Annotated in this window: 45 protein-coding genes, 1 tRNA gene and 1 pseudogene (2 of these 47 only partly in view); 16 read left to right on the top strand and 31 right to left on the bottom strand. The window is 67.2% G+C overall.

Annotated elements, in window-relative coordinates; all coding sequences use genetic code 11:
* Window positions 1–328, top strand: the 3' portion of a protein-coding gene (locus tag OHZ10_RS24225) for a sulfonate ABC transporter substrate-binding protein (protein ID WP_059237189.1). Its footprint begins 665 nt before the window's first position; 328 of the gene's 993 nt are visible here — the last part of the coding sequence; its start codon lies beyond the left edge, outside the window; its stop codon occupies window positions 326–328.
* 4 nt (window positions 329–332) lie between these two features.
* On the opposite strand, the gene OHZ10_RS24220 is transcribed toward OHZ10_RS24225, so the two are convergent.
* Entirely contained in the window at window positions 333–917 is a 585-nt protein-coding gene (locus tag OHZ10_RS24220; protein ID WP_342705919.1) for a putative glycolipid-binding domain-containing protein, read from the bottom strand.
* Between the two features lie 234 nt (window positions 918–1,151).
* Between OHZ10_RS24220 and OHZ10_RS24215 the strand changes: the two genes are divergently transcribed.
* Window positions 1,152–2,060, top strand: a complete 909-nt coding sequence (locus OHZ10_RS24215) for a LysR family transcriptional regulator (protein WP_342705918.1) — start codon at window positions 1,152–1,154, stop codon at window positions 2,058–2,060.
* 26 nt (window positions 2,061–2,086) lie between these two features.
* On the opposite strand, the gene potE is transcribed toward OHZ10_RS24215, so the two are convergent.
* Window positions 2,087–3,472 carry a putrescine-ornithine antiporter gene (gene potE, locus OHZ10_RS24210; RefSeq protein ID WP_059237192.1) on the bottom strand — a complete coding sequence of 462 codons (1,386 nt, stop codon included), beginning with the start codon at window positions 3,470–3,472 and terminating at the stop codon, window positions 2,087–2,089.
* A gap of 62 nt (window positions 3,473–3,534) precedes the next feature.
* Window positions 3,535–5,835, bottom strand: a complete 2,301-nt coding sequence (locus OHZ10_RS24205; protein WP_059237193.1) for an Orn/Lys/Arg decarboxylase N-terminal domain-containing protein — start codon at window positions 5,833–5,835, stop codon at window positions 3,535–3,537.
* Between the two features lie 506 nt (window positions 5,836–6,341).
* Here OHZ10_RS24205 and OHZ10_RS24200 point away from each other — a divergent pair.
* Both OHZ10_RS24200 and OHZ10_RS24195 read left to right on the top strand, forming a co-directional pair.
* Window positions 6,342–8,522, top strand: coding sequence for an ornithine decarboxylase (locus OHZ10_RS24200; RefSeq protein WP_174992702.1), 2,181 nt, complete (start codon window positions 6,342–6,344; stop codon window positions 8,520–8,522).
* 304 nt (window positions 8,523–8,826) lie between these two features.
* Window positions 8,827–9,990 (top strand): MFS transporter, encoded by a 1,164-nt coding sequence (locus OHZ10_RS24195; RefSeq protein WP_340625142.1) that lies wholly within the window; start codon window positions 8,827–8,829, stop codon window positions 9,988–9,990.
* Window positions 9,991–10,026: 36 nt separating this feature from the next.
* Here the strand turns inward: OHZ10_RS24195 and OHZ10_RS24190 are convergent, their stop codons facing one another.
* From OHZ10_RS24190 to OHZ10_RS24155, 8 genes are all read right to left on the bottom strand, one after another.
* Window positions 10,027–11,184, bottom strand: a complete 1,158-nt coding sequence (locus OHZ10_RS24190; RefSeq protein WP_059237195.1) for an iron-containing alcohol dehydrogenase — start codon at window positions 11,182–11,184, stop codon at window positions 10,027–10,029.
* Entirely contained in the window at window positions 11,181–11,516 is a 336-nt protein-coding gene (locus OHZ10_RS24185; protein ID WP_059237196.1) for a putative quinol monooxygenase, read from the bottom strand. The genes OHZ10_RS24190 and OHZ10_RS24185 overlap by 4 nt, the downstream gene beginning before the upstream one ends.
* A 28-nt stretch (window positions 11,517–11,544) precedes the next feature.
* Window positions 11,545–12,120 carry a glycerol-3-phosphate responsive antiterminator gene (locus OHZ10_RS24180; protein ID WP_059237197.1) on the bottom strand — a complete coding sequence of 192 codons (576 nt, stop codon included), beginning with the start codon at window positions 12,118–12,120 and terminating at the stop codon, window positions 11,545–11,547.
* A 5-nt stretch (window positions 12,121–12,125) separates the two neighbouring features.
* On the bottom strand, window positions 12,126–13,685 hold the full coding sequence (locus OHZ10_RS24175) for an FAD-binding oxidoreductase (protein WP_340625143.1): 1,560 nt from the start codon (window positions 13,683–13,685) through the stop codon (window positions 12,126–12,128).
* Complete coding sequence (locus tag OHZ10_RS24170; RefSeq protein ID WP_174992706.1) at window positions 13,682–15,361, bottom strand: glycerol-3-phosphate dehydrogenase/oxidase; 1,680 nt, start codon at window positions 15,359–15,361, stop codon at window positions 13,682–13,684. The genes OHZ10_RS24175 and OHZ10_RS24170 overlap by 4 nt, the downstream gene beginning before the upstream one ends.
* Window positions 15,362–15,379: 18 nt before the next feature.
* Window positions 15,380–16,921, bottom strand: coding sequence for an FGGY family carbohydrate kinase (locus OHZ10_RS24165; RefSeq protein WP_174992707.1), 1,542 nt, complete (start codon window positions 16,919–16,921; stop codon window positions 15,380–15,382).
* Window positions 16,918–18,381, bottom strand: coding sequence for an MFS transporter (locus OHZ10_RS24160; RefSeq protein WP_342705917.1), 1,464 nt, complete (start codon window positions 18,379–18,381; stop codon window positions 16,918–16,920). The genes OHZ10_RS24165 and OHZ10_RS24160 overlap by 4 nt, the downstream gene beginning before the upstream one ends.
* A 240-nt stretch (window positions 18,382–18,621) precedes the next feature.
* Window positions 18,622–19,338 (bottom strand): SDR family oxidoreductase, encoded by a 717-nt coding sequence (locus tag OHZ10_RS24155; RefSeq protein WP_342705916.1) that lies wholly within the window; start codon window positions 19,336–19,338, stop codon window positions 18,622–18,624.
* Window positions 19,339–19,470: 132 nt separating this feature from the next.
* Between OHZ10_RS24155 and OHZ10_RS24150 the strand changes: the two genes are divergently transcribed.
* Window positions 19,471–20,448 (top strand): LysR family transcriptional regulator, encoded by a 978-nt coding sequence (locus OHZ10_RS24150; protein ID WP_174992710.1) that lies wholly within the window; start codon window positions 19,471–19,473, stop codon window positions 20,446–20,448.
* A gap of 11 nt (window positions 20,449–20,459) precedes the next feature.
* Here OHZ10_RS24150 and OHZ10_RS24145 read toward each other — a convergent pair whose 3' ends face one another.
* Complete coding sequence (locus OHZ10_RS24145; protein WP_342705915.1) at window positions 20,460–21,197, bottom strand: SDR family oxidoreductase; 738 nt, start codon at window positions 21,195–21,197, stop codon at window positions 20,460–20,462.
* A 103-nt stretch (window positions 21,198–21,300) separates the two neighbouring features.
* Between OHZ10_RS24145 and OHZ10_RS24140 the strand changes: the two genes are divergently transcribed.
* From OHZ10_RS24140 to OHZ10_RS24130, 3 genes are all read left to right on the top strand, one after another.
* Window positions 21,301–22,248, top strand: coding sequence for a LysR family transcriptional regulator (locus OHZ10_RS24140; RefSeq protein WP_342705914.1), 948 nt, complete (start codon window positions 21,301–21,303; stop codon window positions 22,246–22,248).
* 127 nt (window positions 22,249–22,375) lie between these two features.
* Complete coding sequence (locus OHZ10_RS24135; RefSeq protein ID WP_059237206.1) at window positions 22,376–23,764, top strand: nucleobase:cation symporter-2 family protein; 1,389 nt, start codon at window positions 22,376–22,378, stop codon at window positions 23,762–23,764.
* A 207-nt stretch (window positions 23,765–23,971) separates the two neighbouring features.
* Entirely contained in the window at window positions 23,972–24,397 is a 426-nt protein-coding gene (locus tag OHZ10_RS24130) for an NUDIX hydrolase (protein ID WP_174992713.1), read from the top strand.
* Window positions 24,398–24,471: 74 nt separating this feature from the next.
* Here OHZ10_RS24130 and OHZ10_RS24125 read toward each other — a convergent pair whose 3' ends face one another.
* The 8 genes from OHZ10_RS24125 to fdnG all read right to left on the bottom strand — a co-directional run bounded on the left by OHZ10_RS24125 (window position 24,472) and on the right by fdnG (window position 34,116).
* Window positions 24,472–24,684, bottom strand: coding sequence for a hypothetical protein (locus tag OHZ10_RS24125; protein ID WP_059237208.1), 213 nt, complete (start codon window positions 24,682–24,684; stop codon window positions 24,472–24,474).
* A gap of 203 nt (window positions 24,685–24,887) precedes the next feature.
* Window positions 24,888–24,983, bottom strand: a tRNA-Sec gene (locus OHZ10_RS24120).
* A gap of 32 nt (window positions 24,984–25,015) precedes the next feature.
* Window positions 25,016–26,941 carry a selenocysteine-specific translation elongation factor gene (selB, locus tag OHZ10_RS24115; RefSeq protein ID WP_342705913.1) on the bottom strand — a complete coding sequence of 642 codons (1,926 nt, stop codon included), beginning with the start codon at window positions 26,939–26,941 and terminating at the stop codon, window positions 25,016–25,018.
* Window positions 26,938–28,377 carry an L-seryl-tRNA(Sec) selenium transferase gene (gene selA, locus OHZ10_RS24110; RefSeq protein WP_342705912.1) on the bottom strand — a complete coding sequence of 480 codons (1,440 nt, stop codon included), beginning with the start codon at window positions 28,375–28,377 and terminating at the stop codon, window positions 26,938–26,940. Before selA ends, selB begins: the two co-directional genes overlap by 4 nt.
* Window positions 28,378–28,452: 75 nt before the next feature.
* Window positions 28,453–29,388, bottom strand: a complete 936-nt coding sequence (fdhE, locus tag OHZ10_RS24105) for a formate dehydrogenase accessory protein FdhE (RefSeq protein ID WP_256086579.1) — start codon at window positions 29,386–29,388, stop codon at window positions 28,453–28,455.
* A gap of 108 nt (window positions 29,389–29,496) precedes the next feature.
* Window positions 29,497–30,123 carry a formate dehydrogenase subunit gamma gene (locus OHZ10_RS24100; protein WP_059237212.1) on the bottom strand — a complete coding sequence of 209 codons (627 nt, stop codon included), beginning with the start codon at window positions 30,121–30,123 and terminating at the stop codon, window positions 29,497–29,499.
* Entirely contained in the window at window positions 30,120–31,034 is a 915-nt protein-coding gene (gene fdxH, locus OHZ10_RS24095; protein ID WP_059237213.1) for a formate dehydrogenase subunit beta, read from the bottom strand. The genes OHZ10_RS24100 and fdxH overlap by 4 nt, the downstream gene beginning before the upstream one ends.
* 10 nt (window positions 31,035–31,044) lie before the next feature.
* Window positions 31,045–34,116: a formate dehydrogenase-N subunit alpha gene (gene fdnG / locus OHZ10_RS24090; RefSeq protein ID WP_342705911.1), complete on the bottom strand. Its 3,072-nt coding sequence runs from the start codon at window positions 34,114–34,116 to the stop codon at window positions 31,045–31,047.
* 142 nt (window positions 34,117–34,258) lie between these two features.
* On the opposite strand from fdnG, the gene OHZ10_RS24085 reads away from it, so the two are divergent.
* The 3 genes from OHZ10_RS24085 (at window position 34,259) to OHZ10_RS24075 (ending at window position 37,638) form a co-directional block, all read left to right on the top strand.
* On the top strand, window positions 34,259–35,191 hold the full coding sequence (locus OHZ10_RS24085) for a YihY/virulence factor BrkB family protein (RefSeq protein WP_059237215.1): 933 nt from the start codon (window positions 34,259–34,261) through the stop codon (window positions 35,189–35,191).
* A gap of 420 nt (window positions 35,192–35,611) precedes the next feature.
* Window positions 35,612–36,772 carry a porin gene (locus OHZ10_RS24080; protein ID WP_059237216.1) on the top strand — a complete coding sequence of 387 codons (1,161 nt, stop codon included), beginning with the start codon at window positions 35,612–35,614 and terminating at the stop codon, window positions 36,770–36,772.
* Between the two features lie 392 nt (window positions 36,773–37,164).
* Window positions 37,165–37,638, top strand: a complete 474-nt coding sequence (locus OHZ10_RS24075; RefSeq protein ID WP_059237217.1) for a VOC family protein — start codon at window positions 37,165–37,167, stop codon at window positions 37,636–37,638.
* Window positions 37,639–37,788: 150 nt separating this feature from the next.
* Here OHZ10_RS24075 and OHZ10_RS24070 read toward each other — a convergent pair whose 3' ends face one another.
* Both OHZ10_RS24070 and OHZ10_RS24065 read right to left on the bottom strand, forming a co-directional pair.
* On the bottom strand, window positions 37,789–38,580 hold the full coding sequence (locus OHZ10_RS24070; RefSeq protein WP_174992718.1) for an AadA family aminoglycoside 3''-O-nucleotidyltransferase: 792 nt from the start codon (window positions 38,578–38,580) through the stop codon (window positions 37,789–37,791).
* 319 nt (window positions 38,581–38,899) lie between these two features.
* Window positions 38,900–39,349, bottom strand: a complete 450-nt coding sequence (locus tag OHZ10_RS24065; RefSeq protein WP_011548077.1) for an HU family DNA-binding protein — start codon at window positions 39,347–39,349, stop codon at window positions 38,900–38,902.
* Between the two features lie 267 nt (window positions 39,350–39,616).
* Here OHZ10_RS24065 and OHZ10_RS24060 point away from each other — a divergent pair, with 267 nt between their 5' ends.
* Window positions 39,617–40,735: an acyltransferase family protein gene (locus OHZ10_RS24060; protein WP_174992719.1), complete on the top strand. Its 1,119-nt coding sequence runs from the start codon at window positions 39,617–39,619 to the stop codon at window positions 40,733–40,735.
* Between the two features lie 380 nt (window positions 40,736–41,115).
* Here OHZ10_RS24060 and galU read toward each other — a convergent pair whose 3' ends face one another.
* A complete protein-coding gene (gene galU, locus OHZ10_RS24055; RefSeq protein WP_034185830.1) occupies window positions 41,116–42,003 on the bottom strand; it encodes a UTP--glucose-1-phosphate uridylyltransferase GalU in 888 nt (295 codons plus the stop codon).
* A 230-nt stretch (window positions 42,004–42,233) separates the two neighbouring features.
* Window positions 42,234–42,377 (bottom strand): hypothetical protein, encoded by a 144-nt coding sequence (locus OHZ10_RS24050; protein ID WP_006479318.1) that lies wholly within the window; start codon window positions 42,375–42,377, stop codon window positions 42,234–42,236.
* Between the two features lie 217 nt (window positions 42,378–42,594).
* Between OHZ10_RS24050 and OHZ10_RS24045 the strand changes: the two genes are divergently transcribed.
* Window positions 42,595–43,770: an acyltransferase gene (locus OHZ10_RS24045; RefSeq protein WP_342705910.1), complete on the top strand. Its 1,176-nt coding sequence runs from the start codon at window positions 42,595–42,597 to the stop codon at window positions 43,768–43,770.
* 441 nt (window positions 43,771–44,211) lie between these two features.
* Here the strand turns inward: OHZ10_RS24045 and OHZ10_RS24040 are convergent, their stop codons facing one another.
* Genes OHZ10_RS24040 through OHZ10_RS24030 form a run of 3 tightly spaced genes read right to left on the bottom strand, consistent with a single transcriptional unit; the run spans window position 44,212 to window position 50,376 of the window.
* Window positions 44,212–46,674 carry a glycosyltransferase family 4 protein gene (locus OHZ10_RS24040; protein ID WP_342705909.1) on the bottom strand — a complete coding sequence of 821 codons (2,463 nt, stop codon included), beginning with the start codon at window positions 46,672–46,674 and terminating at the stop codon, window positions 44,212–44,214.
* Window positions 46,671–48,137 (bottom strand): flippase, encoded by a 1,467-nt coding sequence (locus OHZ10_RS24035; protein WP_059237223.1) that lies wholly within the window; start codon window positions 48,135–48,137, stop codon window positions 46,671–46,673. Before OHZ10_RS24035 ends, OHZ10_RS24040 begins: the two co-directional genes overlap by 4 nt.
* 46 nt (window positions 48,138–48,183) lie before the next feature.
* Complete coding sequence (locus tag OHZ10_RS24030) at window positions 48,184–50,376, bottom strand: hypothetical protein (RefSeq protein WP_174992790.1); 2,193 nt, start codon at window positions 50,374–50,376, stop codon at window positions 48,184–48,186.
* Between the two features lie 468 nt (window positions 50,377–50,844).
* On the opposite strand from OHZ10_RS24030, the gene OHZ10_RS24025 reads away from it, so the two are divergent.
* From OHZ10_RS24025 to OHZ10_RS24015, 3 genes and pseudogenes are all read left to right on the top strand, one after another.
* The gene (locus OHZ10_RS24025; RefSeq protein ID WP_059237225.1) at window positions 50,845–51,909 is read left to right on the top strand and encodes an acyltransferase family protein; all 1,065 of its coding nucleotides are present in this window, start codon (window positions 50,845–50,847) and stop codon (window positions 51,907–51,909) included.
* A 36-nt stretch (window positions 51,910–51,945) separates the two neighbouring features.
* Window positions 51,946–52,992, top strand: coding sequence for a GDP-mannose 4,6-dehydratase (gene gmd, locus OHZ10_RS24020; protein WP_059237226.1), 1,047 nt, complete (start codon window positions 51,946–51,948; stop codon window positions 52,990–52,992).
* A pseudogene (locus OHZ10_RS24015) lies at window positions 52,979–53,938 on the top strand (NAD-dependent epimerase/dehydratase family protein); the annotation flags it as partial. The gene gmd and the pseudogene OHZ10_RS24015, both read left to right, overlap by 14 nt.
* A gap of 132 nt (window positions 53,939–54,070) precedes the next feature.
* Here the strand turns inward: OHZ10_RS24015 and OHZ10_RS24010 are convergent.
* The 4 genes from OHZ10_RS24010 to OHZ10_RS23995 all read right to left on the bottom strand — a co-directional run.
* On the bottom strand, window positions 54,071–55,261 hold the full coding sequence (locus OHZ10_RS24010) for an O-succinylhomoserine sulfhydrylase (protein WP_059237227.1): 1,191 nt from the start codon (window positions 55,259–55,261) through the stop codon (window positions 54,071–54,073).
* A 247-nt stretch (window positions 55,262–55,508) separates the two neighbouring features.
* Window positions 55,509–57,041 carry an amidophosphoribosyltransferase gene (purF, locus tag OHZ10_RS24005; protein WP_059237228.1) on the bottom strand — a complete coding sequence of 511 codons (1,533 nt, stop codon included), beginning with the start codon at window positions 57,039–57,041 and terminating at the stop codon, window positions 55,509–55,511.
* A gap of 51 nt (window positions 57,042–57,092) precedes the next feature.
* Window positions 57,093–57,587: a CvpA family protein gene (locus OHZ10_RS24000; protein ID WP_027782633.1), complete on the bottom strand. Its 495-nt coding sequence runs from the start codon at window positions 57,585–57,587 to the stop codon at window positions 57,093–57,095.
* Window positions 57,588–57,593: 6 nt separating this feature from the next.
* A protein-coding gene (locus OHZ10_RS23995) for an SPOR domain-containing protein (protein ID WP_174992723.1) crosses the window boundary here: on the bottom strand, window positions 57,594–57,671 show its 3' portion. Its footprint extends 762 nt past the window's final position; 78 of the gene's 840 nt are visible here — the last part of the coding sequence; its start codon lies beyond the right edge, outside the window; the stop codon is at window positions 57,594–57,596.

Here is a 57,671-nt window from a genome sequence, read left to right as displayed (position 1 = left end):
CGCAAACGGCGACGGGCTCGTGCGCAACACGCAGTACTACCTCGCGGCGCGCAAGTACGCGGCCGCACATCCCCAGGTGTTGCGCGCCCTGCTCGATGAAGTCGACGCGGTCGATCGCTGGGCGCGCGATCACGTTCCCGAGGTCGCCGCGCAACTGTCGCCGCTCGTCGGCCTCGACGCGCCGACGCTCGAAGTCGCGCTCAAGCGCGCCGGCTACGGCGTGCAGCCCGTCACCGATGCGACGGTCGCGTATCAGCAGAACATCGCCGACGCGTTCAGTGCGCTGAAGCTGATTCCGGGCAAGCTGTCGGTGGCCAGCGCGCGCTGATGCGTCACGACGCAGGCGTCGCGCCGATGCGCCGCCATTCGTCGTAGTCGGTGACGAGGCCCGCGTCGTCGATCCCGAGATCCGCCGCATACGTGCCGCTCTCGTAGCGATACATGCGGGGCGCCGTATGCGTATAGCGCTGTTCGCCGCGCACGAGGTCGAAATCCGGAAAACGCAGCCACGCGGTGCGAATCGCGGCCGATTCGCCGACGGCAAGCGCCAGCCGCCGGATCGGCAGCGTATTGGTCGACGGGCTGAAGCCGAGATCGATGTCGGTTGCGCCCGCGAGCGCCAGTGCATCGACGCCGCCGATCGTCCATTGCCCGGCCTCGCAGGCGATATCCATCTGCCGTGGCGGCGCCGTGCCGCTCCACCGTGTCACGCGCGCCGCGCGCGTGAGCCAGTCGATGCCGCACGCGATCGCGTAGTCGATGCGAAACGGCGTGCCGTCGATCGCGCCCGACACCGAACCCGACAGGTCGATGCCCGCTGGCGATTCGACGAGCCGGCACCATTCGGCGGCCTGCCACGTCTGCACGATCTGCCATGCGACGCAGTGCGTGCGTGTGGCTTCGTTCCGTTGCGTCATCTCGTGGGCTCCTGTCGGTCGCGCGGAAGGAAGCCGATTTTCGCTCACGATGCCGACGAACGCACGCGGCTTCGGCGACGGGCGCCGCTTCGCGGCCGCCCGCCCCCGCGCCGGCGCCGGTCGCGCGCCGGCCGATAGTGAGTATCGGTCCGGCACACACCGTCGCGCCGCCGCTGCTTTGGTACCATCGGTCGATCGGCAAAAATCGAACCGGACGACACAAGGCGCGATCTCATGGATTTGTTGGCGGCGATGCGCATCTACGTCAGGGTCGTGGAGCGCGGAACGATGTCAGGCGCGGCGCGGGATCTCGACATGGGTCAACCGGCCGTCAGCGAACGCATCGAGAAACTCGAAAAGCATCTCGGCACGCGGCTGCTGATGCGCAGTGCGCGCACCCTCGCCTGCACCGAGGAAGGCCGCCTCTTCTACGAACGCAGCAAGGCGCTGCTCGAGGCGGCCGAAATGGCGGTCGCATCGGTATCGAAGACGGAAAACGCGCTCGACGGCACGATCCGGCTCGCGGCACCGCAATGCTTCGGCGAGGCCGTGATGCCGGGGGTGCTGATGCAGATCCGCACCGCGTATCCGAAACTGCATATCGACCTGGTGCTGAACGACGATATCGTCGATCCGGTCACCGAAGGCGTCGACATTTCGATCCGCGTCGGCCAGCTCGGCGACGGCGGGTTCGTCGCGTACGCGCTCGGCGCGGTCGGCCGTGTGCTCGTCGCCGCACCGTCGTATCTGGACCGGCACGGCCCGATCGAAACGAAGGCCGATCTCGCGAACCATCCGTTCATCCGCGTGAAAGGCGTATTCGCGAGCGAACAGGTGCCGCTGCAACGTGACGGCAGCGCGGTCGAATACGCACGGATCCGGACGATCATGACCACGAGCCACTGGCGCCCGATGTTCGACACGATCGCGGCAGGCGGCGGCATCGGCGTGGTCCAGCAACCGGCTTGCGCCGACGCGCTCGCGCGTGGCCAGCTCATCCGGATCCTGCCGCAGTACGACGTCCCCGACTTCGCGTTGAATGTGCTGGTGCACGCGCAGCGGCCGCTGCCGCCGCGCGTGCGGACCGTCGTCGACCTGCTGAAGCAGGCACTCCCGCCGCTGCTGGCGAAGCGCCGCCCGTAGCCGTCACCGGCCACCGGCCGCCGCCGTCACGCCTGCAGCGACTTGCCGGGCTCCTTGACGTGCGCGTCGACTTCCATCTGGTAGAAGCGTGCGCTGACGAAGCCGAACAGCGTCCAGCCCAGGAACACGCACAGGCCGCCGAGCATCAGCGCCTGCTCGCCCGAGCTGAACAGCGCATAGAAGCTGTACGCGGTGGCGACCATCGCGATCACGTTCGTCACCAGCGCCTTGCCGGGCGGCACCTTCGCAACCTTCTGGATCGTGATCAGCGCGGCCATCGACATCACGTAAGGCACGAGGTTGGTGACGACCGCGAGATCGACGATCTTCTGGAACTGGCTGCTCAGTTCCGGGCTGATCGTCATCAGCGCCAGCGCAACCTGCGCGACCAGCAGGATCACCATGCCGACGATCGGCGTACCCGTGCGCGTCGCACGGGCGAACACGGGCAGGAAGTAGCCGACGTCCGCCGAGCTCTTGAACACCTGCGCGACCGTGAACTGCCAGCCGAGCAGCGAGCCGATGCACGCGATCACCATCAGCGCGGTGACGATCGTGCCGACGGTCGGCGTGAACATCGTCGCGAATGCGATGCCGAACGGCGCGTTCGACTTCGCGAGGATCGCGTTGGGCACGATGCCCGCGATCACGTTGGTCGACACGATATAGAAGATCGCCGATGCGATCGTGCCGCCGAGCACGGCGATCGGCACGTTGCGCTCCGGATTTTCGACGGCGTCCGAGTTCGCGCACGCCGATTCGAGGCCGAGGAACGCCCACAGCGTCACCGCGATCGAGCCGCCGACGGCCGGCCCGAACGGCATGTTGTTCGGGTTCCATGCGGCGCCCCAGGTGGCGCCGCTGAACCAGAACCAGCCGATCAGCGACACCACGACGACCGGGATGATCACGCCCCACACCGTCACCGCACCGATCCGGCCGGTGATGCGCGAGCCGCCGAAGTTCGCGACCGTCGTCAGCACGAGCAGGAAGATCGTCCACAGGCCCGTCTGCAGCGGCGACAGCGTCGCGTCGAACAGCACGGTGCCGTAGCCGACCGCCGTGACGCCGATCGCAACGTTGGCGATCACGAGCGACAGCCCGTACGTATAGTTCGCCATGTAGTTGCCGGCCTTGCCGAACGCGTATTCCGCGTAGCCGCCCATCCCGCCCGGCTTGCGGCTCAGCATCCCGCAGCGCGCGAACGCATAGGCCAGCGCGAGCGAGCCGCCGGCCGTGACGATCCACGACAGCAACGAGATCGTGCCGACCTGTGCGAGCTTCGACGGCAGCAGGATGATGCCGGAGCCCATCATGTTGACCGCCGTGAGGATGGTCAGCTGCCAGACGTTCATCCGGTTCTTCGGCGCGGCCGCCGGGGCCGCGTCGGTCATGCGCGCTGCGTTTTCCATGGTGTCGATCCTTCGATGTGAGGCCGCCAGGCGGCCATTCGCTCGTTCGTCCGCTCAGACGCTCACGCCGTCAGGCAGTACACGCGGTACGTGCCGTCCTCGACTTCCACGCCGTGCGTGTCGTGCGCAAAGCCCGGAAAGCGCCGGTCGTATGCTTCGAGCGCCTTCAGGTAGCCGAGCACCGGGCCGCCGGCCGGCCCCGCGTTCTCGCCCGGCATCAAGAGCGGAATGCCCGGCGGATACGGCACGACGCCGGTGGCGACCGTGCGCCCGGCCAGCTCGTCGAGCGCGACCTGCTCGACGCGGCCCTGCACGAGATGCTCGTACGCGCGCACCGGGCTCATCTCCGGCGTCGGCAGGATCGAGAACGCCTCCGACATCAGCCGCGTCGTGCCGAGCTGCTCCATCGCCGCGAACATCGTGTCGGCCAGGTCCTTCAGCCCCATGCCCGCATAGCGCGAGCCATGCTCCTTCGCGAGCGACGGAATCGCCATGTCGAGCGGCAGGTTCGCGTCGTAGTCGCGCTTGAAGTCGCACAGCGCGCTGACGAGCGAGCCCCACTTGCCCTTCGTGATGCCGATCGAGAACAGGAACAGGATCGTGAAATCGGTCGTCTTCTCGACGACGATCCCGCGCGCGTCGAGATACGCGGTGACGACGCTCGCCGGGATGCCGACCGGCATCAGGCCGCCGGCCGGTGCGACGCCCGGCGTGACGATCGACACCTTGATCGGGTCGAGCATGCAGTAGCCGTCCTCGATGTTGCCGAAGCCGTGCCATTGCGCGCCGGGGCGCAGCACCCAGCACGCCGGGTCGCTCGCGAGCAGCTCGGGCGGCGCATCGTGGAACGGCAGCGTGCGGCCCGTGCGCGCCTCGAGCACGGTGTCGGGCTGCCAGCATTCGAAGAACCAGTCGCCCTTCGCGCCGAATTCGCCGTTCATCCGCGCGATCATCTGGCGGAACGCGACGGCCTCTTCGATCGACTCGTGTGTCAGCGCGGCGCCGCCGGGGCCGTCCATCATCGCCGCGGCCACGTCGTTCGACGCGATGATCGCGTAGTTCGGCGACGTCGATGCATGCATCATGAACGTTTCGTTGAACTGGGCATGCGGAATCGGGCTGCGGCCGTCGCGCACGTGGATGTACGACGCCTGCGACAGCGCGGTCAGCAGCTTGTGCGTCGACTGCGTCGCGAACACCGTGGGGCGGTCCGCGCGATGGTCGCGCGGGTCGCCGTGCATCGCATGGCGGTCGCGGTAGATCGGGTTGAAACGCGCGTAGCCATACCACGCTTCGTCGAAGTGCAGGCGATCGACGCTCGCGCCGAGCAGTTCTTCCACGCGCGTGACGTTGTAGCAAAGGCCGTCGTACGTCGAGTTCGTGATGATCGCGTGCTTCGGCTGGCGATCGGCCAGCCCGGCCGCGAGCGGATTCGACGAGATCGCCTCGCGAATCGCCGTCTGCGTGAGGCGCTCTGAGGCGATCGGCCCGATGATCCCGTAGCGGTTGCGCGTCGGCACGAGGTAGGTCGGAATCGCACCCGACATCGTCATCGCATGTTCGGCCGACTTGTGACAGTTGCGGTCGCACAGCGCGATCTGGTCGCGGCTCACGCTCGCCATCAGGATGATGCGGTTCGACGTCGACGAGCCGTTCGTCACGTGATACGTGCGATGCGCGCCGAACACGCGCGCCGCATAGCGTTCGCTTTCGCCGATCGGGCCCGAGTGGTCGAGCAGCGAGCCGAGTTCGCCGACCGAGATCGACAGGTCCGAGCGGAACAGCGCTTCGCCGAAGTATTCGAAGAATGCGCGGCCGACCGGCGATTTCAGGAAGCCGGTGCCGCCCGTGTGGCCGGGCGTATGCCACGAGTATTCGTAGACGCGGGAGAACTTCGCGAGCGCGCCGAACATCGGCGGCAGCACGGTCGAGCGATAGCGCTCGATCGCCGCGTGGATGCGCCCGCCGATGAAGTCGGCGGTATCTTCGAGCAGCCACACGAAATCGTCGACCTTGCCCATCACCGCCGACGGCACCGTCGACGCGACGCTGCGGTCGGCCAGCAGGAAGATCGGCACGTTCGCGTTGCGATGCCGGATCGCATCGACCACGGCCTCGGACGGCCCGTGACCGTCCACGCCGAGATCCCAGTCGAGCAGCACGCACTGGATCGACGGGTCGGAGCGGATCAGCACGATTGCATCGTCGGCGGACGTCGCCGTGAGCACGTCGATACCGCGCTGCACGAGCTCCGCACTCAGCGTGCGGACCGCGCGCCCGGTGGCGGTTTCCTGCGTGATTTCATCGTCGACCAGCAGTGCACGCATGCCGAGACGACGAATGCCACCGACAGAAGTATTCATGTTGTTGCCCTCGCTGTTGCGTTGCTTCGATTGGTATTGTTCGTCTCACGAGCACGCGGACAGCAGGTCACGGGCAGCGGCATGAGACGCTCGCAATTCCGGCTTGATTCGCCATCCAATTCGGAGCCGACTATGCCATAGATGCTTTTCGATGAAAAGCTGACGATTCGTTGAAACCATCGGCGCCTTTCAAATCGGATTTCATAATTGGATCATTTTTATGTGCACCGCAGCATGTCAATTCCCGATTATTTGATCATTCTCATCCTTCAATGACATTATCGATTCCGGTCGATTGAATTCGCGGCCTATTGTTGCTACGATCGGCTGCGCCGGGCATGGTCCGATCGCGGCTGTGCCGCACCGCGCAAGGCTATATCGAGCCGCGCGCATTCGGCATTCAGCATTCGCGGGAGCGTTTCAATCGGCTGCGGCGCATGTCGGATCAGGACGACGCGCCGGCGCGAATCGCGCTCCCGCTTCCGCACATTTACGGGAGAGTTCGCGTGAGTCTGTTGAAAATCGCAGTCGAGCCGGCGCTGATTGGCGCCTTCCTCACCACGCACGAACAGGTCGACGTATTCCAGACCGATTTCACGAATATCGCGGCAATCGTGGTCGGAATCGATTCGGCGCAGAAAGTGCTGAAAGCCGTCGAAAAAACCGGGTTCGCGATTCCGTTCTTCGTCGCGGTCGAGCCCGACCAGGAAGTGCCGCCGTCGATCCTGCCGAGCGCGAGCGGCGTGATCCAGCTCCGGCACGGCGGCCGCCACTATTACGGCCGGCAGATTTCCGCCGCCGCCGACATCTACAGCGAGAATCTGCTGCCGCCGTTCTTCAAGGTCATGCGCGAATACGTGCAGCGCGGCTACGTCGAGTTCGACTGCCCGGGCCACCAGGGCGGCCAGTTCTTCTCGAATCACCCGCTCGGCCGGATGTTCTTCGACTTCTTCGGCGAGACGATCTTTCGGGCGGACCTCTGCAACGCGGACGTCCGGCTCGGCGACCTGCTGATTCACGAAGGGCCCGCGCTGGAAGCGCAGCGCAACGCCGCGCGCATCTACAACGCGGACAAGACCTACTTCGTGCTGAACGGCACGTCGACCTCGAACAAGGTCGTCACCAGCGCGCTGCTCGCGCCCGGCGATCTCGTGCTGTTCGACCGCAACAACCACAAGTCGGTGCACCTCGGCGCGCTCGTGCTGTCCGGCGCGCGGCCCGTCTACCTCGAAACCGCGCGCAACGCGTGGGGCCTCATCGGCGGCGTCGACAGCGCGGCGCTCGGCGAAGCGCGCATTCGCGACGCGATCCGCGACGTCGCGCCCGAGCGCGCCGACCTGCCGCGCCCGTTCCGGCTCGCCGTGATCCAGCTCGGCACCTACGACGGCACGATCTACAACGCGCGCGAAATCGTCGACCGGATCGGGCATCTGTGCGACTACATCCTGTTCGATTCGGCGTGGGTCGGCTACGAGCAGTTCATCCCGATGATGCAGGACTGCTCGCCGCTGATGCTGACACTCGGCCCCGACGATCCCGGCATCTTCGTCACGCAGTCGGTGCACAAGCAGCAGGCCGGCTTCTCGCAGACGTCGCAGATCCACAAGAAGGACAGCCACATCGAAGGCCAGAAGCGCTTCTGCGACCACCGCCGCTTCAACAACGCGTACATGATCCATGCGTCGACGAGCCCGTTCTACCCGATGTTCGCGGCGCTCGACGTGAACGCGCAGATGCATGCGGGCCCGGCCGGCAAGCGCCTGTGGCGCGACTGCGTCGCGCACGGTGTCGACGCGCGCAAGCTGCTGATGAAGACCTGCCGCCAGATCCGCCCGTTCGTTCCGCAACAGGTCGACGGCCGCCCGTGGGCCGACTACCCGACCGAGCAGATCGTCGACGACCTGCGCTTCTTCCGCTTTCACCCGGCCGACACGTGGCACGGCTTCGAAGGCTATGCGGACGACCAGTACTTCGTCGATCCGTGCAAGCTGCTGCTGACGACGCCCGGCATCGATCCCGACACGCACGAGTACGCATCGTTCGGCGCGCCGGCGCCGATCCTCGCGCGCTACCTGCGCGAGCACGGCGTCGTGCCCGAGAAGGCCGACCTGTACACGATCCTGTTCCTGCTCACGCCGTCGGAGAGCTTCGGCAAACTGCAGCATCTGGTTGCGCACCTCGCGCAGTTCGAGCGCCATCTCGACCAGGACACACCGCTGCGCGAAGCGATTCCGTCGCTGTGCGAAGCCTATCCGGAGCTGTACGGCACCATGCGCTTGCGACAGCTGTGCCAGCGCATGCACGACTTCTACCGCAGCCACGACATGAAGCACCTGCAGAAGCAGATGTTCCGGCGCGCGCAGTTCCCGAAGCAGGCGATGCAGCCGCAGGCCGCGAACGCCGAGCTGATCCGCAACAACGTCGAGCTCGTCACGCTCGACCGCATCGAAGGCCGGATCGCGACCGAGGGCGCGCTGCCCTATCCGCCCGGCATCTTCTGCGTGGTGCCCGGCGAAGCGTGGGGCGGCCCGGCGCTCGATTACTTCCGTGCGCTGGAAGCCGGGATCAACGCGCTGCCGGGCTTCGAGCCGGAAATCCAGGGCGTGTACCTGGAGACGAAGCCGGACGGCACGAAGCAGGCATCGGCCTACGTGGTCGCGGCAGGCGCCGACGCGTCGCGCGCGTAGGGCGGCCCGGCGGCCGCGCGCCGCTCACGGCCCTTCTTCGAGACCGCCGCCCATCGCACGAACGGGCGCGGGAACGGGGACCGGATGCGCGTGGCCGCAGGCGGCGCAAATCCCACCGGCGCGGCCGCGATTGCGTCGCGACAACGTACACGAGAGCGGCACTTGCATGCGCCCCCGGCATGCGCTACCGTCCTCCTTTCCGGGATAACCGAAGCCTCGCCTCGAAACCCATCCGTCGATTCGATCCGATGCGGCCCCGCCCCTGCCCGGCGCTGTCGCGTCGACCGTACAGGAGGGGTTTGCGATGGACGTTCGCGTGTACCTGCTGGCCGCCGCCGTATTCCTGGCCGGCGTCGCCGAAAACATCTGCGTCGGCATCCTGCCGGCGATCTCTGCCGGCCTTCACGTGTCGATTGCGGCCGCCGGCCAGCTCACCACGATTTTCTCCGCCGTATTCGCACTGGCCGCGCTCGTGGCAGCCGGCTGCGTCGCGCGCGTCGAACGGCGCACCGCACTGCTTGCGGCCCTCGGCACATTCGCGGCCGCGAACCTGTTTGCTGCCGCGAGCCCCGGCTATGCGAGCCTGTTCGCCGCGCGCGTGCTGATGGCTGCGAGTTGCGCGACGCTGATCCTCGTCGCGACGCGGTTCGCGGCCGAACTCGCGCCGGCGGCGCAACGCGGCCGCGCGATCGGCATCGTATTCATGGGGATCAGCGCATCGCTCGTGCTCGGCGTACCGATCGGGATGCGCATTGCCGAATGGGCCGGCTGGCGCGCAGTGTTCGTGTCGATCGCCGTGCCCGCGCTGCCGCTCGGCATCCGGCTCGCCCGCCGGCTGCCGCGCATGGCGCCTGCCGCGGCCGGCGCGCCCGGCGTGCCGTCGTATCGCGCGGTACTGTCACGGCCGCGCCTGCTGGCTGCGCAACTCGTCTCGATCGCGATGATCGGCGGGCATTTCACGCTGTTTGCGTATCTCACGCCGTATCTGCAGGCCGTGCTGTCGCCCGGTGCGGCCGCACTCGAAGGGTTGTACGTGGCGTTCGGGATCGCCGGCGTGACCGGCGCGTGGCTCGGCGGACTCTTCTCGGACCGGCTCGGCGCGTCACGCGCGCTGTGCGCATGCCCGGCCGTGTTTCTCGTCGCGATGGCGATGCTGCCGGCGGCCGGTGCATCGCCGCTCGCGTTCGTGCCCGCGATGATGCTGTGGGGTGGCATCAGCTGGTCGATCTCGCCGATCGTGCAGAACTACCTGATCCATACCGCGCCGTCGCTGGCCGATGCGAGCGTCGGCATCAACGTGTCGGCCATGCATGCGGGCGTCGCGCTCGGGTCGGCGCTCGGCGGCGTGCTCGTCGGGCGCGATGCCCTGCTCGTCACGCCGTGGGCCGGGTGCGCGCTCGTGGCCGTCGCGCTGGCATGCGCGTGCGTTGCGGCACGGCCCGCGCGGCAGGCCGCCCGCGCCTCGTGAATCGTGACGGACGGCGCCATGCGCGCGCCCGCCGCATCACCACGCCTGCCGGTAAATCGCCAGCGCGTCAGCCTCCGTCACCTCGCGCGGATTGTTCACGAGCAGGCGCGTCTGCAGCATCGCATCCGACGCCATGCGCGGCAGGTCGCTCTCGCCGATGCCGACTTCGCGCAGCGTGCGCGGAATACCCGTCGCGACGATCAGCCGGTCGATTTCGGCGATCAGCGCGTGCGTGCGCGCTTCGTCGCTGCCCGTCGCCGACGGCGCGACGATCGCCGCGAGTTCCGCATACAGCGGCGCGGCCGCCGGCGCATTGAAGCGCAGCACGTGCGGCAGCACCAGCGCGTTCGACAACCCGTGCGGCACGTGGAAAATGCCGCCGACCGGATAGGCCAGCGCATGCACGGCCGCGACCGGCGCATTCGCGAACGCCTGCCCCGCGAACATCGCGCCCACCAGCATCGCTTCGCGCGCGTGCCGGTTCTGGCCGTCGTCGCACGCTGCCAGCAGGTTGCGAGACAGCAGCGTGAGCGCGTGCGTCGCGAGCATGTCCGACACCGGATTCTTCAGCCGCGCGGACGTATAGGCCTCGATCGCGTGCACCATCGCGTCGATGCCCGTCGCGGCGGTTGCCGCGCGCGGCAGGCCGAGCGTGAGTTCGGCGTCGAGAATCGCGACGTCCGCGAACAGGTGCGGCGACACGACGCCCATCTTGCGCGCCTCGCCGACCGTGACGATCGACACGGCCGTGACCTCGGAGCCCGTGCCGGCCGTCGTCGGCATCTGCACGAGCGGCAGCCGCGCGCTCGCGACCTTGTCGACGCCATACATGTCGGCCAGCGCCTGCTGCCGCGGCGCGAGCACCGCGATCAGCTTCGCGACGTCCATCGACGACCCGCCGCCCAGGCCAAGCACGATCTCGGCATCGGCCGCGACGGCCCGTTCGGTCGCCTCGAGCACCACGTGCTCGGGCGGGTCGGCGATCACGTCGTCGATCACCGTCACCTGCCAGCCGTGCGCGGCGAGGCTCTCCAGCGCGGGCGCGAGCACGCCGCTGCGATGCAGGAACGCATCGGTGACGACGCACAGCCGCGCGAGCGCCGGAAAGCGTTCGCGCAACAGCGGGCCGAGCCGGCGCGCGGCGCCGAATTCGACGATCTGCGTCGGAACGGTACGGAATTGAAACGGGTTCATCGGGTGCCTCCCGGTGGCGTCGCCGTGCCGGTGTCCGGCTGCACCATGTAGCGCGACACGTCGCGGCGATCGAGCAACGGAATGATGGCCCCGATCCCGATCCGCTGGAAATGCGGCGTTTCCCGATGCGCGTCGAGGCCGTCCGCGTCGCGGTAGCGCTCGAGGATCACGATGTGGTCGGGGTGCTCCGGCGACCGGAAATACGCGTAGTCGAGGTTCTTCGGCTCGGCGCGCGTGGCCGGCGCGAGTTCCGCGAGCAGTTCGACCACGCGGTCGCCGTTGCCGGGCTTCGCGAAGTAATGCGCGATCACCTGCAGGTAAGGTTCGTTCATGCTGCGCTCCGTGTTCGACAGAGGCCCGTCACGCCGACGGGTCGAAATTCCACCACGCGCTGTCGCTCGTCGACACCGCGACCGCCCCGTGCCGCCTCGCGCTGCGCACGTCGTCCGCGTTGCCGACGAAGCCCGACGCGACGATCGGCGGCAGCGCCTGCCGGTCGGCTTCGCTCAGGTGCGCGAGCATCGGCGCCGGCATCAGCTGCACCAGGTTCGGATCGCTCTGCTCGATCGCCTTCACGCTGCGCGGCCACGTCGAGCGGTCGGTCACGAACACCTTCTGCATCGTGATCAGCCCGGCGCGGTTCGCACGCTGGATCGTCGCGACGCGCGTCGACACCAGGCTCGCGACGCCGATATCGGCCAGATATTCGACGCCGCCCTTGTCCTGCGACAGCCCGTCGCAACTATCGATGTTGACGATCACGAACTTGCCGGCCCGGGCGAGCGCCGCGACAACCGCCTGCAGCCGGCGCAGGTCGACGTTCGCGACGATGCCGACCTCGGCCTCGCTGTCGATGAAGCTGTCGGCCTGCTCGACGCCATACAACGTGGCGATGACGGGATGACGGGCGAGACGCGCGCCCAGCGACTTGTCCATGACGTTTACCGGTCGACGTGCGGGCCGGTCTCGTCGCCGAGACCGAGCTTGCCGGGGTTGAGGATGTGTTTCGGATCGAGCGCGCGCTTCACCGTCTGCAGCACCGGGAACGCCGTGCCCAGCGAATCGCGCAGGTACGGCGAACGCAGCAGCCCGACGCCGTGGTGATGACTCAACGCTGCATTGTATTGGATCAGCACCGCGTTTGCCGCGTCCCATGCGGCGCGGTACCACGCGGCCCGCTCGGCCACCGCGACGTCGCCGCGCAGCGAGAAATACAGGCACGCGCCGTCCGCGTATGCATGCGACTGGTGCGCGGATCCGGCCAGCGTGCCCGGCACCGCCTGCAGCGCGGCCACCACGTCGCGATAGATCGCCGCGAGATCGCGCCAGCGGCCGCACATCTCCAGCGTGTCGGCCACGAAGCCCGGGCTGCGCTTGAAGCCTTCCGCGCTCTTGCCGGTCAGGTAGCGCGTGTCGAGCCACTTCTCGAAGATCGCGTCGCCGTCGAGCTTGCGCCCGCTTTCCTCGCCGACGCGTGCGCCGATCGCCATCACGGCGTCGACCATCTCGCGCACGCCTTCGTCGGCGATCAGCAGCACGTTCGTGTCGGGCAGGCCGAACTGCACGCCGCTCTCGAGCGCGTCGTAGAGCCGCAGTGCCGCCGGGTTCGCACCGCGTTGCAGGATCTCGCGGCACGCGTCGAGGCCGGCCGAGAACGTGTCGAAGCCGTACGCGATCGCGCGGCCGTAATCGGGCAGCCGATGCAGCTTCAGGCGCGCGCGCACGATGATGCCGAGCGTCCCTTCGCTGCCGATGAACAGTTGCTGCAGATCCGGGCCGACCGCCGCGCGCGAATAGCCGCCGAGCGTGACGAGGCTGCCGTCCGCAAGCACCACGTCCATCCCGAACACCATGTCCTCGATCTTGCCGTAGCGCGTCGACAGTTGCCCCGCGCCGCGGCATGCAATCCAGCCGCCCACCGTGCTGATCCCGAACGATGACGGCCAGTGCCCCATCGTCAGCCCGTGTTCGCGTTGCAGCGTGTCCTCGAACACGTCGCCGAACATCCCGGCTTCGACGTCGACGATCTGGCTCTCGGTGTCGACACCGATCAGCCGGTTCAGCCCGCACACGTCGAGCACGATGCCGCCGCGCACCGGCAGCGCCGCGCCCGTCACGTTGCTGCGGCCGGCGGACGCCGTCACCGGAATCGTCGCCGCGTGCGCGATGCGCATCACGGCCTGCACCTGCTCGACCGTCGACACGCGCACGACGACCGCATGCGGCGTCGCCGGCCGGCCGCCCGTTTCCGCGACCATCGACGCGGCCCACCAGTCGCGGGTCCACGCGACGACGTCGGCCGGCTGCGCGAGCACCTCGTCGGCCACCGCGCGCAGTGCGTCGACCTGCTGCGGCGATACCGCGACCGGCGCGCGCTGCATGCCGGCCTCGACAGGCGCGCCGCCGGCCGCCAGGTTCAGCGAGTATGGCGGCGGCGTATGCGCGCCGACGACGTAGTTACCGCGGTTGTAGCCGCGCTTGATGGCTTCCTTGCTGATCATCCGTGTTCTCCCATGAGGATGGCTTTTTCGAGTGCGATGGCGGCGACGTAGTCGCGCACCTGGCTGGCGACGGCCGCATCGGACAAACCGAGCTCCGCCTGAAGGATCGCGCCGACGCGCGGCGCCGCGCGTGCCGACGCATCGCGCGCCATCAGCCGCGCGCGGGTGCGGCGCGACAGCACGTCGTCGACGCTGCGCGCGAATTCGTGACGCACCGCATAGAGCACTTCCGCTTCGCTGTACGGCAGCCCTTCGACGATCGGCGCGAGCAGCGACGGCGCCGCATCGGCGAGGTCGCCGACGAAGCGCGCCTCGGTGCCGTAGCGTTCGCCGAGATGCGCGGCAAGCCCGCCCGATGCGACGATCGCCTGCGGGTCGTAGCCGGCCGCGCCGAGCAGGTAGGCCGATTTCGTGCGGCAGCGTGCGCGGCGGCCGAGCAGCTTGCCGACCGTATCGATCGTCTGCTCGGCCATGTGCCGCGACGTCGTCAGCTTGCCGCCGACGATCGTCACGAGCCCGTCGGGCGCGACGTGAATCTCGTGATTGCGCTTCATCTCGATCGTCTTGCCGCCCGGCGGCCCGACGAGCGGCCGGCATCCGGCGATGCTGCCGACCACGTCGTCCGCGCTCAGGTCGGTCTTCAGCGCGGAACGCGCGCCGTCCAGCAGGAAATCGAGTTCCTGCCGCGTGCAGTGCACGTCGTCGAGATCGCCGTCGTAGTCCTCGTCGGTCGTGCCGAGATACGACACGTTGCCCCAGCGCGTGATCGTCGCGCGGCGGTTGCGGCCCGGCACGGGGATCGTCACCGTGCAGTCGTTGCGGATCTTCAGCCACGGGATCGCGACATGCACGCCCTTCGCGGGCCGCACCTGCAACGCGGGCGCATCGCCCTTGCGCGCGCCGGTCCAGTCGCGCAGCCAGACGCCGGTCGCCATCACGACCACCCGCGCCCGCACGCGCCGTTCGCGGCCGTCGGCATGCACGATCGCGCCGTCGACCTTGCCGTGGCCGTCGCGCGTCAGCTCGACCACGCGCGCGTGGTTTGCGACCGCCGCGCCATGAAACGCGGCCGTGCGCACCAGGTTCAGCGTCAGGCGCGCATCGTCGACTCGCGCGTCGAAGTACAGGAAGCCGCCCGTCAGGTGGGTTTCGTTGAAGGTCGGGCAATGGGACAGCACCTCGGCCTTGGTCAGCTTCTGGTGCAGGATGCCCTCGCGCCAGCCGCCGGCGATGTCGTAGGTCCACAGCAGGCTTTCGAAGGCCTTCGCCAGGCGCCGGTCGAACACGCCTTCGCGCTCCATCACCGGAAACAGGAACGGCAGCCGCTGCACGAGATGGCGCGCGTTGCGCCGCAGCCGCTGCCGCTCGAGCAGCGAATGACGCACGAGCCCGAGATTGCCCTGCTCGATGTAGCGCAGCCCGCCGTGCACCATCTTCGACGATTTCGACGACGTGCCCGACGCGAAGTCGCTCTTCTCGACGAGTGCGACGCGCAGCCCGCGCAGGCTCGCATCGAACGCCGCGTACGCGCCCGTCACGCCACCGCCGACGATCAGCACGTCGAACGTATCCGTCTCGAGTCGTGCCAGATGCTCGTCGCGGTTCACGCGCAACGGTTCCGTGCCCGTCATGCCGGCCCGGTCCGTCCGGGGTTTTCTGGATGGCAAAAACATCATGCTGGTCGTTCTCCGTGCTTACGCATGAGCAAAATCGGCCGCGTGCGCGAGCTCGGACGCGATCCGAGCGTGCCAGGCCGCGCGCCGGCGCTGCCGGCTGTCCGCATCGATCGAGGGTTCGAACACGGCGTCGGTGACGAGCGTCGCGCGGGCCGCGTCGAGCGAATCCCACAGCAACCCCGATGCACCCGCGAGGAATGCCGCGCCACGCAGGCTCGCGCGGTCGCCTTCGCGCATCCGGCGCACCGGCACGCCGCTCACGTCGGCCTGGATCTGCAGCAGCGTGTCGCTGCCCGCGAGGCCGCCGCCGACGATCAGCTCGGACACGTCGGCCCGCGCGACCGCCTGGTTGGCTTCCATGCACGATGCAACCGAATGCGCGATGCCTTCGAGCACCGCATAGGCGACCTCCGCCTGTGTCGTCGCGATCGAGATGCCCGACAGCAACGCACGCGCGTTCGGCTCCATCCGCGGCACGCGCAGGCCCGTGAGCGCCGGCACGAACGTCACCCCGCGCGCCGACTGCACGGTGCCCGCCAGCGCGCTGATCTGCGCGGGATCGTCGAACCAGCGCAGCTTTTCGCAGACCCAGCGCAAGGCCGATCCGGTCGTCGCGACAAAGGTTTCGAGCGAGTAATGCGACACGCCGCCGTGCCGCCGTGCAGTCATCGCGAGCGTGCCGTCGTGCGCGTGACCGGGTTGCGCATGCGATCCGGCGTCCGGGCGCGCCGTACCCGTCAGCAGGTCGACGAAGCTGCCGGTGCCGTGCACGCACATCGCCTGCCCGCGCTCGACGCAGCCGAGGCCGACTGCCCCCGCGAACTGGTCGCCTGCGCACGCGAGAATCGGCACGTCGATGCCGAGCACGTCCTCGCGCGTGCGGCCGAACGCGTCGGCATCCTCGCGCAGCGCGGGCAGCAGCTCGCGCGGAAAGCCGAGCGCATCGAGCCACGGGTCGAAGTAGCGGTGTTCGCCGAGCCGGTACGCACTCGCGGAAGTTGCGTTGGTCGGCGTCGTCACGCACGCGCGCGCATCGGACAGATGCCACAGCAGCCACGTATCGATCGTGCCGAACGCGAGACAGCCGGCGCGCTGCGCGTCGGCCGCCGCCTGCGACGTGCGCAACTGGTGCACGGCCCACAGATACGGCGAGCGCACGCCCGCCGGCCGCCCGACCTGCGGCACCAGCACGCGGTCCCAGTCGGCCGCGAGACGGTCGAGCTCGTCGGCATGACGCGTGTCCTGCCAGACCATCGCGGGCACGAGCGCGCGCCCGGTCCGCGTGTCCCACAGCACGGCGGTCGCACGCTGCGTCGCGAGCGCCAGCGCGACGATGCGCACACCCTGCTCATGCGCATGGGCAAGCGTCGCGCGGCAGACCGCGAGCGTCTTGTCGAGGATCGCGTTCGCGTCCTGTTCGACGACGCCGGGCCGCGGGCTGTCGACCGACAGCGGCAGGTATTCCAGGCACGACACGTGTCCGCTCGCGTCGACGAGCGCGGCGCGCGTGCCGGACGTGCCTTCGTCGATCGCGAGAATGGCGTTTCGGGTTTCGGTCATCGCTGCGTTTTCTCGATGGCGGGTTTCAGGAAGGCCGACGCGGTGCGCGCGTCTTCGCCGAAGTGCGGCGCGTCGGGTTCGTTGTCGGGATTGATCGTCGTGCGGGTTGGATCCCAGCGGATCGCGAAGCAGATCGCGCTGGCCACGCACGGCACGATCGCGAGAATCAGGAACGTGTGCTCGAGGCCGTAGCGCGCACGAAACAGCGGAAAGACCAGCAGGCCGAGCGCCGCGCCGATCGACCCGAGCGCGCCGACGATGCCGTTCGCGCCCGCCCGCAGCTCGCCGCGAAACGACAGCGACGACAGGCTCTTGCCGTTCGCGCCGGGGCCGGCCGAGTGGAACAGGATGAACAGCGACGGCACGACCACCGACAGCCACAGCGGCATGCGCGCATGAAACAGCCCGAGCGCAACCAGCATCGCGCAGACCGCCGCGAAGCCGAATGCCGACGCACGACGCAGGCCGGCACGGCGGCCGACCGCCGACGACGAGAAGCCGCCGACGATCCCGAACAGGTTGAACACGAGCGCGCCGAGCGTCGCGTAGACGAAATCCTTGCCGAACAGCGCGGCGCTGATCAGCGGCAGATACCAGCCGATCGCGAAGTATTCGATCGACTGGCCGATCTGCACGGTCGCGGCCAGGATCGTGCGCGGCAGGTAGACGCCGCGGAAGATCAGCAGCACGTTCGCGAGGCCGCGCGTGGCCGGATTGACGACCGGCGTGCGTTCATGCGCAGGCGCGGCGATGAATCCCTGCCCGTAGATGAGTGTCATCGCGCGCGCCGCATCGTCGAGCCGCGCCTTGCGTGCGAGCCAGATCGGGCTTTCGACGAGGTACGCGCATTGCAGCGCGAGGATCGCGACGCCGAATACCGCGGTGGCCGCCACCGAGTAGCGCCAGATCGAATCGCCGACCTGCCACGCATGAAACAGCAGCGCGAGCAGCAGGTTCAGGCAGACGGCCGTGTACCACATGCCCTGCCAGGTATTGAGCCGGCTCTTCAGGCGGCCCGGCGTGAACTCCGCGAGCATCGCCATCGCGATCGCGAAGTCGATTCCGTACGCCATCCCGACGAAGAAGCGGCCCGCGAGAATCGCGTTGAAATCCGGTGCGAACACCACCAGCAGCGCACCGATCACCGACAGCAGCTTCGCGGCGATCAGCGGCCGCACACGGCCCCACCGGTCGGCCATCCAGCCGCCGATCGGGTTGAACGCGATCGCGACCCACGATGCGAACGACGTCATCCATGCGACCTGCGCGGCCGACAGATGCAATTCGTGTGTCATCGGCCCAAGGCCGGCGCTCAGTGCCGAGTTGGAAAATGCGTCGAGAAACAGCCCGCCGAGCGACAGCCACCAGACGAGTCCCGCCCTGCCCGTGATACCGGGGCGCGCGTCGAGAAAGGAGATGACGTCTTCAATGCCATGAAGCTTGACTGCGATCGTTTGCACAATCGGCCTCCGTATATTTTTTCTGTAAGAGGCTCGACATTGCAGATGCGATCGACGCATGGAGAGACCATCTTACAGATAGTCTCTTATCTAGATCTGCCAGCGCAATTTACGGCGGGCAGCGCGCCTGTGTCAAGCGCGGTCGGTTGTGCGTTGCAGCGAGCGGCGCATCATCGTGTCGCGCAATCGTTGCGCCCGCAACGGCGTTCGCACGCGGGCAATGCACCGCGAACCGCGCGTTTACCACGGCACGGTCCGCCCCAGGTAGTCGAGGTATTCGAGCCCGGGCCGCGCCCGCTTCGCGAGCAGCACGTCGACGAGGCCCGGCACGCTCTCTTCGATGGTCAGGCGCGCATCGGGCCCGCCAAGTTCGGTGCGGACCCAGCCGGGCGCCATCAATGCCATCGCACGACGCGGATCGGCCTGACGCGCCGCGAAGCTGCGCATGAACTGGTTCAGCGCCGCCTTGCTGCCGCGATACACCTCGCGCATCCCGCTGACGTTGTTCGCAACGCTGCCCTGCCCCGACGACATGGCGCCGATCAGGCCTTCCGCGGTCACGAGATCCTGCAGTGTCTCGATCACGCGCATCGGCGCCAGTGCATTCGTGATCATCACGCGCACGAATTCGTCGGTCGCCACTGCGCCGATCGTCTCGTTCGGATCGTTGGTCGTCCCCGCGTTCACGAACAGCATGTCGAAGCGCCTGCCCGACAGGCGCTCGCGCAGCGCGGCCAGTTGCGCGGGCTCGCAGATATCGAGCATCTCGATATCGAGCCGGCCGTCGAACCGGTCGGCCAGGTCGTGCAGCTTCGTGCGCCCCGATCCTTCGCGCACGGTACCCGTCACGTTCCAGCCCTGGTTCAGGAAACCCTCCGCCATCGCGAGCCCCAGGCCGCGCGAGGCCGCGACGAGCAGGAGCGTGGGGACGTGTCGATTCGATTCAGTCGATTGCATGGTTTCCGCCTTGGTCTGGTTTCGTCATGCGGCCACTATAGGCGCGCACCACGACAGGCGCCAGACGCACCGGATGCAACCGATAGTTGCACCGAACGCCCTGTCATTCACGCAAAAGCGTATCCTGTCCGCATGGAAGACCTCGACCTGAACCTCGTCACCGCGCTCGACGCGCTGCTGTCGGAAAGCAGCGTGACCGGCGCCGCGCGGCGGCTGGGCCTGAGCACGTCCGCGATGAGCCGCACGCTCACACGGCTGCGGCTCTCCACCGGCGATCAGTTGCTCGTGCGGGCCGGGCGCAAGCTCGTGCCGACACCGCATGCCGCCGCGCTGCGCGACCGCGTGCATGCGATCGCGCTCGACGCACGCGCCGTGCTCCGGCCGGCGACGGCCGACGTCGACATCGCCACCCTCACCGCCACGTTCACCATCCGGGCGGCCGCGTCGTTCATGGAAATGCTGTCGGGTCCGGTGGTCACCGCGCTCGGCGAAGTCGCACCACACGTGCGCATCCGCTTCGTCCCGAAACCCGACCGCGATCCGCAGGCGCTGCGCGACGGGGCGATCGACCTGGAAATCGGCAAACGCGGCGACGATGCGCCCGAACTGCACACGCGCATGCTGTTTCACGACTGGCACGTCGCGGTGGCGCGCACCGGGCACCCGCTGTTCGCATCGGCCAGGATCACGCCGGCGCGCTATGCGGCCTGCCGTCACGTGATCGCATCGCAACTCGGCGATTTCGACGGGCCGGCCGGCGACGCGACCGGCAGCGCCGGCCCGGGCCACGCCGTGCACGTCGTCGTGCCGGGCTATCCCGATGCGATGCGCGTCGCCGCCAGCACCGACCTGATCGCGCTCGTGCCGCGCTCGAGCCTCGGCAACGCGTTCTCGCCGGGACTCACGGAAGCCCTGGGGCTGCGCAGTTTCGAGATCCCGGTGCACCTGCCGGCGATCCTCGTTTCCGCGCTGTGGCATCCGCGCATGCATGGCGACCCCGTGCATCGCCGCCTGCGCGATGCCGTCATTGCCGTCTGCCAGCGCGCGTATCCGGATTCCCGCGCGCCGCGCGCAACCGCACGCCGCGCCGGACCGCGTACCGCCGGCTGACGTCACGCGGCTCAGACCAGCCGGCCGCCGCCGTCGATGTGCAGGATTTCGCCGTTCATGAAGCCGTTGCCCAGCAGGAACGCGATCGCCTCCCCGACTTCGTCCGCCCGTCCGACACGACCGCCGGGCAGCGCCGCTGCAGCGCCCGTGAGAATCGCGTCACGCGCTTCCGGGCCGAACCCATCGTAAAGCGGCGTTTCGACGAAGCCCGGCGCGACGACATTGACACGAATCGGTTTCAGCTCCAGTGCGAGCGACTGCGCCAGCGCCTCGACGCCGCGTACGGCGGCGGCAATGACGGACGGGCCGTGCGCGGCCGGCCGATCCGACAACTGCCCGCCGGTCAGCACGATCGAGCCGGTCGCGGGCATCAGCGGCAACGCGGCCCGGATCGCATACACCGGCCCGGCGATGCGCTCGTGCAGCGCGGTGAGCAATTGGTCGGGATCGGTCTCGGTCAGCTTCCCGGCAATGAATTGACCGGCCGTGACGACGAGGTGATCGACGCGCGTCAACGCGTCGAATACGGCCTGCACGGCGTGCCGGTCCGCGATATCGGCGACCGCGATGCCCGCGCCGCCGATTGCCAGCGCGGCAGACTCGAGCTTCGCGCGGGTCCGGCCGACCAGCGTGACGCTGGCGCCCTTGGCCTTCGCGACGGCAGCGGCAGCGAGTCCGATTCCCGAACTCGCCCCGAAAACCACGACGTGCGCGCCCGCCAGCGCAGAACATTGCGTTACCTCGTTCATGTCGACTCCTCGTCAGGGGGTGAAGGTCCACGAACGTTAGGTCATTCTCCATTTCGCCGGAACATGGGAGACTTGCATAGGGCTCATGCCATAAGGGAATAAGATGGATTCGCTGCGTGCCATGCGCGTGTTCGTCCGCGCGATCGAGCTGGGCAATTTCTCGGCGGTCGCGCGCGAGGAAGACACCGGCCAGCCGACGATCAGCAAGATCGTCGCCGGATTCGAACTGGAACTGGGCGTGCGCCTGCTCGAACGTTCGACGACGAGCCTCGCGCCGACCGACGAGGGCAGGCGGTTCTACGACCGCTGCAAGCGCGTACTCGACGAATACGAAAGCGCGGTGGCCGACGTGCGCGGACAAACGCTGCGCCCGGTCGGCAAGCTGGTGGTCAACGCGCCGCTCGGGCTGGGCGAGCTGAGGCTGAATGCGCTCGTGCTCGAATTCCTCGCCGCGTGGCCGGAGATCGATGTCGAACTGCACCTGACCGATCGCGTGATCGATCTGGTCGAGGAAGGCGTCGACGTCGCGATTCGCCTCGGCCAGGTGCTGCCGCCGGATGCCGTCGCGCGCCACATCGCTTCGTCGCCGCGCCTGCTGGTGGCCACGCCCGCATACGTGGCGCGGACGCCGACGATCCGCCGCCCGGAAGATCTGACGAAGCACGCGTATGTCGGCTACGCCCGCGCGGACATCATCGGCAGCGAACTGACATTTGCACGGGGCGACGAGACAGTCGCCGTTCCGGTACGCGGCCGGTATCGCGTGAACAGCTCGATCGCGCTGCGGGAATGCTTCCTGGCCGGGCACGCGCTCGGCAGCGCGCCGGCGTGGCTCGTCCAGGACCTGATCGACGCCGGACAGCTCGTCAGGCTGCTACCGAAGTGGGACATGGTGCCGGCGCACGCGCTGCATCTCGTTTACGCGTCGCGCCGGTATCTGCCGCTCCGGACCCGCACCTTCCTGCAGTTCATGGAACAGCGGATTCCGGAACTGCCCGGTTTCAGCGCGACCGCCACGGCGGCTACGGTCGCGACGCGGCAAACCCGCTGATCGCCCGGCACCGATCCGCCCCCTTTCCCCGATCCAACGAATCCCCACTATTGCGGCGCGCGCCGGCGGCGCCGACGGGCCCTTCGGCTAAAATGCCGCACTTTCCACCTTGTCCGGCCCGCTCGCCATGCAACCCGCCTCCTCCGCCCAACCTGCCTCCCACGGCGCCGACGCCGCAGCATCGGCCCGCGACCTCGTCTACGGCCCGAACGACCGGCCGGCGCCGATGGTTGCCTTCGTCGCCGCGCTGCAGCACCTGCTGGCGATCATCGTGCCGATCGTCACGCCCGGCCTGCTGATCTGCCAGGCGCTCGGCGTGTCCAGCCGCGATACGACCCTGATCGTGTCGATGTCGCTGGTGATTTCCGGCATCGCCACCTTCGTCCAGTGCAAGCGCTTCGGCCCGCTGGGCGCCGGCCTGCTGATCGTCCAGGGCACCAGCTTCAACTTCGTCGGCCCGCTGATCGCCGGCGGCAGCCTGATGGTCAAGCAAGGCACGCCGGTCGAGACCGTGATGGCCGCGATCTTCGGCGTCGTGATCGCCGGGTCGTTCGTCGAGATGGGCGTGTCGCGCATCCTGCCGTTCGTGAAGCGCCTGATCACGCCGCTCGTGACCGGCATCGTCGTGCTGCTGATCGGCCTCACGCTGATCAAGGTCGGCCTCATCAGCATGGGCGGCGGCTACGGCGCGATGGCCAAGGGCACGTTCGCGAGCGCGGAAAACCTGACGCTGTCGGGGCTCGTGCTCGGCACGATCATCCTGCTGAACCGCGTACCGATCGTCTGGGTGCGCAGCACCGCGCTCGTCATCGCACTCGTGATCGGCTATCTCGCGGCCGCCTTCCTCGGCCGCCTCGACTTCACCGGCATGCACCAGGCCGCGCTGTTCCAGGTGCCGACGCCGCTGCACTTCGGCATCGGCTTCTCGTGGTCGCTGTTCGTGCCGATGCTGATCATCTACCTCGTCACGTCGCTCGAGGCGATCGGCGACGTCACGGCCACCAGCAAGATCTCGAACGAGCCGGTCGAAGGGCCGGTGTGGATGCAACGCATCAAGGGCGGCGTGCTCGTCAACGGCGCGAACTCGCTGCTGGCCGGCGTGTTCAACACGTTCCCGAGCTCGGTGTTTGCGCAGAACAACGGCGTGATCCAGATCACCGGTGTCGCAAGCCGCTACGTCGGCATCTGGATCGCGGGGATGCTGGTGGTGCTCGGCCTGTTCCCGGTCGTCGCCGGCGTGCTGCAGGCCGTGCCGGAACCCGTGCTCGGCGGTGCGGCGATGGTGATGTTCGGCGCAGTAGCCGCATCGGGTATCAACATCCTCGCGGGCGTCCAGCTCGACCGACGCGCGTTGCTGATCATCGCGGTGTCGCTGGCGCTCGGCCTCGGCGTGTCGCAGGTGCCGGACATTCTGAACAGCCTGCCGCACGCGCTCAAGAACGTGCTGGAATCGGGTGTGGCGACGGGCGGCATCTGCGCGCTCGTGATGAACTGGTTCCTGCCGGAAAAGAAGTAACCGGACGAACCGCGCGACGCGCGTGCGCCTGTCAGGCCCATCGCGCGTCGTGCCGAACGACATCGGGGCGCCGTGCAGGCAACGCGATCTGCACCCCGTCTCACGCGTTCGACATGCGCCGTGGTCGACTGCGCATCCGAGGCGATCAATCGTCAAACCCGGTCAGGCCACCTTGGCCGATCGATTTGTGCTGGTTAGAATCACTGCATGCCCCAAGCCCCCGCACCCAACACCGCTCCCGAAGCGAGCGCCGTCCCGGTCAAGGAACGCGCGACCGTCGTCTGCTATCGCGACGCGCAGGTGTTGCTCGTCGCGCGTGCGGCGTCGCGCTGGGCGCTGCCCGGCGGCACGATCAAGCGCGGGGAAACGCCGCTCGAAGCCGCACATCGCGAGTTGTGCGAAGAAACCGGGATGACCGGCCAGGATCTGACGTACTCGATGCAATTCACCGGGCTCGCGAAAGTCCATCACGTGTTCTTCGCGGAAGTCGGCCCGGACCAGACGCCGCAAGCGAACAACGAGATCGAGAAATGCAAGTGGTTTCCGATCGACAGCGTCGACGGATTGCGCGCGAGTATTCCGACGAAGCGAATCGTCGAACTCGTCTACAACCACGAAATCCGCAAGGCGTAGCGCGCCGACGGCGAGCGCACGCGTGAGCCGTCGGCCGGCTCAAGTCGACTGTCGCGGAACGGCGGCGCGAACGCTCAGTGCATGCGCTTTCGGCGCAATTCGTGCATGGAATAGACGACGAGGAAGATGCCCAGCATCGCCACGCCGGACGCCATGAAGTCGTTTGCGCTTCCCGAGCTGTGCAGGGACTTCGGGAAAATGCCGAGACTCAATCCTGCGACAGCGAGAAGCAATCCTGCTGCCACGCCCCAGATCGGTCCGGCGGTCTTTTCGATTTTATTTTTCATACAGCACCCGTCTACAGTCATTACCTGAACGGTATCGGCAAAGGCGCCGCGTCTACCTTCAGTGATTCCACTATAGCCGGGAAATAATTCGCAGACTTTTAGTGCTTTTCCGGATCAAGTTTGCCGGGTCGTGACCGTCGCACGACGTCGCTCCGTGACGCAGGCGCGCCATCTGAAGCAGGTCGAATCGCGAGAAAACGGGATGGCGGAAGGCAGCAGGAGTCGAACCTACCCGGGAGTGTCTGACACCCCCAACCGGGTTTGAAGCCCGGCCGTACCACCGGATACGAATGCCTTCCGTGGGGAAAAGAACCAAAAGAACAACGAGCGCCTACGCCTGAATACCCACCCAACCGCTGTCAGGCCGCAGGTAGTGAAGATCGCGGTGGAAGCGAGTATACCCAACCCGATCGAAGAACTCGAGAATCTGGATCGCGCGCTTGCGGCCAAGCCCCGTCGCGTCGCGGAACGCCGCGGCATCGAGCCCGCCGCCGCGCGACGGCGCGAGATGCGCGACCAGCGCCGCCAGCTCGCGCGCAACATCCGCGTGATAGAACAGGTCGCGCACGACCTGGTGCACATCGCCGCGCCGCGCCAGCTTGCGCAGCAGCGTACGCACCGCGTCCTCGGCGGCGCCCGTGTCGCGGGCCAGGTCGCGCACCCACGGCGGATCGAAGCGCCCCGCATGAATCAGCGGCAGCAGTTGCTGCGCCAGCGCTTCCTCGCGTGGCTCGAGGCTCACCGAATGCGTCGGCAGATGCAGCCACGGCCCGCTGCGCGCAACTTCGCCGCCGGCCACCAGCGCCTCGACCAGCGCACGCCACAGCGCGTCGCCGACGAGCGGCGCAGCCATCCGCCGCAGGCGTGCGGCGTCGAGCCCCTGCTCGTCGGGCATGCGCTCGTGATACGTGCGCAGCGTATCGATCGCCCGCGTCTGCAGCGCGCGCCAGTGTGCATGCGAAATTACCGCGCCGTCGTTCGACGCGGTGTCGCGTTGCCCGATCGCCAGCGCGTCGTCCGGCAATGCCAGCGCATTCGGCGCGAAACCCGTCAGATGCGTGAGCGTCGCGCGCGGAAGGCCGAGCGGCGCCTGCGCGAGCAACGCATCGAGTCGCCCTTCGTCGAGCCATGCCGCCAGCGCATCGAGCCATGCCCGGCGCGCGGGCGTGCGGCGCTTGCGTGCCGGCCCGAACGGATCGAGCACTCGGCCGCCGCCGACGGTGCGCGTCGCCTGCGGGTTGCGGACGATGAACCGGTCGCCCGGCAGCGCGAACACCGGCTCGTCGAACACCAGTTGCACACGCATCCGTTGGCCGGCCGCGAGCGTGTCGCCGTCGAGCAGCGCCACGTGTGCGACGCGATGCAGCGTGCCGAGATGCACATGCAGCGGCGCCCAGTGCGTCAGCGTCAGACCGGCGTCCGCGAGCAGCGTCAGCTCGACGTCCAGGCGCGGCGACGTCGCGACGAGCCGCGCATCGGCGACGGTATCGCCACGCTCGACGTCAGTCTTGTCGACGCCGGCCAGGTTCAGCGCGCAACGCTCGCCTGCGCGGCCGGCCTCGACCGGCCGGTTCTGCGCATGGATGCTGCGCACTCGCGCCGCGCCGCCCGTGCGCACGATCGCGAGCGTATCGCCCGTCGCGACGCGGCCCGCGAATGCAGTGCCCGTCACGACCGTACCCTGCCCCGCGAGCGTGAACACGCGATCGACCGCGAGCCGGAATAGCCCGTCGTCGCGGCGCGCACGCCACGCGATCGCCGCATCGGCCAGGTGACGCTTCAGCGCTGCGACACCCTGATCGTCCGCGACCGTCGCCCGCGTTTCGAAAATCGGCACGCCGGCCAGCGTCGAATCGTGCAGCCATGCGGCGATCTCGTCGCGCACCTCGGCGGCCCGCGCGGCGTCGACACGATCGCATTTCGTCAGCGCGACGGCGCCATGCGTGACGCCGAGCAGTTGCAGGATCGCGAGATGCTCGCGCGTTTGCGGCATCACGCCGTCGTCGGCGGCAATCACGAGCAGCGCGAAGTCGATCCCGCACGCGCCGGCCGCCATCGTATGAATCAGCTTCTCGTGGCCCGGCACGTCGATCAGGCCGAGCACGTCGCCGTTGTCGAGCGGCGTATACGCATAGCCGAGTTCGATCGAGATGCCGCGCGCCTTCTCTTCCTTCAGGCGGTCGGTATCGACGCCCGTCAGCGCGCGCACCAGCGTCGTCTTGCCGTGGTCGATGTGTCCCGCGGTCCCGACGATCATGCGGCGGGCCCCGCGAGCGGCACGCATTGTGCGGCGAACGCCGCTTCGTCAGCGGCTTCGAGACAGCGCAGGTCGAGCCGCAGCGCATTGTCGGCGATCCGGCCGATCACCGGGCGCGGCCATTCGCGCAGCCGCTTCTCGAGTTGCACGAGCGCGCGGCCGCCGCGTTTGCCGTCCGCCGGGCGCACGACGAGCCCGGCGCTCGGCAGTTGATCGACCGGCAGCGCGCCGCTGCCGATCTGGCTGGACATCGGCTCGACCGTCACGTCGAAACCGCCGCCGAGCGCGGCCTGAAGCATCGGGCGCACGCGTTCGGCCGCTTCGGCGATCTCGCGCTGCGGGCGCGTCAGCAGGCGCAGCGTCGTGAGCCGGTCGCGCAGGAATTCCGGCGACTGGTACAGACGCAGCACGGGCTCGAGCGCCGCGAGCGTCAGCTTGCCGACGCGCAGCGCACGCTTGAGCGGGTGTTTCTTGATCTTCGCGATCAGCGCGCGATCGCCGACGATCAGGCCGGCCTGCGGCCCGCCGAGCAGCTTGTCGCCGCTGAACGTGACAACGTTTGCGCCGGCAGCAACGGTTTCCTGCACGGTCGTCTCGTGCGGCAGGCCCCATTGCGACAGGTCGGCGAGCGTGCCGCTGCCGAGATCGACGGCGACCGGCACGCCGTGCTCGCGCGCGAGCGGCGCGAGTTCGGCAAGCGTCGCCTCCTTCGTGAAGCCGCTGATCGCGTAGTTGCTGCAGTGCACCTTCATCAGCAGCGCCGTGCGCGGGCCGATTGCGTCCGCGTAGTCGCGCAGATGGGTGCGGTTGGTCGTGCCGACCTCGCGCAGCTTCGCGCCGGCGCGGCTCATGATGTCGGGAATGCGGAACGCGCCGCCGATCTCGACCAGCTCGCCGCGCGACACGACCACTTCCCGCTTCGTCGCGAGCGCCGACAGCGTCAGCAGCACGGCCGCAGCGTTGTTGTTGACGACGGTCGCGGCTTCCGCGCCCGTCAGTTCGCACAGCAGATCGTCGATCAGGTCGTCGCGATCGCCGCGGCGGCCCGTGGCGAGATCGAATTCGAGGTTGACCGGCCGCGTGAGCGCGTCGACCACCGCGCGCACCGCGTCGTCGGGCAACAGCGCACGCCCGAGGTTCGTGTGCAGCACGGTGCCGGTCAGGTTGAACACGGCGCGCACGGCGCCCGTGCTCCGTGCGTCCAGCGTGCGCGCGAGGGTGGCGGCGATGCGCGGCTCGTCGAGCGGCTCGGCCGCTGCCGGATCGCGCTGCGCGGCGGTACGCCAGCGTTCCAGCTCCGCGCGCAGGGCGTTCAGCACGCGCGTGCGGCCATAGTCCGCGATCAGCGGTTGCAACGGTGCCGACGACAGCACGCGCTCGACGGAGGGCACGCGCGCCAGCACCGCATTCAATTCATTCACACCCGGTTCGGTCACGTAGTGGTGGCTCCAGTCTCATGCTTCGCAGTCGGCCGGCGCCGGCGCTCGCGCACCGCCCCCGGCCTCGTGCCGTCAGTCCGCTTCCCGCGCGACGTCCGGCCACAGCAGCGGGTTCGGCGAACTGCGCTGGTAGCCGGCCTCGTTCATCAGCAGGTCGAGCGTGAGGCTCGCGAGATCGTCCGCCAGCGGCTCGAACTCGTAGTCCTTGTCCTGATAGCCGATCTTGCGATAGGTCTTGCACTCGTCGCACGATTCGGCCTTGACGGCTTCGCTGCCGCCCTCGATCCCGTGATACGCGATGCCCTTCGTCGAATCGCAGTGCGAGCACTTCGTGCGCACCATGTGCCACTCGGTCGTGCACAGCCCGCATTGCAGGAAACGGTAGCCCTGGTACTGGCCGCCGACCCGCACGACGCTCGCGACCGGATGCGAGCCGCACACGGGGCACAGCCCCGGCTGGTCGAGATACGGAACATCGGCCGGTGTCACGCGGCTCGCGAGGTCCGTCCAGACCACCTGCAGCGCGGCCATCAGGAACGGCGCGGTAGCCGGGTCGACCTCGGCGAAGCGCAGCGCGAGGATCGCGTCGGCCTGCGCGTCGAGTTCGGCCGGCGCCATCAGACGCAGCCGGTCGAGCAGTTTCGCGAGCTGCGGGTTGACGAGCCCGGCGCCTTCGACGCGGTCGAGCAGTTCGTACAGCACGGCGCGCCAGCGCGCGTCGCGCTCGCCGTCGAGTGCCGGCACGAGCGGCATCGAATGCTGCTGCGCACGCGCGATCGCTTCCTTCGACGGCAGCGGCAGGTCCAGCGTCTGCAGCGTCGCATGCTGCGCGTCGGCGACGGTGGCCATCAGCCGCAGGTAGCCGCTGATCGGGTTCAGGTCGGCAAGCTTGCGCATCCGCGCGGCGCGCGCCGCGAACGCGGTCGCGCGCTCCGGCAGGCGAAAGCGCGGAATGGCCGAATGATCGAGTGCCGAGATCTCGGTCGGTTCGAGAATACGTTGTGTCACAAATATGTCTTCCAAATAAACAAGCGCCGACAGGTCGGCGCTTTCAGGCGGTTCCGACGGTTGACGGGGCCGCCCGCCGCAATCGGCGAGCCGCCCCGCTCCGGTGCGTTACTTCACGCTTTCACGGAACCACTTCGGGTGATGCTTGCGAGCCCAGCCCAGCGTGACGGTGCCACGCACCATCGCGCCGATCGAGCCCTTCACCCACAACGCCGCGTAAATGTGCACGATGATGCTCGCGATCAGCACGAAGGCCGCCACGGCATGCACGACAGCGGCCGCGCGGATCACCCCGATCGGGAAGTAGAACGAGAAGTAGCGCCGCCAGATCACGACTCCCGACAGCAGGAGCAGCAGCAGGCACGCCACCAACGTAAAGAATAGCAGCTTCTGCCCGGCGTTATAGCGCCCGACAGGCGGCAGCTTGTCTTCCTGGTTGGTCAGCACGTCGCCGATCTGCTTCAGCCACTGGCGATCGTCCGCGTCGAGCGCGTTGTGGTGCCAGAAGCGCACGACGAGGATCGCGAACGACACGAACATCACGAGGCCGACGAACGGATGCAGGATCCGCGTCCACTGGCCGCCGCCGAACAGCGCGGTCAGCCAGAACATCGACGGATGGAACAGCGCGAGCCCGGACAGCGCGAGCAGCACGAACGTGATCGCGGTGATCCAGTGGTTCGTGCGCTCGTTCGCCGAGTAGCGGACGATCAGGTTGGGGTCGTCGTGGCTCATTTCGCGTCCTCCTTGATGCGTCGGGCCTCGTCGCGCGCGGCCGATTCCTCTGCGTCGCTCACCTCGTTCGGACCGACGCGGACGTAGTGGAAGAACCCGGCGAGCGCGGTCAGCGCGATGCCGGCGACCGCGAGCGGTTTCGCGATCCCCTTCCACAGCTTCACCATCGGGCTGATCGACGGGTTGTCGGGCAGCCCGTGATACAGCGACGGTTTGTCGGCGTGGTGCAGCACATACATCACGTGCGTGCCGCCGACGCCCTGCGGGTCGTACAGCCCCGCGTGCTCGAAGCCGCGTTCCTTCAGGTCCTCGATCCGCTCGGCCGCGTGCTGCTTCATGTCCTCCTTGGTGCCGAACACGATCGCGCCCGTCGGGCAGGTCTTCACGCAGGCCGGTTCCTGGCCGACCGCGACGCGGTCGGAACAGAGCGTGCACTTGTATGCGCGATGATCCTTCTTCGAGATCCGCGGAACGTTGAACGGGCAACCGGTCACGCAATAGCCGCAACCGATGCAGTTCTCCTCGTGGAAATCGACGATCCCGTTGTTGTACTGCACGATCGCGCCCGGCGACGGACATGCCTTCAGGCAGCCCGGATCCTCGCAGTGCATGCAGCCGTCCTTGCGGATCAGCCACTCGAGGTCGCCCGCCGGGTTCTCGTATTCGGAGAACCGCATGACCGTCCACGAATGCTCGGTCAGGTCGGCCGGGTTGTCGTACACGCCGACGTTGGTGCCGACCTCGTCACGCAGGTCGTTCCACTCCATGCATGCCGTCTGGCATGCCTTGCAGCCGATGCACTTCGATACGTCGATCAGCTTCGCGACGCTCCCGGTCACCGGTTCGCGCACCGTGGGCGGTGGCGTCGTGGTGGCCGAGACGCGCTTGATGTCCAGCGATTGCAATGCCATCTCTTTCCCCTTACGCCTTTTCGACCTTCACCAGGAACGACTTGAATTCCGGTGTGTACGAGTTGCCGTCACCCACGGACGGAGTCAGGGTATTGGCGAGATAGCCGGGCTTCGTCAGACCCTTGAAGCCCCAGTGCAACGGGACGCCGACCGTCTGGACCTTCTTGCCGTCGACCGTCAGCGGCTTGATCCGCTTCGTGACGAGGGCGACCGCGATGATGTAGCCGCGCTTGGACGACACCTTCACGTGCTCGCCATGCGCGACGCCGACTTCCTTCGCGAGGTCTTCGCCGATCTCGACGAATTGCTCGGGCTGGATGATCGAGTTCAGCCGCGCATGCTTGGTCCAGTAGTGGAAATGCTCGGTCAGCCGGTACGTCGTCGCCACGTGCGGGAACTCCGCCACCTTGCCGAACGACGCACGGTCGTCCGCGAACACGCGGGCAGCCGGGTTGTTCAGCGCCTGCGGGTTGTTCGGGTGCAGCGGGTTCGCGTCGAGCGGCGTCTCGAACGGCTCGTAGTGCTCGGGGAACGGACCTTCGTTCATCCCCGCGCGGGCGAAGAAGCGCGCAACGCCTTCCGGGTTCATGATGAACGGCCCCATCCCGTTTTCGGGCGATTCGTCCACCTTGAAGTCCGGCACGTCGGCGCCCTTCCACGCGCTGCCGTTCCAGCCGATCAGCTTGCGGGTCGGGTCGAACGGCTTGCCGGCGACGTCGCACGATGCGCGGTTGTACAGGATCCGCCGGTTCGCCGGCCACGCCCACGCCCAGTTCAGCGTCTGGCCGATGCCGGTCGGGTCGGAGTTGTCGCGCCGCCCCATCTGGTTGCCGGCCTGCGTCCACGCACCGCAGAAGATCCAGCAGCCGCTCGCGGTCGTGCCGTCGTCCTTCAGCTGCGCGAACGCGGCAAGCTGCTCGCCCTTCTTCACGAGCGTCTTGGCCGGATCCTTCGGATCGGGCAGATCGGCGAGCGCCTTGCCGTTGAACTCCATTGCCAGCTCTTCGGGCGTCGGGCTTTCCGGGTTCGAGTACGGCCACGTCAGGTTCACGATCGGGTCCGGATACTTGCCGCCGTCCGTCTGGTACATCTTGCGCATGCGCAGGAACAGTCCCGACATGATCTCGAGGTCGCTCTTCGCCTCGCCCGGCGGCTCCGCGCCCTTCCAGTGCCACTGCAGCACGCGGCTCGAACTCACGAGCGAGCCGTTTTCTTCCGCAAAGCACGTGGTCGGCAGGCGGAACACCTCGGTCTGGATCTTCGACGCATCGACGTCGTTGTAGTCGCCGTGATGCTTCCAGAACTCGGACGTCTCGGTCGCGAGCGGATCCATGATCACGAGCCACTTCAGCTTCGCGAGGCCTGCCGCCGTCTTCACCTTCGACGGCGCCGCCGCGAGCGGGTTGAAGCCCTGGCAGATGTAGCCGTTCATCTTGCCGGCATTCATCAGCTCGATCACCTGCAGCAGGTCGTACTGCTTGTCCAGCTTCGGCAGGTAGTCGTAGCCCCAGTTGTTCTCGGCGGTCGCGGCATCGCCCCACCACGACTTCATGAAGCTGACGTGGAACGCCTTGTAGTTCTTCCAGTAGCTCAACTGGTTCGGCCGCAACGGCAGCTGCACGCGCTTCTTGATGTAGCCGTCGAAATCCTGCTCGGACTGCATCGGCAGCGTCATGTAGCCCGGCAGCAGGTTCGACATCAGCCCGAGGTCGGTCAACCCCTGGATGTTCGAGTGCCCGCGCAGCGCGTTCATCCCGCCGCCGGCGATGCCGATGTTGCCGAGCAGCAACTGCACCATCGCGCCGGTGCGGATGATCTGCGCGCCGATCGAATGGTGGGTCCAGCCGAGCGCGTACAGCACCGTGCCGGCGCGGCCGGGAACGGCCGTGGTCGCGAGCATCTCGCACACCTTCAGGAATTTCTCCTTCGGCGTGCCGCAGACCTGCTGGACCATGTCCTGCGTATAGCGCGCGTAGTGCTGCTTCAGCAGGTTGTACACGCAACGCGGATGCTGCAGCGTCGGGTCGACCTTCACGAAGCCGTCGTCACCGCGCTCGTAGTCCCAGCTCGATTTGTCCGGGTACGCGTGCTTCTCCGCGTCATAGCCGGAATAGATGCCGTCGTTGAACGCGAAATCCTCGCGCACGATGAACGAGAAGTCCGTGTAGTTCTTCACGTACTCGTGCTGGATCTTGTCGTTCGTCAGCAGATAGTTGATGACGCCGCCCAGGAAGACGATGTCGGTGCCGGTGCGGATCGGCGTGTAGTAATCGGCCACCGAGGCCGTACGCGTGAAGCGCGGGTCGACGACGATCAGCCGCGCCTTGCGGTGCGCCTTCGCCTCCGTTACCCACTTGAAACCGCACGGATGGGCCTCGGCTGCATTGCCGCCCATCACGAGAATCACGTCCGCGTTCTTGATGTCGACCCAATGGTTCGTCATCGCTCCACGGCCAAACGTCGGGGCAAGACCTGCCACCGTCGGGCCATGTCAGACACGCGCCTGATTGTCGAATGCGAGCATGCCAAGACTGCGGACAGTCTTGTGCGTCAGGTACCCGACCTCGTTGCTGCCGGCCGACGCGGCCAGCATGCCGGTCGTGAGCCAGCGGTTGACCTTCGAGCCGTCTTCGGCCGTCTCGACGAAGTTCGCGTCGCGGTCGGCCTTCATCAGCTTCGCGATGCGGTCGAGCGCGTCATTCCACGAAATCGGTTCCCACTTGTCCGAGCCGGGCGCCCGATACTCGGGGTGCGTCAGGCGGTTCGGGCTGTGGATGAAGTCGATCAGGCTCGCGCCCTTCGGGCACAGCGTGCCGCGATTGACGGGATGGTCGGGATCGCCCTCGATGTGGATGATGCTCGGCTGCGCGTTCTTCGCGCCGTCTCCGAGGCTGTACATCAGGATGCCGCAACCCACTGAACAGTAAGGACAGGTGTTGCGCGTTTCGACTGTGCGCGCCAGCTTGTACTGTCGGACTTCGGCGAGCGCTTCGGACGGAGAGAAGCCCATCAGGGCTAGACTCGATCCGGCAAGCGACGTAGCCGTCACCTTCAGGAACTGGCGCCGGGACATTTGTAGCATGGCTGGTCTCGGCGTTATTGTGGGGGTGGGGAAACTGAAAGGAATTATAGACAGTTCGCGCAACTATGTTCGAATCCTCGGATCAATACTGAATTGTCTGATTACCAACGATGATCCGCGTTCCGCGCGCCACCGAACCGTCATGAAACGACAGATCACCTCCGAAGCCACCCGTCTCGCGCAACAACAGGCCAACTGGGCCCTCACCGCGTTCAGGCGCTTCTCGTCCGACCGCTGCTCCGCGATGGCCGCGGGCATCGCGTTTTTCTCCGCGTTCTCGCTCGCGCCGATGCTCGTGATGGTGATCGCGGTGGCCGGCTGGTTCTACGGCGACGACGCCGCGCGCGGCCAGGTGTTCGAGCAGGCGCACCAGCTGATCGGCGACGACGCGGCGGCCAGCATCCAGACGATCGTGCAGAACGCGCACCGCGCGGGCGAGCGCGGCGGGCTGGCCACGCTGATCTCGTTCGCGGCGCTCGCGATCGGCGCGTCGGCCACGTTCGCATCGCTCAGCGCCGCGCTCAGCGTGATCTGGCCCGCCACCGAAAACCGCTGGTCGAGCATGCTCGGGCTCGTGCGCGTGCGGCTGATCTCGTTCGGGCTCGTGCTCGGCGTCGCGTTCCTGCTGATCGTGTCGCTCGTGCTCGACACCGCGATCACGTTCGTCGGCACCTGGCTGCTGGGCAATTCGCCGTACGTGATCGTCACGAACCTCGTGCAGTTCTTCGTCGGCATCGCGGTGCTCGCGGCTGCGTTCGCGTCGCTGATGAAGTTCCTGCCCGATGCGCGCGTCGCGTGGCGCGACGCCGCGGTCGGCGGGATCGTGTCCGCGATCCTGTTTTCCGGCGGCAAGAAGCTGTTCGCGCTGTACCTCGCGCATGCGGGTACCGCCAGCGCATTCGGCGCGGCCGGATCGTTCGCGGTCCTGTTGATGTGGCTGTACTTCTCCGCGATCGTGCTGCTGCTCGGCGCGGAATTCGCAGCCGCGCGCGGCAACGCGCACCGGCCGGCCGGCGCCGCACCGGCTGCATCCGTTCAACCCGGTCACGCCGACGACCTTACGCGCAACGACTGAACCGCGCGCCTTCCGCAAAACGGCGGCGCATCGCGCTTTCGCACACCCGGCACATCCGCCCGCCCCTTTGCAACCCCGCTGTCCGCCGCGCATTCGCGCGGCGTTGACGCGCTCTTTACACGCCGGCGCGCTCACACCCGCAACCGCAAACGTTTGCACACCCTCGTTTCCCTGCTCAAACCGGTCGAAACAGGAGGGTTGCCGCGCTGCGCACCAACTACCGAAACAATCGCACCGCAGCAATTGTCAACTATTTCATAAATGGAAACAGACACTGATGTGCTTGATATATATGGACTTTTTCACGCTGTTACCTTTTCGAGACACTTTATTTTTTAAGCTTTCTTGCGTGTATGGCACTGAGCTATTCTCCAATCCGCAACAAATAACGATGAATCATTTGCGTGGAGAAACTCAACGATGAAGAAGCTTGCTCTCTCGACCCTCTCGCTCGCCCTGCTGGGCGCCGCTGGCGCTGCCCACGCTCAATCGAGCGTGACGCTGTACGGCGTGATCGACACGTCGATTGCCTATGTTCACGGCAATAACGGCCAAGGCAACAACGCGTGGCAAATGCTGTCGGGCAACCTGCAAGGCAGCCGCTTCGGCCTGAAAGGCGCAGAAGACCTCGGCGGTGGCCTGAAGGCGATCTTCCAGTTGGAAAACGGTTTTGATCCGGGCACCGGCCACCTGAACCAGGGCGGTCGCATGTTCGGCCGTCAGGCATTCGTCGGCCTCGAAAGCAACCAGTACGGCACGCTGACGCTCGGCCGCCAGTACGACCCGCTGGTCGACCTGGTCCAGGCAGTCACGGCAGACAACTACTTCGGCAGCACGTTCGCAACGCCGGGCGACGTCGACAACAACGACAACTCGCTGCGCGTCAGCAACGCGATCAAGTACACCTCGCCGGTGTTCGCAGGCTTCCAGGCTGAAGGCATGTACGCCCTCGGCGGCGTGGCAGGCAAGACGGGCGCAGGCCAGACCTGGTCGGTCGCGGCTGCATACAACAACGGCCCGGTCGGCGTTGCTGCAGGCTACTTCTACGCGAACAACCCGTCGCCGACGACCGCTGGCCTGCGCGGCGGCTGGGGCTCGACGACGTCGGACAACATCGTCGACGGCCCGATCAACGCAGCTTACGTGACGGCGAAGTCGATCGCGATCGCACAAGTTGCTGGTCAGTACGTGATCGGCCCGGTGACGCTCGGCCTCGGCTACAGCAACGCACAGTACAAGCCGGATGCAGCCTCGGGCTTCAGCTCGACCCAGAAGTACAACACGGGCCGCGCGTTCGCGACGTACCAGATCACGCCGCCGCTGCTGCTGGGCCTCGGCTACTCGTACACGAAGGCTAGCGGCAACACGGACGCCAAGTACCATCAGGTTTCGCTGGGCGCGGACTACTCGCTGTCGAAGCGCACGGACGTCTACCTGGTCGGCGCCTATCAGCACGCAAGCGGCACGCAGCTGAACGCAGACGGCACGACGTCGGCAGCGCAAGCTTCGATCGGCTCGTACGGCATCGCCGGCACGAAGTCGCAAGAGCTGGTCGCTCTCGGCCTGCGCCACAAGTTCTAAGAAGTACGTTTCCGGCATGCATGGCGTCTCCGACGCCTTGCCGCCGATCTGGAAAGCCAGTCCCGGTTTCGGCCGCGGCTGGCTTTTTTTTCGTCCCCCCGGCAGACAGGCCGGCACGCCCTGCGCGAGTCGCCGGGCAAAAACCGCCCCCCGCATACGTCGGCCAGCCGCCAGCGGCACCAGGCGGCTGCTAGGCACCCGAAACACCGTTTCCGGAAGCGCGGGCAGCTCGCCATTTCTCCGCACGACGACTACCATCCGCACTGCCGGCGTCGACCGGCTCGTCCGGTACGACGATTGTTTGCCCCGCGTGTCGATTTCGGCAGGCGTCGTCCGTCGTATCGAAGGCGGCACATGATTTGCCCCGGTCCCATACAGACAGGAGATTCGTCATGACGATTCAGAAGATCACGCCTTTTCTCTGGTATTCGACGGAAGCCGAAGAAGCAGCGGCCTTCTATGCAGGCATCTTTCCGGATTCGCGCATCGTGCGCGTCACGGCCGTGCCGGGCACCGACGGCACGCGGATGGTCGAGTTCGAACTGTTCGGGCAACCGTTCTTTGCGATGAGCCATGCGCGCACGGAGTCGTTCAACCACGCGATCTCGCTGCTGGTCAGTTGCGCCGACCAGGCGGAACTCGACCGCTACTGGAACGCCCTGCTCGACAACGGCGGCACGGCCGACGCCTGCGGCTGGCTGAGGGACCGTTATGGCGTGTCGTGGCAGATCGTTCCGGAAGCGCTCATCCCGATGATGACCGACCGCGACCCGGTCAAGGCGGCGCGCGTGGCAGCGGCGATGATGCAGATGATCAAGTTCGACGACGCCGCGCTGAAGGCGGCCTTTGCAGGCACGGCGGACTGACGAAACGCGCCGGGCTGCGCCGGCGTGACGCCGCACCGGGCGCCGACGGCCACCCGGCTCGACGGTTTGCGCGTGCAGCCGCATCGCAAGCGTTCACGATTCCCGGCGAGCCGGCACGCACACCGGCTGCGTGCATCGCGACGCAAGCGGCTACGCCGACAGCATCGCCTCGACGGTCCGCCGTGCGTAGCCGATGAATGCGGCAAGCGGTTCGCCCGACAGGATTGCCGCGCCCGCTTCGCCACCGAGATAGGCGTCGCGCGCAGCCGCCGCAACCGGCCGGTGCGCGTGCGGCAAGCGCTCCAGCACCCATGCCGCTGCAACGTCCTTGGGCGCGATCCTGCCGGTCGCGGCGCTGTACCAGATGCGCGCGAGCGCAAGCACCACGTTGCACTCGTCGCCGCGCCAGTCCGGTTCGGCCTCCCACTGCGCAACGGTCGCGAGCAGCGCGGCGACGAAATCGCGTGCGGGCACCGGCTCGAACAACACGGCCGCGGGCGGCCCAGCCAACGCGACACAGTGCTGTCGCGCCGTCGTCAGCAAAATCGCCAGATCGTGATCGACGCGCGCCGGTTCGACGATGCCGGCTTCGAGGTCGCGGCGCAGCCATTCGCCGAACTGCAGTTCGCGTCGCGCCGGATGGCGCCACGGCACCACGTCATCGTGTGCGACGACGGTGACCTCCAGCGCGCGCATGCCGCCAGTACAACCGGGCGGCGCCGATGCAGCGAGCAGATCGCGCATCAACGCACGTCGCACTGTTTCGGCGGGCCGTGCCGCCGCCGTCACCAGCAAATCGATGTCGCTGCGCGGTTTCAATCCGCCGTCGAGCGCCGAGCCGAACAGGTGGATGGCTTCCAGCGTCGCGCCGAGATGCCGCTCGATCGCGGCGCGTGCGGCCGCGACCTGTACGGCGATTTCGTCCGGGATGCATTCAGTCACGACGGCGGGCCTTGCGATGCGCGCGCAACGGGTATCGCGGGAGCAACGCGTGCAACGGTTGCGGCGGGACAGCCTCCCGAGCAACCGCGGTTTGCAATTCGCCGTTCGGCATGACGCAGGTGCGGCTGCGGCTGCGGCTGCGGCTGGCGATGCGTCGCGCATCGCGCATCGCGCATCGTGCTGCACATCCCCGCCGCGCCGCAGATTCGCGGCCGCGCGATTTGCGCAGCGCAATAAAAATCCCCGCACGCTTTCGCGTACGGGGATCGCAGGACACTGCAACCGCTGCCGACATGCATTCGGCAGCCGTTGCGCAGCATTACGCTGCCGCGTCCTTCAGCTTCTTCAGCGCACGTGCCTTCACGCGCACGCTGGCCGGCTTCGCCGGGAACCAGCGCTCTTCGCCCGTGAACGGATCCTTGCCGAAGCGCTTCTTCTTCGCCGGCACGACTTGCGCCGTGATCTTCAGCAGACCCGGCAGCGTGAATTCGCCTGCGCCCTTCTTGTGGACCGAGCCCAGCACGACGTTCTCGAGTGCGACGAGCACTGCCTTGACCGCCTTCACTTCGACAGCTGCGCGCTCAGCGATGTGCGTTGCGAGCGATGCCTTCGTGAACTTGTCCTTCAGCGGCGTCGGAGCAGCCGGTGCTGCCTTCGCGACAGCCTTCTTGGCCACTACTTTCTTCGCCGGCGCAGCCTTTTTGGCAGCCACTTTCTTGGTGGCCGGTGCGGCAGCCTTCTTGGCCACCTTTTTTGCGGAAGTCGCCATGTTTCTCCTACCAGGTGTGGTCGTTGGATACACGAAGCGTGCAACGCGCGCGCTTCAACGCCGGATTCTACAAGCGCCTTGACGCTTCGTGCAGTACTTTTATGCGTTTTCGCGGGGTTTCCCGCAGGTTTTGTTGCACACGACCGACTTCATCGACGCTCGAGCATCAAAAAACGCCTTTACGTATACGTCCAAACGAGCCCGAACGCGAATTACGTTCGATATTTGCGCACCTATACTGGGCTCGCTCAATGCCCGGATGCCTCCATGCGCGAAGCCAGATACGTCAAAGGACTCGACGGCCTGCGAGCCCTCGCCGTCATCCTCGTTTTCCTGTCCCACAAGGGCCACGTCCTTGCCGTCGACGTCGGCAAGCTTGGTGTGTGGACGTTTTTCCTCATCAGCGGATTCCTGATCGTCGGCGAGCTGCATCGCAACCGCCAGGCCGTCGAGTGCGGCACCATGACGCGCCGCCACGCGTTCGCGCTGTTCCTCGCGAAGCGCGCGCTGCGGATCTTTCCCGTGTACTACCTGCTGCTCGCCGCGCTCGCGATCGCGCACGCGCTGTTCTACCAGCGCGGCGTCAACCTCGGGCTCGCGTGGCACGCGGCGTTCCTGTCGAATTACTGGATCGGCGTCGTGAAGGACGGCTGGCCGGGCTCCACCTCGCACTTCTGGAGCCTCGCCGTTGAACAGCAGTTCTATCTGATCGCCCCGCTCGCGCTGCTCGCGGTGCCTGCTGCGCGACACGTCGCGCTCGGTATCGCGGCCGTCGCGCTGTGCGCGGTCGCGCATCTCGCGCTCTACCTGTCGGATGCGTCGCCGGTGCTGATCTACGCGTTTTCGCCGTGGAATTTCGCACTGATCGCGCTCGGCGGCGTCGGTGCGATGGCGCTTGCCGACCGCGGCGCGGCCGCCGTGCGCCGTGTCCCACCCGGCTGGCTCGGCGCGGCAGGCGTCGTGTTCTTCCTCGCGCTGCCCGCGTGCACGACGTTGCCGGACGCAGTCGCGGGGCTCGCGGACCTCGGCCTGTCCGCGTCGCTCGGCGCGCTGATGCTGTGGATCGTCAGCGAACCCGACCATCCCGTCGTCGCACTGCTCGACCGGGGCCCGCTCGTCTATCTCGGCACGATCAGCTACGGCTTCTACCTGTTCCACAACCTGATTCCGACGCGCTTCGGCGTGCTGCCCGCGTCCTTCGCGCACGTGCCGATGCCGGAAATCGTCCGCGACGCGCTGCCCGAAATGCTGCAATTCGCGCTGGCCGTGCTGCTCGCGCACTTGTCCTGGCGCTATCTCGAAAAGCGGCTGCTCGACTTCAAGAAGCCGATCGCCGCGATGCTCGCCCGGCACTTCACTGCGCAACCGAGCGCGTCGCCGCGCTGAGCGTCGCGCGGACGCGCACAAGAGCGCGGAAGGAAACAACACGCCCCGTCACGCCCGGGAGCCGATCCCGGCGATGCGCACCGCGTACTCGCGCGCCTCCGGCGAACCCGGATCCTGCGCGCGCATCGACGTGCATCGCGCCGGCGAACGCGCCGAGCCGCTCGCCCGGACGGACGCTTCGGCACCGGTTTCAGGCGCGGCGCCCTACTTCGCCGGCGCACTCCGCTGCGCACGCAGCACCGCCCGCCACCCGAATCCGGCACGACGCGCCGGACGCACGCACCAGGATCGCGCGCCCGCACATGCAAAAAAGCCCCGGCGCCTGAGCGGCCGGGGCCAACGGAACAACCACCACCTGAAACAACGGAGCGCGCGGCTGCTTATGCGACAGCAGCCAGCGCGGGCAAGCAGGTACGCAGGTACGCCTCGAATTCGCGGCTGACTTCCGGATGCTGGAGCGCCAGCTCGACGGTTGCCTTGAGATAGCCGATCTTGCTGCCGCAGTCGAAGCGCGTGCCGAAGTAGCGATACGCGAGCACCTGCTCGTTCGCGAGCAGCGACTGGACCGCATCGGTCAGTTGCAGTTCACCACCGGCGCCCGGCTTGAGCTTGCGCAGATGATCGAAGATCGTCGGCATGAACACGTAGCGGCCGACCACGCCGAGATTCGACGGCGCGTCCTCGGGCGCCGGCTTCTCGATGATGCCCGACAGCTTGATGACGTCCTCTTCCCATTCACGGCCTTCTACGACGCCGTACGAGCGGCTGTCCTCGCGTGCGATCGTTTCGACGCCGATCACCGAGCTGTGATAGTGGTCGAACACGTCGACGAGTTGCTTGAGCACCGGCTGTTCGCCGTGCAGCAGGTCGTCGGCGAGAATCACCGCGAACGGCTCGCCGTGCACGAGCTTCTCCGCGCACAGCACCGCATGGCCGAGACCGAGCGCTTCCGGCTGGCGCACGTAGAAGCAGTTGACGTTGCTCGGCTTGATGCCGCGCACGAGTTCCAGCAGCTTTTCCTTGCCGCGCGCCTCGAGTTCGGCCTCGATCTCGTACGACTTGTCGAAGTGATCTTCGATCGCGCGCTTGCTGCGCCCGGTGACGAAGATCATCTCGGTGATACCGGCGTTGATCGCTTCCTCGACCGCGTACTGAATCAGCGGCTTGTCGACGACGGGCAACATCTCCTTCGGGCTCGCCTTCGTTGCCGGGAGGAACCGCGTGCCGAGACCGGCAACGGGGAACACGGCCTTGGTGACTTTCAACATGTTCGCATCCTGATTGCGTTGACTGCGCCGCGTCGCCCAGCGACCCGGCGCGATTGTGTTCCGAACGGCATATCGAGAATCGACGGCACTGCCAATTCCACTCCGCTCATTTTCGATATGGACTGAATGCCCAATGATCCCGGAAAAAATATAATCCTTTCAATCCGGTCGATACTGCCGGATCGCATGCCGGCGCAGAAACAAATTACCGATTCTCCGGATACAAATTCTTACGATTCAAATTCCTCGATATAGGGCACGCCGCCCCGCTCGAGGCCCGGCCGAATCGGTTCGTTCTTCAGCGCCTCGCGGTACGCCGACAGCACGGCCATGACCAGCAGTACTGCAGCGCTCGCGATCCAATGCATGTCCATCTTGCCGCTCCTTGCATCAATCATCTGGAGCTTCAAACTATCAGAAAAAAATCGGCAAATAATTGAAGCCCCCCGTGGAACCGCTTTCGGATCGCGATAAACCCATGATGTGGAATACCGATATTTCCCGGCGAGATTTTTTTATTCATTGATCGAATTCTTGCGCATTACGATTGAATGAAACTCCCCGTCAATCCGTCGCAAGGAACCGAATCGCATGCAAGCTTTCAGCGGATCGTCTCTGACCGCGCCGCCCGTCGCCGATCACAAGGAACACGTGATCGACGCGATGCGCGGTTTCGCGGCGCTGCTCGTCGCCTATTTCCACTGCCGCCAGATCGTCTGGGTCGGCATGCAGAGCTTCCATCAGGCTTACGGTCATGCACTGAACCCGGGCGTGATAGCCGGTTACCTGACCTTCCCGTTCGCGTGGGGCTCCGCCGGCGTGCCGATCTTCTTCGTGATCAGCGGCTACTGCATCCACCGCAACGCGGCGCTCAAGCTCGCGGCCAATCCTGCGTACCGTCTCGACGCGCCCAACTTCTGGGTGCGCCGGTTCGCGCGCATCTACCCGGTGCTGCTCGCCGCGCTGCTGTTCACGCTCGCGCTCGACTCGGTCAGCCTGCAGATCGAGCCCGTCAGCCACAAGATCCGCGACGTCGGCCTCCTCGCGTTCCTCGTGAACCTGTTCTCGCTGCAAGGCGTGGCCGGCTACACGTACGGGTCGAACGGCGCACTGTGGACGCTGTCGCTCGAAGTGCAGTTCTACGCGATCTACCCGCTGCTGTTCGCGCTGCGCCGCCGGATCGGCATGCCGGCCGTGGTGGCCGCGGTCGCGCTCGTCAACGTCGCGTCGGCGTGGCTGCTCGAACGGCACGACCTGCAGTTCTTCACGTCGTACTGGCTGTCCTGGACGATCGGCGCGTGGATTGCCGATGTGCGCGCGCAGCAGGCGCGCGACGCGGCCACCGTACCGTCGCGCGCGTGGTACGCCGCGGCCGCCGTGCTGCTGGCCGCCGGCTGCGGCGCGTTCCATTTCGGCCAGTACGGCGCCTTCCAGCTGTGGTCGGCCGGCTTCGCGTGCTTCCTGTACCGCGCGCTCGCCCGCCCGCCGCGCCCGACGCCGCCGCTGCGGGTGCTGAGCTGGTTCGGCGACTTCAGCTATTCGCTGTACCTGGTCCACCTGCCGCTGTTCGTCTGCCTCGGCTCGGTGCTGTTCCACTCCGAGCTGCAACTGTCGATCTGGCCGTCGTTCGCGTTCATGGCCGCCGCGATCCCGGTCGCCTACCTGTTCTACCGGATGTTCGAGCGGCCGGCGATGATGTGGTCGGCCAGCTTCAAGCCCGCACGCCCTGCCCGCGTGGCCACGCCGGCGCCCGAACGGGCCGTCTGACGGAATTGGCCGGGTTTCGACGCCCCCGTCCGGCATTGGGCCGTGCGGGGGCTTTTTCATGGCCGGCACGCGGTTGCGCGCCGGGTTGCGCGGGATGGGGCAGCCCACGGCGGTCCGGCCGCGCTACGGCCCGCGTGGGCTGCCTCTGGCCGGTTTCCGCCGCGTGACTGCCCCCGCGCGGGATGTCGCTTCATGATCGCCCTCGAAACGCGACCGGTCGATTTCGCACCTCGCACCTCACGCCTCGCACCTCGCACCTCGCACCTCGCACCTCGCACCTCGCACCTCGCGCCTCGCACCTCGCGCCTCGCACCTCTCCCGCGCCTCGCCAACCACCCCGTCCGCCACTCGCCCGCAAGCCACGCGCCCCGAAAAGCAAAGCCCCCACGCGGCTCAACACCGCATGAGGGCCCGTTTCCCGCCGGCGCGCGCCGGCTACCGCTAAGACTTCTTCGCCTTCGCGGCTTTCGCCGTATCCGACAGGATCTTCTCGACCCGCTCCACGTAGGTTTCGGTCCCGAACCGGCGCACCGCGGTCGCGCGCCCGCTCGCGACGAGCCGCTCGCGCAGCGCGCCGTCGCGCTTCAGCGTAGCCAGCGCGGCGGCCAGCGCGGCGGCGTCACCCGGCTCGCAGAGCAGCCCGTTGTCGCCGTCCTCGATGATCTCGACGACACCGCCCGCGCGGGCCGCGACAACCGGCCGGCGCGCGAGCATCCCCTCGACGATCACGCGCCCGAACGGCTCCGGCGTGATCGACGTATGCGCGACGACGTCCACTGCCGTCATGCAGGCGGCCACGTCGCGCTGGAACCCGAGGAAATGCACGCGCTCGTCCATCCCGTGCCGCGCGACGTATTCGTGCAGCTGCGCCGCATAGTCGTCCTCGCCGAACAGCGGCGCGCCGACCAGCACCACGTGCATGTCGGGATGCCGCGCGGCGGCTTCCAGCAGCACGTGCTGCCCCTTCCAGCGCGCGAGACGGCTGAACGAGCCGACGAGCCACGCCGCCCCCGGCAACCCGAGGCGGGCGCGCAGCGACGCCTGGCTGACGCCGTCCAGCGCATCGAACGGTTCGGCCGAAATACCGTTGAACACGACGTCGACGTGCTGCGGCGTAAAGCCCGTCAGCGCACGGAACGCCTGCGCGGACGCGTCGGAGTTCGCGATCACGCGCGTGACGCCGAGCCGCGCGCAGTACTTGATCGCCAGCAACTGCTTGCTGCCGAAATGGTCGGTGCTGACGATGTCGCGCAGGTGCCAGACCACCGGCTTGCGGGCGAGCCGCCCGGCGAGTGCGGCGACCACCATCGCACGCTGCGTGTTCGCGTAGATCACCTCGGCGCGGCGCGCGCGGCGCGCGACGTCGCGCACCAGCCGCACAAGCTGCTTCACCGCGCCGGGCGACACGCCGCCCTGCTTGCGCACGCCCGCGAGCGCGCCCTGCTCGACCACGTCGACACGCGCGCCGATCTCGTCGAGCGCCGCGCGGAACGGGCCGTCGTCGAACAGCAGCACGTCGGCGTTCGCGCGCATGTGCTTCATGATCTCGAGCAGCGACAGCTCGGCGCCGCCGAGCACGCCGCTCTGGTCGAGCACGAGCGTCGCCGGGCCGCGCGCGGCCGGCATCGGTGCGGCCGCGCCGCGCTGCGCGGTCGAGCCGGGCAGCGCCGCCTCCACATAGTCGAGGAAGCGCCGCCGGAACGTATCGGCGGAAAACCGCGCCGCGTTCGCGCGGCAGGCGACTGGCGTGAAACGCTGCGGCGCCCGCTCGAAATCGTCGACGGCCGCGATAACCGCGTGCGGCGTCTGCTCGTCGAAGAACAGCCCGGTCGGGTTCAGGTTCGATTGCGGATCGAGCACGGTCTCGAGCGCGCCGCCCTTGCCGTACGCGATCACCGGCGTGCCGCACGCCTGCGCCTCGACCACCGAAATCCCGAAATCCTCCTCGGCCGCGAACACGAACGCCTTCGCGCGCCGCATCCGGTCGTGCAGCACCGCGAACGGCTGGTAGCCCATGATCTCGACGTTCGGGCCGGCCTTCGCGCGGATCTTCTGCATCTCGGGGCCGTCGCCGATCACGACGAGCTTGCGCTCGGGCGTGCGCGAAAACGCTTCGACGATCAGGTCGATCTTCTTGTACGGCACCATCCGCGACGCGGTCAGGTAGAAATCCTCCTTCTCCGCGTTCAGCGAAAACGCGTCGACGTCGACCGGCGGGAAGATCACCGCCGCGTCGCGGTGGTAGACCTTCTTGATGCGCCGTGCGATGAACGCGGAATTCGCGACGAAGCCGTCCACCGCATTCGCGGTGCGCGTGTCCCAGTTGCGGATGTAATGCAGGATCATCCGCGCGAGCAGCGATTTCGGCCCGTGCGTGAGATTCGACTGCTCCAGATACTGGTGCTGCAGGTCCCATGCATAGCGGATCGGCGAATGCACGTAGCTGATGTGCACCTGGTCCGGCCCCGTCAGCACGCCCTTCGCGACCGCGTGGCTGCTCGAGATCACGAGGTCGTACTCCGACACGTCGAGCTGCTCGATCGCGAGCGGCATCAGCGGCAGGTAACTGCGGTATTTGGTGCGCGCGAACGGCAGTTTCTGGATGAACGACGTCGTCACCGGCTTGCCGCGCACGAACGCGCGGTCGTCGAGAAAATCGACGAGGCTGAACAGGTCGGCGTCGGGAAAGCACGCGACGATCTGTTCGAGCACGCGCTCGGCCCCGGCATAGGTGACGAGCCAGTCGTGGACGATCGCCACGCGCAGCGCGCGCGACGGCTGCCGCGCGCCGGCCCGCTCGGCCGGCACCGGCCGGCGCAGCGTGGCGACATCGCCGGCTTCGGCCACGGCGGCATCGGCCGTGGCGAGATTCAATACGGCGTGTTCCGCCAGATCGCGATTCATACGGTTTTCCTCGCATTGAGACGGACAAACAGGTCGCGCACGAGCGCGCGCAATCCCGGCGTCATCGTGAGCGACCACGCAACATTCAGCACCAGCACGACCGCGCACATGCCGATCGACTCGCCGAGCCCCGGCCATGCCTGCGCCAGAAACAGGCTCGCGAGCAGGAAGGCGAGATGCGCGAGCATGTCGAGCACGATCGCGCGCATCCGGATCGCCGACAGATACAGCAGCACGCCGTAGTCGACGAGCGCGCGCGCCGCGACGACCACCGCCGCGCCGATCAGCCCGAAGTGATGAATGCCGAACCACAGGCCGCCGACGAAGAACGGCATCTCGACCAGCCCGGCGAATGCCGCGCGGGCCGGATTGACCTGCGACTGGATCAGGATCCGCGTGACGCTCGCCTGGCCGACGAGCCACACGCTGACCACCAGCACGCGGCCGACCGGCGCCGAATGCACGGCGAGATCGGCGCCGACCCACAGCGTGAGGAACGGCGCGAGCGCGAAGATCGCGACGATGCCAACCGGCGTGAACACGCCGTTCAGGAATTCGAGCGACTGGCGCGCGAGCGTGTCGGCATGGTCGCGGCCGACCGCCGACAGGCGCGGGAACAGCGTGCGCACGAGCGCGTTCGGCAGCATGTTCAGCCGCGTGACGAGGTTCTGCGGCACCGTGTAGTAGGTGACGAACTTCGCGCCCATGCCGGCGCCGAGCATCACGCGGTCGAGCGTGTCGGCGATCATGCTCGTCGTGCTCGCGATCAGCATCCAGCCGCCGAAGTTGAACAGCCCTTTCGCGGTGCCCCACTGCGGCGGGTCGATGCGCCGGATCCCGAGCACCTTGATGCTGGCCTGGCCGAGCATCACCGCCGCGATCAGGCGCGCGACGACGGCCGCCGCGAGCACCGTCTGCAGGTTCGGCGCGATCCACCAAGCGGCGCCGAGCGGCAGCAGCTGGAACAGGAACGTGCCGATCGTCTGGTTCGTGTTGAACACGCCGAACCGCTCGGCGCCGTTGATCGCGCCGGCGAACACCCACGACACGTTCGCGAGCGGAATCGCGAGCGCGAGCCACGGCAGCGCGAGATACACCTCGTGCTGCATCGCGGCCGACACCTTCGTGAAGTACGCGGTATAGATGAACGCGCCGAAATAGATCAGCAGCCCGCCGACGATGCCGGTGCCGAGATTCAGCCAGAACGCGCTCCAGAACACGCGCGCGCTTTCGTCGGCGTTGCCGCTCGCGAGCGCCTTCGAGATGTGGTTCTGCGCGGCCATGCTCATCCCGAGATCGAGGATCCCGAAATAGCCGATCAGCGTCCACACGAGGCTGACGACGCCATAGCGCTCGACGCCGAGCGTGTGGATATAGGCGGGCACCGTCACCAGCGACACGAAGGTCGGCAGGATCAGCCCGATGAAGTTGATCGAAACGTTCTTGAGTATGCCTTTGTCCATGCTTAAGCCTTGAGTGACGTCGACGGCGACGACGGCGCGCCGCCCGTCACGGTTTCCAGCGATACATCAGCACCTTGCCGCGCGCGTCTTCCTCGACGAACACGAGGTATTCGCCGTTCTCGCGCCGGAATGCGCTGATGCCGAACGGCACGTCGACCCAGCCGGATGCCTTGCCGACCTCGGTGCCCGGGCTCATCACGCCCACTTCCTTGCCGGTGTCCTTGTCGTACACGTGGATCTTGCCGACCGGCTCCACGGTGAAGAGGTAACGGCCCTCGACCGTGATCCCGATCAGGTCGAAGATCGGCTTCGCATCGAGCTTCCACGGCAGCGCCACCTGGTAGCGCATCACCGGCGAGCCCGTCGACCACTTGTCGAAACGGATCAGCACGCGCCCCACTTCCTTGTTGATGCCCGGCTGCGGCGGCGCGTCGGCCGTGTAGCCGGTCACGTACAGCGTGTCGGTCTGCGGCTCGTAGATCGAACGGCGCAGCTGCGTGAACGGCTGCGGCATCGGGTAGGTCGTGACCTTGTCATACGCGTAGATCGGGTTGCCGGCCTTGTCGACGCCGCCGTACTGGAAGCGATGGATGCCGCGCACGTCGCTGGTGCGCCAGATGTCGCCCTTCGTGTCGACCCACCAGCCCCAGCCGCCCGCCTTCGCCTTGCCGGTCGTGTTGATCTCGGCCTCGTCGGGATCGATCCGGCCGTTGCCGTTCGCGTCGCGCCACAGCCAGTCGCCGCCCGGCGGCTTGTTCGGCACCTTGTCGACCGGCCGCGCGCGGCCCGCGATCAGGCCCGACGGAATCGCGACCTCGCCGTCGCGCTTCGCGTCGAAGCGGTAGATCTTCAGGTGATCGGCGTACATGTCGGTCAGGTACAGGAACGTGCGGCCGTCCAGACGACGCGCGATCGGCATGCCCGGCCACTGGTCGGTGTGGAACACCGGGTCGTCCGGATACTTGAAGCGGTTCGACAGGAAGCCGACGTATTTCCAGTCCTGGCCCGGCGGCTTCGACAGGTCGAGCTCGAAGCGCTTGTTGCCCGTGTACACGCTGTTCGGCCGCGCGGGGTCGAGCCACGCGCCATCGACGAACAGCAGCCCCTGCACCTGCCAGCGCGGCTTGCCGTCCGGCGTATAGCTTTCGAGTACCGCGCCGAGCCCGGCGCCGATCGTGTCGTGGCGCGGCCCGATGCCGTTCATCGACACATAAATGTTGCCCGCGCGGTCGACGCCGACGCCCGTCAGCCCGTTGAAGCGCTGCGGCCCCGGCCGCCCCGGCACGGGACCCGCGAAGATGCCGCCGCGCTCGCCGAACGTGCCCGACTGCGCATAGCCCTTGCCGCCTTTCGAGAAAATCAGGATCTGCTGGCGCGGCCCGTTGTCCGCGACGAGCACGCGCCCTTTCGCGTCGACCGCCACGTCCACCGCATCGGTGCCCTCCGGCAGCGCCGGCGCATCGTCGAGCTTGCGGCCGTCGGCTCGCACGTGCACGAGATGCGCGGGTCCGTTCAGCGTATCGGTCAGCAGCCACAGCGTGCCGTCGCCGGCGAGCGCGATGCGGCCCGGCTCGTGCGCGCTCCACGTCCCCTTCTGCTGCATCGTCTCCGCGTCGTAGACATCCACGACGTCACGCGAAGGATTCGTCGCGAACAGCGTCTTGTCGTCGGCCGCGAGGCCGCCCACTTCCGCCTTCGCCTCGCCGACTTCCGGGCGAGCGGGGGCCGGCACCTCGTTCATCATCATGAAGCTCGCGGCCATCCGCGCGCGGCCCGCGTCGGCGCGCCCGCCCGGCGCGACCTGCGGCGACGCGCGAAACGGCGCGGGCTGCTTCATGTCGCCGATCGTGCGGCGCGAGATGCCGAACCACTGCTTGCCCTTGTCCGGCCAGATGCCGGGGGATTGCAGGTGGCCGCGCTCATTGCCGACGCCGATCGCGACATACGCGTACTTGCTGTTCACGGCGATCGCGTTGCCGCCGAGATTGCCCCAGCCGTGCGTGCCGCCGGCGAAGCCGAGCATCTTCCCGTCCTGATAGACGCTCGCCTCGGCCCCGCTCTCGTCCCACGGCGCATTCGTATACACCTTGCCGTCAGGTGTCACCGCGATCGCGCGGATGTCGATCTGCGTCCAGCTGCCGTCGCCATAGCCGAACGTGTTGCCGATCCACGACGTCGTCGCGGGCAACACCGTTTCGGCCGGTGCAGCGCTCGTCAGCAGCGCTGCGCATACCGTCATGCCAACCAGAATCAGACGTCGCAATGCGCTTCTCCAGACTTGATGCAACCGCGACCGGTATCGCAGCGGATTGCCGCCGGCGCACCCTGTCGCTAAATAGGTTTCAAACGTCGCGATGCAGGTTACAAGCAAAAATAATCACAAGAAATTTGGAAATATTTGGGGATGTTTCTGCCTGAAATATCGAACCGGAACAGGCAGTAAATCGCAGCTGGAAACGGCAATAACGACCGCCTTTCGCTCGCCGTCACGTAGAAAATGCCGCTCCGCACCGCCTGTCGCACGTGCCCGGGCGCGAACCTTTCATCTCATGACCGTAATAATCGACATTTGAATGTTTGTCGTCGGATAAATGACGCGCGTTTTTTTACCGATTTCTTTTCCCTAGAATCAATTTCGATTCGATATCCCATTTAAAGGCATGCAATACGTACACGCATTGGCTACAGGCCGCGCAGGAGCCGGGCGATGACGGCCCGCTCGCGCCCCGCCGACCTCGCCCCGCCGCAACACGGCCGCATCGTGCAGCTCGACGGGCTGCGCGCGATCGCGGTGGGCGCCGTGTTCCTGCAGCACGCGCTGAAGGCGCCGCTGTGGATGGGTGTCGACCTGTTCTTCGTGCTGAGCGGCCTGCTGATCACCGGCATCCTGCTCGATCGCAAGGCGCGCGGGCAGTCGTACTTCAGCCACTTCTACGCGCGCCGCGTGCGCCGCATCCTGCCGCCGTACGTGCTGCTGCTGGTGGTATCGACGATCCTGTTCGGCGCGAGCTGGCTGCCGCACTGGCCGTGGTTCGCATTTTTCTCGACCAACATCGGGCTGTCGCTCGGCAGCATCGGCCACGACAGCCTGAACGTGCTGTGGTCGCTCGCGGTCGAGGAGCAGTTTTATATTTTCTGGCCGTTCGTCGTGCTGTGGTGCTCGGAGCGCGCGCTGCTGTGGGTCGCCGCCGCGCTGGTCGTCGCCGCACCCGTGCTGCGCGCGATCGCGACGCCGTGGTTCGATTCGTTCTGGCCGATCTACTACCTGACGCCGTTCCGGATGGACCTGCTCGCGGCCGGCGCACTGCTCGCGATCGTGCTGCGCCGCGACCGGCGCGCGCTGGAGCCGTTCTATCCGCTCGCGATCCTCGGCGCGCTCGTATCGCTCGCGATCCTCGGCTGGCTGCACTTGTCGTTCCCGCGCTTTCGCGCCGCGAACACACCGCTGTCGAACGCGGCGCTCTACAGCATCTCGCTGCTGCTGTGCACGTCGATCGTCGTGATCGCGCTGCGCGGCCGCGGCCTCGTGCAACGCGTGCTGACCAACCCGATGCTCGTCTACGTCGGCACCGTCAGCTACACCGTCTACCTGATTCACCTGAGCGTGCTGTATGCGCTCTGGCCGCTGCACCTGAACCGCTTCGTCACGGCCGCGCTCGCACTGGCGATCACGCTCGCGTACGCGACCCTGAGCTGGTACGGCTTCGAACGACGCCTGACGCGCGGCCCCGCACGCAGCACGCTGCCGGCCGCCGCCAGCACGACTGCCTGAATTTCCCTATCTATCGATTTCGACAAGGACAACGCCATGACCCAAACTCGCAAGAAGGCCATCATCACGGGGATCACGGGACAGGACGGCGCCTACCTGACCAAGCTGCTGCTCGACAAGGGCTACCAGGTCACGGGGACTTACCGCCGCACCAGCTCGGTCAACCTGTGGCGCATCGCCGAGCTCGGCGTCAACACGCACCCGAACCTCACGCTCGTCGAACATGACCTGACGGACGCCGGCTCGAGCGTGCGGCTGCTGGAACGCACGCAGCCCGACGAGTTGTACAACCTGGCCGCGCAAAGCTTCGTCGGCGTGTCGTTCGAGCAACCGTCCACGACCGCGGACGTCACGGGCCTCGGCCCGCTGCACCTGCTCGAGGCGATCCGCGTCGTGAGCCCGAAGACGCGCTTTTACCAGGCATCGACGTCCGAGATGTTCGGCAAGGTGCAGTCGATTCCGCAGACGGAAACGACCTCGTTCTATCCGCGCAGCCCGTACGGCGTCGCGAAGCTGTTCGCGCACTGGATGACCGTGAACTACCGCGAGTCGTATGGCCTGTTCGGCAGCAGCGGGATCCTGTTCAACCACGAATCGCCGCTGCGCGGCCGCGAATTCGTCACCCGCAAGATCACGGACACCGTCGCGAAGATCAAGCTCGGCAAGGCGACGCGCCTCGAGCTCGGCAATCTCGACGCGAAACGCGACTGGGGCTTTGCACTCGAGTACGTCGAAGGGATGTGGCGGATGCTGCAGGTCGACGAACCCGACACCTACGTGCTGGCAACCAACCGGACCGAGACCGTGCGCGACTTCGTGCGGATGGCGTTCGCGGCGGCCGGCTATCAGATCGAGTGGACCGGCAAGGGTGAGCAGGAGCGCGGCCTCGATGTGGCGACGGGCAATGTGCTCGTCGAAGTGAATCCCAAGTTCTACCGCCCCGCGGAAGTCGATCTGCTGATCGGTTGCGCGGACAAGGCCAAAAGCAAGCTCGGCTGGGCGCCGGAAACGACGCTCGAACAGCTTTGCCAGATGATGGTCGAGGCGGATCTGACGCGGAACCAACACCATGACACGTTCTGATATCGAACACGCGCCGCGCCGTGCATTCGTCACGGGCCTGACGGGTTTCACCGGCCGTTACATGGCGCAGCATCTCGAAGCCGCCGGCTACGAAGTCTGGGGGACGGTCGCGCCCGGCTCGCCGCCCACCGACGATCCGGTGTTCGCGAACTGCACGCTGCTGCCGGTCGACCTGCTCGACGCGGACGCGGTGCGCGCAGCGGCCGCCGACGCCCGGCCCGACGCGGTCGTGCATCTCGCCGCACGAGCGCACGTCGCACACGACGAACCGTCGCAAACCTACGCGGTCAACGTCGTCGGCACGCGCAACCTGCTGGCCGCGCTCGCGGGTCTCGACCGCCGCCCGTCGGCCGTGCTGCTCGCGAGCAGCGCGAACATCTACGGCAACTCGACGGCCGGCGTGCTCGACGAGAACGTCCCGCCCGCCCCCGCGAACGACTACGCGATCAGCAAGCTCGCGATGGAATATGCGGCGAAGCTGTGGGCCGACCGGCTGCCGATCGTGATTGCGCGGCCGTTCAACTACACGGGTGTCGGCCAGAGCGATGCGTATCTGCTGCCGAAGCTCGTCGCACACTACGCGCGCAACGAACCGCGGATCTCGCTCGGCAATCTCGACGTGCGGCGCGATTTCTCCGACGTGCGCGACGTGACGGCTGCGTACCTGAAGCTGATCGAAACCGCGCCTGCCGGCGAGATACTCAACGTCTGCTCGGAGCGCGCGTATTCGCTGAAGGAAGTGCTGGCGATCCTGTCGCGCATCGCCGGCTACGTGATCGACGTGACGATCGATCCGCGCTTCGTGCGGCACAACGAGGTGAAGAGCCTGAGCGGGTCGCGTGACAAACTGCGGCGCGCGGTGGGCGAACTGCCCGTCACGCCGCTCGATGAAACGCTGCGATGGATGGTGAGCGCGGTGCGCAATGACCTGCCGGCGGACGCACCGCCGGCATCCGCACGCCCGCTGAACGGATCGCGCACGCGCGAAGGCGTGCGCCGCGACTATGTCGCCGATGGCGACAGGACGTCCGTGCAGGCGCGCCCCGTCGCATCGCTGTAAGGCTGCCTGCCGGCGCGCTCAGCCTTCGAGTCCGCGTGCGAGATCGTTGCGGACGTCGTTCGCGTGCTCGAGGCCGACCGCGAGGCGGATCAGCCCTTCGGTGATTCCGGCTGCCGCGCGCGCTTCCGGCGTGATACGGCCGTGCGTCGTGGTGGCCGGATGCGTGATCGTCGTGCGCGTGTCGCCGAGGTTGCCGGTGATCGACACGAGCTTCGTGCCGTCGATCACGCGCCATGCGTTCGCGCGCTGCTGCTCGGGCGTGTCGCCCTTCAGCTCGAACGACACGATCGCGCCGCCCGCCTTCTGCTGGCGCTTCGCGAGCTCATGCTGCGGGTGCGATTCGAGGCCCGGATAGAACACGCGCGCAACGGCCGGATGCGAATCGAGCCAGCGCGCGATTTCCAGCGCATTCGCCGATTGCTTCTCGACGCGCAGCGACAGCGTCTCCATCCCCTTCAGCAGCACCCACGCGTTGAAGGCCGACAGCGTCGGGCCCGCGCTGCGCACGAACGGGAACACCTTGCCCATGATGAATTCCTTCGTGCCGACCAGCGCGCCGCCGAGCACGCGGCCCTGCCCGTCGAGGAATTTCGTCGCCGAGTGCATCACGACATCCGCGCCGAGCTTCAGCGGCTGCTGCAGCACCGGGCTGCAGAAACAGTTGTCGACGACGAACAGCGCGTTCGCGGCCTTCGCGATCTTGCCGATCGCCTCGATGTCGGCGAGTTCGGTCAGCGGGTTCGACGGCGTCTCGAGGAAGAACATCTTCGTTTCCGGCCGCACCGCTTCCTGCCACGCGTTCAGGTCGGTCGGGTCGACGAAGGTCGTCGTGATCCCGAACTTGCTGAAGATCTGCGAGAACATCCCGAGCGTCGAGCCGAACAGGCTGCGCGAGCTGACGAGGTGGTCGCCTGCCTGCAGCGCGGACATCACGACCGACATGATCGCGGCCATCCCCGACGCCGTCGCGATGCACGCCTCGCCGCCCTCGAGCGCCGCGAGACGCTCCTGGAACATGGTGACGGTCGGGTTCGTGAAGCGCGAATAGGTGAAGTAGTCTTCCGAGTTCGCGAAGCGCTCGGCCGCGTCGGCCGCGCTCGAGAAGCAGAAGCTCGACGTGAGGAACAGCGCTTCCGAGTGCTCGTTGAAGTCGCTGCGCAGCGTGCCTGCGCGCACGGCAAGCGTGTCGAAGTTGAGGGAGTCGTCCATGTTCCGTTTTCCGTATCCGATGGCCACGCGCGTCGCGCAGGCCAGATCAAAACCAGGCCCAAAAACAAAAAGCCCGCTATGCGTCTGCATCAGCGGGCTTCGGTGCGGTACGACAGCGATCGACTCGGGCCGGCTGTCGCCGGCCTTCGCTTTAGCTGTTTTGGGAAGTCGCCCCGCGTCCGCAAGCTGATATCAAATCGACGCAAGGCCACATCCTATCACGCTTCGCCAGAAGCGTGCGCCGGTGTCACTCGACCGACAACTGCAGGTTCATCTGCGAACGCTCGGTGTCGCCGGCGGTGTCCCGATCGGCCTGCGACGCCGGCGCGAGACGCGCGCGCTCGATCGCATCGAGATACTCGGGCGTCACGTCGCCGGTGATGTAGTTGCCGTCGAAGCACGACGCCTCGAAGCGCTCGAGCTTCGGGTTGATGTCGCGCACCGCGCGGCGCAGGTCGTCGACGTCCTGATAGATCAGGTGATCGGCGCCGATCATCTTCGCGACTTCTTCGTCGGTGCGGCCGTGTGCGACCAGCTCGCCGCGCGTCGGCATGTCGATGCCGTACACGTTCGGGAACTTCACGGGCGGCGCGGCCGACGCGAAGATCACCGACTTCGCGCCCGCATCGCGCGCCATCTGCACGATTTCATGCGAGGTCGTGCCGCGCACGATCGAGTCGTCGACGATCAGGACGTTCTTGTCCTTGAACTCGATGCTCATCGCGTTGAGCTTCTGGCGCACCGACTTCTTGCGCACGGCCTGCCCCGGCATGATGAACGTACGGCCGACGTAGCGGTTCTTGAAGAAGCCCTCGCGATACTCGACGCCGAGCTTCGCGGCGACCTGCATCGCGGCCGGGCGCGACGAATCGGGAATCGGCATCACGACGTCGATCGGCACGTTCGGCAGCTCGCGCTTGATCTTCTCGGCGAGATAGTCGCCCATGCGCAGGCGCACGTTGTAGACGGGCACGCCGTCGAGGCACGAATCCGGACGCGCGAGGTACACGTATTCGAACATGCACGGGTTCAGCGTCGGCTGCTCCGCGCACTGCTGGCTGTGGAAGTTGCCGGCCGGATCGATGAAGATCGCTTCACCCGGCTGCACGTCGCGCACGAATTCGAAACCGATGCCTTCGACGGCCACCGACTCCGACGCGACCATCCACTCGGTGCCGTGTTCCGTTTCGAGCTTGCCGATGCACAGCGGGCGGATGCCGAACGGATCGCGGAACGCGAGCAGGCCGTAGCCGGCGATCAGCGACACGATCGCGTACGAACCCTGCAGGCGGCGATGCACGCCCGAGACCGCCTTGAACACCGACGCCGGATCGAGCTCGAGGCCCGTCGTCGACAGCTGCAGTTCGTGCGCGAACACGTTGAGCAGCACTTCGCTGTCGGAATTGGTGTTGATGTGCCGGCGGTCGATCCGGAACATCTCGTCCTTCAGTTGCTGCCAGTTCGTCAGGTTGCCGTTGTGCGCGAGAATGATCCCGAACGGCGCGTTCACGTAGAACGGCTGCGCCTCGGCTTCGCTCGACGCCGAACCGGCCGTCGGGTAGCGCACCTGGCCGATGCCGTAGGTGCCGGGCAGGCTGCGCATGTTGCGCGTGCGGAACACGTCGCGCACCATGCCGTTCGCCTTGTACATGTGGAAATTGCTGCCGTCCGCCGTCGCGATGCCCGCCGCGTCCTGACCGCGATGCTGCAGCAGCAGCAGGCTGTCATAGATCAGCTGATTGACCGGGGATTGGGAGATAACACCTACGATGCCGCACATGGCATGTCCTTCAAGATGACAAAATCGGTTCCGTCCTGCCCGGCCGCGTCGTCACACGCGTACGTACTGGGCCATGCCGTCGGGCAGGAGCTGCTTCAGCTCGTGCACGCCCTGTTCGGCGAAAGGACGCAAGAGCGCATTGCGCCAGAAATCCTGTTTGGGCAGTTCGGTCAGCCCGGCCGCCGCGACCAGCAGCACCACCAGCACACAGCCGCGGACGAGCCCGAACATCATGCCCAGCGAGCGGTCGACGCCGCCCAGGCCACTCGCCTGCGCGATCCGCGACAGCAACGCGTTTGCGACACCGGCGACCAGCACGACGCCGATCACGAGCAGCGCGAAGGCGATCACCCATTGCGTCAGCGCACCGCCCGGCCAGTTCGCCGGAATGTACGGCACGACCAGCCCGACGTAGCGGCCCGCGATCACGATCGCCGCGATCCAGCCGATCAGCCCGAATATCTCCGACACGAAGCCGCGCCACGCACCGCGCAGCGCCGACAACACGATCACCGCCAATACAGCGTAGTCGAAAGCCGTCAGCATCGTGCGTTATTGCGTCAGACCGGCTTCGCGCACCTTCGCGATCGCGGCGGAGGCCGCCGAGCGATCCGCGAACGGGCCGGCACG

Source organism: Burkholderia arboris, from assembly GCF_038723655.1.
Taxonomy (GTDB): domain Bacteria; phylum Pseudomonadota; class Gammaproteobacteria; order Burkholderiales; family Burkholderiaceae; genus Burkholderia; species Burkholderia arboris.
The sequence above is the reverse complement of the archived record's forward strand: the minus strand, read 5'-3'. Positions and strand labels throughout refer to the sequence as shown.

What these genes read in the sequence shown, in the direction of transcription:
- OHZ10_RS24220 (WP_342705919.1), bottom strand. Translation starts at nt 917, where the DNA reads ATGACGCAACGGAACGAAGCCACACGCACGCACTGCGTCGCATGGCAG.
- OHZ10_RS24215 (WP_342705918.1), top strand. Translation starts at nt 1,152, where the DNA reads ATGGATTTGTTGGCGGCGATGCGCATCTACGTCAGGGTCGTGGAGCGC.
- potE (WP_059237192.1), bottom strand. Translation starts at nt 3,472, where the DNA reads ATGGAAAACGCAGCGCGCATGACCGACGCGGCCCCGGCGGCCGCGCCG.
- OHZ10_RS24205 (WP_059237193.1), bottom strand. Translation starts at nt 5,835, where the DNA reads ATGAATACTTCTGTCGGTGGCATTCGTCGTCTCGGCATGCGTGCACTG.
- OHZ10_RS24195 (WP_340625142.1), top strand. Translation starts at nt 8,827, where the DNA reads ATGGACGTTCGCGTGTACCTGCTGGCCGCCGCCGTATTCCTGGCCGGC.
- OHZ10_RS24190 (WP_059237195.1), bottom strand. Translation starts at nt 11,184, where the DNA reads ATGAACCCGTTTCAATTCCGTACCGTTCCGACGCAGATCGTCGAATTC.
- OHZ10_RS24185 (WP_059237196.1), bottom strand. Translation starts at nt 11,516, where the DNA reads ATGAACGAACCTTACCTGCAGGTGATCGCGCATTACTTCGCGAAGCCC.
- OHZ10_RS24180 (WP_059237197.1), bottom strand. Translation starts at nt 12,120, where the DNA reads ATGGACAAGTCGCTGGGCGCGCGTCTCGCCCGTCATCCCGTCATCGCC.
- OHZ10_RS24175 (WP_340625143.1), bottom strand. Translation starts at nt 13,685, where the DNA reads ATGATCAGCAAGGAAGCCATCAAGCGCGGCTACAACCGCGGTAACTAC.
- OHZ10_RS24170 (WP_174992706.1), bottom strand. Translation starts at nt 15,361, where the DNA reads ATGATGTTTTTGCCATCCAGAAAACCCCGGACGGACCGGGCCGGCATG.
- OHZ10_RS24165 (WP_174992707.1), bottom strand. Translation starts at nt 16,921, where the DNA reads ATGACCGAAACCCGAAACGCCATTCTCGCGATCGACGAAGGCACGTCC.
- OHZ10_RS24155 (WP_342705916.1), bottom strand. Translation starts at nt 19,338, where the DNA reads ATGCAATCGACTGAATCGAATCGACACGTCCCCACGCTCCTGCTCGTC.
- OHZ10_RS24150 (WP_174992710.1), top strand. Translation starts at nt 19,471, where the DNA reads ATGGAAGACCTCGACCTGAACCTCGTCACCGCGCTCGACGCGCTGCTG.
- OHZ10_RS24145 (WP_342705915.1), bottom strand. Translation starts at nt 21,197, where the DNA reads ATGAACGAGGTAACGCAATGTTCTGCGCTGGCGGGCGCGCACGTCGTG.
- OHZ10_RS24140 (WP_342705914.1), top strand. Translation starts at nt 21,301, where the DNA reads ATGGATTCGCTGCGTGCCATGCGCGTGTTCGTCCGCGCGATCGAGCTG.
- OHZ10_RS24135 (WP_059237206.1), top strand. Translation starts at nt 22,376, where the DNA reads ATGCAACCCGCCTCCTCCGCCCAACCTGCCTCCCACGGCGCCGACGCC.
- OHZ10_RS24130 (WP_174992713.1), top strand. Translation starts at nt 23,972, where the DNA reads ATGCCCCAAGCCCCCGCACCCAACACCGCTCCCGAAGCGAGCGCCGTC.
- OHZ10_RS24125 (WP_059237208.1), bottom strand. Translation starts at nt 24,684, where the DNA reads ATGAAAAATAAAATCGAAAAGACCGCCGGACCGATCTGGGGCGTGGCA.
- selB (WP_342705913.1), bottom strand. Translation starts at nt 26,941, where the DNA reads ATGATCGTCGGGACCGCGGGACACATCGACCACGGCAAGACGACGCTG.
- OHZ10_RS24100 (WP_059237212.1), bottom strand. Translation starts at nt 30,123, where the DNA reads ATGAGCCACGACGACCCCAACCTGATCGTCCGCTACTCGGCGAACGAG.
- fdxH (WP_059237213.1), bottom strand. Translation starts at nt 31,034, where the DNA reads ATGGCATTGCAATCGCTGGACATCAAGCGCGTCTCGGCCACCACGACG.
- OHZ10_RS24085 (WP_059237215.1), top strand. Translation starts at nt 34,259, where the DNA reads ATGAAACGACAGATCACCTCCGAAGCCACCCGTCTCGCGCAACAACAG.
- OHZ10_RS24080 (WP_059237216.1), top strand. Translation starts at nt 35,612, where the DNA reads ATGAAGAAGCTTGCTCTCTCGACCCTCTCGCTCGCCCTGCTGGGCGCC.
- OHZ10_RS24075 (WP_059237217.1), top strand. Translation starts at nt 37,165, where the DNA reads ATGACGATTCAGAAGATCACGCCTTTTCTCTGGTATTCGACGGAAGCC.
- OHZ10_RS24065 (WP_011548077.1), bottom strand. Translation starts at nt 39,349, where the DNA reads ATGGCGACTTCCGCAAAAAAGGTGGCCAAGAAGGCTGCCGCACCGGCC.
- OHZ10_RS24060 (WP_174992719.1), top strand. Translation starts at nt 39,617, where the DNA reads ATGCGCGAAGCCAGATACGTCAAAGGACTCGACGGCCTGCGAGCCCTC.
- galU (WP_034185830.1), bottom strand. Translation starts at nt 42,003, where the DNA reads ATGTTGAAAGTCACCAAGGCCGTGTTCCCCGTTGCCGGTCTCGGCACG.
- OHZ10_RS24050 (WP_006479318.1), bottom strand. Translation starts at nt 42,377, where the DNA reads ATGGACATGCATTGGATCGCGAGCGCTGCAGTACTGCTGGTCATGGCC.
- OHZ10_RS24045 (WP_342705910.1), top strand. Translation starts at nt 42,595, where the DNA reads ATGCAAGCTTTCAGCGGATCGTCTCTGACCGCGCCGCCCGTCGCCGAT.
- OHZ10_RS24040 (WP_342705909.1), bottom strand. Translation starts at nt 46,674, where the DNA reads ATGAATCGCGATCTGGCGGAACACGCCGTATTGAATCTCGCCACGGCC.
- OHZ10_RS24035 (WP_059237223.1), bottom strand. Translation starts at nt 48,137, where the DNA reads ATGGACAAAGGCATACTCAAGAACGTTTCGATCAACTTCATCGGGCTG.
- OHZ10_RS24030 (WP_174992790.1), bottom strand. Translation starts at nt 50,376, where the DNA reads ATGACGGTATGCGCAGCGCTGCTGACGAGCGCTGCACCGGCCGAAACG.
- OHZ10_RS24025 (WP_059237225.1), top strand. Translation starts at nt 50,845, where the DNA reads ATGACGGCCCGCTCGCGCCCCGCCGACCTCGCCCCGCCGCAACACGGC.
- gmd (WP_059237226.1), top strand. Translation starts at nt 51,946, where the DNA reads ATGACCCAAACTCGCAAGAAGGCCATCATCACGGGGATCACGGGACAG.
- OHZ10_RS24010 (WP_059237227.1), bottom strand. Translation starts at nt 55,261, where the DNA reads ATGGACGACTCCCTCAACTTCGACACGCTTGCCGTGCGCGCAGGCACG.
- purF (WP_059237228.1), bottom strand. Translation starts at nt 57,041, where the DNA reads ATGTGCGGCATCGTAGGTGTTATCTCCCAATCCCCGGTCAATCAGCTG.
- OHZ10_RS24000 (WP_027782633.1), bottom strand. Translation starts at nt 57,587, where the DNA reads ATGCTGACGGCTTTCGACTACGCTGTATTGGCGGTGATCGTGTTGTCG.